At 65.9% G+C, this 56,140-nt stretch carries 47 protein-coding genes, 1 pseudogene and 1 riboswitch; of the genes and pseudogenes, 27 read left to right on the top strand and 21 right to left on the bottom strand.

Annotation, left to right across the window (positions count from 1 at the left end; all coding sequences use genetic code 11):
* The first annotated feature begins 164 nt into the window (after positions 1–164).
* Entirely contained in the window at positions 165–827 is a 663-nt protein-coding gene (locus NFW05_RS17730; protein ID WP_295309990.1) for a LysE family translocator, read from the top strand.
* Between the two features lie 66 nt (positions 828–893).
* On the opposite strand, the gene tkt is transcribed toward NFW05_RS17730, so the two are convergent.
* From tkt to NFW05_RS17715, 3 genes are all read right to left on the bottom strand, one after another.
* A complete protein-coding gene (gene tkt / locus NFW05_RS17725; protein WP_295309988.1) occupies positions 894–2,948 on the bottom strand; it encodes a transketolase in 2,055 nt (684 codons plus the stop codon).
* Positions 2,949–3,010: 62 nt separating this feature from the next.
* Positions 3,011–3,886, bottom strand: a complete 876-nt coding sequence (locus NFW05_RS17720; RefSeq protein WP_295309986.1) for a phosphoribulokinase — start codon at positions 3,884–3,886, stop codon at positions 3,011–3,013.
* Between the two features lie 45 nt (positions 3,887–3,931).
* Positions 3,932–5,014, bottom strand: a complete 1,083-nt coding sequence (locus NFW05_RS17715; protein ID WP_295309984.1) for a class 1 fructose-bisphosphatase — start codon at positions 5,012–5,014, stop codon at positions 3,932–3,934.
* A gap of 112 nt (positions 5,015–5,126) precedes the next feature.
* Here NFW05_RS17715 and NFW05_RS17710 point away from each other — a divergent pair, with 112 nt between their 5' ends.
* A complete protein-coding gene (locus tag NFW05_RS17710; protein ID WP_295309982.1) occupies positions 5,127–6,038 on the top strand; it encodes a LysR substrate-binding domain-containing protein in 912 nt (303 codons plus the stop codon).
* Positions 6,039–6,241: 203 nt separating this feature from the next.
* Here NFW05_RS17710 and NFW05_RS17705 read toward each other — a convergent pair whose 3' ends face one another.
* The 3 genes from NFW05_RS17705 to NFW05_RS17695 form a co-directional block, all read right to left on the bottom strand.
* The gene (locus tag NFW05_RS17705; protein ID WP_295309980.1) at positions 6,242–7,666 is read right to left on the bottom strand and encodes a sensor histidine kinase; all 1,425 of its coding nucleotides are present in this window, start codon (positions 7,664–7,666) and stop codon (positions 6,242–6,244) included.
* A gap of 37 nt (positions 7,667–7,703) precedes the next feature.
* Positions 7,704–8,384, bottom strand: coding sequence for a response regulator transcription factor (locus tag NFW05_RS17700; protein ID WP_295309978.1), 681 nt, complete (start codon positions 8,382–8,384; stop codon positions 7,704–7,706).
* Positions 8,385–8,757: 373 nt separating this feature from the next.
* Positions 8,758–9,936 (bottom strand): M20 aminoacylase family protein, encoded by a 1,179-nt coding sequence (locus NFW05_RS17695; protein WP_295309977.1) that lies wholly within the window; start codon positions 9,934–9,936, stop codon positions 8,758–8,760.
* A gap of 72 nt (positions 9,937–10,008) precedes the next feature.
* Here NFW05_RS17695 and rapZ point away from each other — a divergent pair, with 72 nt between their 5' ends.
* The 9 genes from rapZ to NFW05_RS17650 all read left to right on the top strand — a co-directional run bounded on the left by rapZ (position 10,009) and on the right by NFW05_RS17650 (position 16,990).
* Positions 10,009–10,902: an RNase adapter RapZ gene (rapZ, locus tag NFW05_RS17690; RefSeq protein ID WP_295309975.1), complete on the top strand. Its 894-nt coding sequence runs from the start codon at positions 10,009–10,011 to the stop codon at positions 10,900–10,902.
* The gene (locus tag NFW05_RS17685; RefSeq protein ID WP_295309995.1) at positions 10,902–11,276 is read left to right on the top strand and encodes a NusG domain II-containing protein; all 375 of its coding nucleotides are present in this window, start codon (positions 10,902–10,904) and stop codon (positions 11,274–11,276) included. The genes rapZ and NFW05_RS17685 overlap by 1 nt, the downstream gene beginning before the upstream one ends.
* Positions 11,277–11,314: 38 nt before the next feature.
* Positions 11,315–11,387: riboswitch (S-adenosyl-L-homocysteine riboswitch) on the top strand.
* Positions 11,388–11,493: 106 nt separating this feature from the next.
* On the top strand, positions 11,494–12,906 hold the full coding sequence (gene ahcY / locus NFW05_RS17680) for an adenosylhomocysteinase (protein WP_295309973.1): 1,413 nt from the start codon (positions 11,494–11,496) through the stop codon (positions 12,904–12,906).
* Between the two features lie 24 nt (positions 12,907–12,930).
* Positions 12,931–13,284, top strand: a complete 354-nt coding sequence (locus NFW05_RS17675; protein ID WP_295309971.1) for a phage holin family protein — start codon at positions 12,931–12,933, stop codon at positions 13,282–13,284.
* A gap of 9 nt (positions 13,285–13,293) precedes the next feature.
* Entirely contained in the window at positions 13,294–14,199 is a 906-nt protein-coding gene (gene metF / locus NFW05_RS17670; protein WP_295309969.1) for a methylenetetrahydrofolate reductase [NAD(P)H], read from the top strand.
* A 9-nt stretch (positions 14,200–14,208) separates the two neighbouring features.
* Entirely contained in the window at positions 14,209–14,487 is a 279-nt protein-coding gene (locus NFW05_RS17665; RefSeq protein WP_295309967.1) for a DnaJ domain-containing protein, read from the top strand.
* Positions 14,484–15,020, top strand: a complete 537-nt coding sequence (locus NFW05_RS17660; RefSeq protein WP_295309965.1) for a hypothetical protein — start codon at positions 14,484–14,486, stop codon at positions 15,018–15,020. The genes NFW05_RS17665 and NFW05_RS17660 overlap by 4 nt, the downstream gene beginning before the upstream one ends.
* Complete coding sequence (locus tag NFW05_RS17655; RefSeq protein ID WP_295309963.1) at positions 15,017–15,742, top strand: hypothetical protein; 726 nt, start codon at positions 15,017–15,019, stop codon at positions 15,740–15,742. Before NFW05_RS17660 ends, NFW05_RS17655 begins: the two co-directional genes overlap by 4 nt.
* Positions 15,743–15,790: 48 nt before the next feature.
* Positions 15,791–16,990 (top strand): hypothetical protein, encoded by a 1,200-nt coding sequence (locus tag NFW05_RS17650; RefSeq protein WP_295309961.1) that lies wholly within the window; start codon positions 15,791–15,793, stop codon positions 16,988–16,990.
* Between the two features lie 44 nt (positions 16,991–17,034).
* Here the strand turns inward: NFW05_RS17650 and NFW05_RS17645 are convergent, their stop codons facing one another.
* The 5 genes from NFW05_RS17645 to NFW05_RS17625 all read right to left on the bottom strand — a co-directional run bounded on the left by NFW05_RS17645 (position 17,035) and on the right by NFW05_RS17625 (position 22,818).
* Positions 17,035–18,282 carry a DUF1615 domain-containing protein gene (locus tag NFW05_RS17645; protein WP_295309959.1) on the bottom strand — a complete coding sequence of 416 codons (1,248 nt, stop codon included), beginning with the start codon at positions 18,280–18,282 and terminating at the stop codon, positions 17,035–17,037.
* Positions 18,275–20,065 carry a gamma-glutamyltransferase family protein gene (locus tag NFW05_RS17640; protein WP_295309958.1) on the bottom strand — a complete coding sequence of 597 codons (1,791 nt, stop codon included), beginning with the start codon at positions 20,063–20,065 and terminating at the stop codon, positions 18,275–18,277. Before NFW05_RS17640 ends, NFW05_RS17645 begins: the two co-directional genes overlap by 8 nt.
* Positions 20,066–20,239: 174 nt before the next feature.
* Positions 20,240–21,319: a hypothetical protein gene (locus NFW05_RS17635; RefSeq protein WP_295309956.1), complete on the bottom strand. Its 1,080-nt coding sequence runs from the start codon at positions 21,317–21,319 to the stop codon at positions 20,240–20,242.
* 285 nt (positions 21,320–21,604) lie between these two features.
* Positions 21,605–22,162, bottom strand: coding sequence for a cache domain-containing protein (locus tag NFW05_RS17630; protein ID WP_295309954.1), 558 nt, complete (start codon positions 22,160–22,162; stop codon positions 21,605–21,607).
* Between the two features lie 92 nt (positions 22,163–22,254).
* On the bottom strand, positions 22,255–22,818 hold the full coding sequence (locus tag NFW05_RS17625) for an acetate uptake transporter (RefSeq protein ID WP_295309953.1): 564 nt from the start codon (positions 22,816–22,818) through the stop codon (positions 22,255–22,257).
* Positions 22,819–23,098: 280 nt separating this feature from the next.
* Here NFW05_RS17625 and NFW05_RS17620 point away from each other — a divergent pair, with 280 nt between their 5' ends.
* Positions 23,099–24,664 (top strand): gamma-glutamyltransferase, encoded by a 1,566-nt coding sequence (locus NFW05_RS17620; RefSeq protein WP_295309951.1) that lies wholly within the window; start codon positions 23,099–23,101, stop codon positions 24,662–24,664.
* 162 nt (positions 24,665–24,826) lie between these two features.
* Here the strand turns inward: NFW05_RS17620 and NFW05_RS17615 are convergent, their stop codons facing one another.
* The 4 genes from NFW05_RS17615 to NFW05_RS17600 are packed head-to-tail and all read right to left on the bottom strand — an operon-like array spanning position 24,827 to position 28,620.
* A complete protein-coding gene (locus tag NFW05_RS17615; RefSeq protein WP_295309950.1) occupies positions 24,827–25,897 on the bottom strand; it encodes a spermidine/putrescine ABC transporter substrate-binding protein in 1,071 nt (356 codons plus the stop codon).
* Complete coding sequence (locus tag NFW05_RS17610) at positions 25,894–26,688, bottom strand: ABC transporter permease (protein ID WP_295309948.1); 795 nt, start codon at positions 26,686–26,688, stop codon at positions 25,894–25,896. Before NFW05_RS17610 ends, NFW05_RS17615 begins: the two co-directional genes overlap by 4 nt.
* On the bottom strand, positions 26,688–27,506 hold the full coding sequence (locus tag NFW05_RS17605) for an ABC transporter permease (RefSeq protein ID WP_295309993.1): 819 nt from the start codon (positions 27,504–27,506) through the stop codon (positions 26,688–26,690). Before NFW05_RS17605 ends, NFW05_RS17610 begins: the two co-directional genes overlap by 1 nt.
* Before the next feature lie 28 nt (positions 27,507–27,534).
* Positions 27,535–28,620: an ABC transporter ATP-binding protein gene (locus NFW05_RS17600; RefSeq protein ID WP_295309946.1), complete on the bottom strand. Its 1,086-nt coding sequence runs from the start codon at positions 28,618–28,620 to the stop codon at positions 27,535–27,537.
* Between the two features lie 212 nt (positions 28,621–28,832).
* On the opposite strand from NFW05_RS17600, the gene NFW05_RS17595 reads away from it, so the two are divergent.
* The gene (locus NFW05_RS17595; protein WP_295309944.1) at positions 28,833–29,819 is read left to right on the top strand and encodes a zinc-dependent alcohol dehydrogenase family protein; all 987 of its coding nucleotides are present in this window, start codon (positions 28,833–28,835) and stop codon (positions 29,817–29,819) included.
* A gap of 129 nt (positions 29,820–29,948) precedes the next feature.
* Here the strand turns inward: NFW05_RS17595 and NFW05_RS17590 are convergent, their stop codons facing one another.
* Together NFW05_RS17590 and NFW05_RS17585 are read right to left on the bottom strand one after the other, a co-directional pair.
* Positions 29,949–31,529: a DUF1302 family protein gene (locus NFW05_RS17590; RefSeq protein ID WP_295309943.1), complete on the bottom strand. Its 1,581-nt coding sequence runs from the start codon at positions 31,527–31,529 to the stop codon at positions 29,949–29,951.
* Entirely contained in the window at positions 31,513–32,322 is an 810-nt protein-coding gene (locus NFW05_RS17585; RefSeq protein ID WP_295309942.1) for an ABC transporter ATP-binding protein, read from the bottom strand. The genes NFW05_RS17590 and NFW05_RS17585 overlap by 17 nt, the downstream gene beginning before the upstream one ends.
* Positions 32,323–32,376: 54 nt before the next feature.
* Here NFW05_RS17585 and NFW05_RS17580 point away from each other — a divergent pair, with 54 nt between their 5' ends.
* The 7 genes from NFW05_RS17580 (at position 32,377) to NFW05_RS17550 (ending at position 41,727) form a co-directional block, all read left to right on the top strand.
* On the top strand, positions 32,377–33,174 hold the full coding sequence (locus NFW05_RS17580; RefSeq protein ID WP_295309940.1) for an outer membrane lipoprotein-sorting protein: 798 nt from the start codon (positions 32,377–32,379) through the stop codon (positions 33,172–33,174).
* Positions 33,175–33,328: 154 nt separating this feature from the next.
* The gene (locus NFW05_RS17575; protein WP_295309939.1) at positions 33,329–34,135 is read left to right on the top strand and encodes a PEP-CTERM/exosortase system-associated acyltransferase; all 807 of its coding nucleotides are present in this window, start codon (positions 33,329–33,331) and stop codon (positions 34,133–34,135) included.
* 60 nt (positions 34,136–34,195) lie between these two features.
* Positions 34,196–36,367, top strand: coding sequence for an HDOD domain-containing protein (locus tag NFW05_RS17570; RefSeq protein ID WP_295309937.1), 2,172 nt, complete (start codon positions 34,196–34,198; stop codon positions 36,365–36,367).
* A gap of 37 nt (positions 36,368–36,404) precedes the next feature.
* Complete coding sequence (locus tag NFW05_RS17565; RefSeq protein ID WP_295309935.1) at positions 36,405–38,606, top strand: EAL domain-containing protein; 2,202 nt, start codon at positions 36,405–36,407, stop codon at positions 38,604–38,606.
* 562 nt (positions 38,607–39,168) lie between these two features.
* Positions 39,169–39,696: a hypothetical protein gene (locus NFW05_RS17560; RefSeq protein WP_295309933.1), complete on the top strand. Its 528-nt coding sequence runs from the start codon at positions 39,169–39,171 to the stop codon at positions 39,694–39,696.
* A gap of 169 nt (positions 39,697–39,865) precedes the next feature.
* Complete coding sequence (locus NFW05_RS17555) at positions 39,866–40,972, top strand: SEC-C metal-binding domain-containing protein (RefSeq protein ID WP_295309932.1); 1,107 nt, start codon at positions 39,866–39,868, stop codon at positions 40,970–40,972.
* A gap of 95 nt (positions 40,973–41,067) precedes the next feature.
* Positions 41,068–41,727, top strand: a complete 660-nt coding sequence (locus tag NFW05_RS17550) for an NF038122 family metalloprotease (RefSeq protein WP_295309930.1) — start codon at positions 41,068–41,070, stop codon at positions 41,725–41,727.
* On the opposite strand, the gene recJ is transcribed toward NFW05_RS17550, so the two are convergent.
* A complete protein-coding gene (gene recJ / locus NFW05_RS17545) occupies positions 41,651–43,381 on the bottom strand; it encodes a single-stranded-DNA-specific exonuclease RecJ (RefSeq protein WP_295309928.1) in 1,731 nt (576 codons plus the stop codon). The genes NFW05_RS17550 and recJ overlap by 77 nt on opposite strands.
* Positions 43,378–44,433, bottom strand: coding sequence for a hypothetical protein (locus NFW05_RS17540; protein WP_295309927.1), 1,056 nt, complete (start codon positions 44,431–44,433; stop codon positions 43,378–43,380). Before NFW05_RS17540 ends, recJ begins: the two co-directional genes overlap by 4 nt.
* A gap of 80 nt (positions 44,434–44,513) precedes the next feature.
* Here NFW05_RS17540 and NFW05_RS17535 point away from each other — a divergent pair, with 80 nt between their 5' ends.
* The 5 genes from NFW05_RS17535 (at position 44,514) to NFW05_RS17515 (ending at position 51,005) form a co-directional block, all read left to right on the top strand.
* Positions 44,514–45,761 carry a lipoprotein-releasing ABC transporter permease subunit gene (locus NFW05_RS17535; RefSeq protein WP_295309925.1) on the top strand — a complete coding sequence of 416 codons (1,248 nt, stop codon included), beginning with the start codon at positions 44,514–44,516 and terminating at the stop codon, positions 45,759–45,761.
* Entirely contained in the window at positions 45,754–46,440 is a 687-nt protein-coding gene (gene lolD / locus NFW05_RS17530) for a lipoprotein-releasing ABC transporter ATP-binding protein LolD (RefSeq protein ID WP_295309923.1), read from the top strand. The genes NFW05_RS17535 and lolD overlap by 8 nt, the downstream gene beginning before the upstream one ends.
* Positions 46,441–46,522: 82 nt before the next feature.
* Complete coding sequence (locus NFW05_RS17525; protein ID WP_295309921.1) at positions 46,523–47,203, top strand: nitrate- and nitrite sensing domain-containing protein; 681 nt, start codon at positions 46,523–46,525, stop codon at positions 47,201–47,203.
* Positions 47,196–48,539, top strand: a complete 1,344-nt coding sequence (locus NFW05_RS17520) for a methyl-accepting chemotaxis protein (protein ID WP_295309919.1) — start codon at positions 47,196–47,198, stop codon at positions 48,537–48,539. Before NFW05_RS17525 ends, NFW05_RS17520 begins: the two co-directional genes overlap by 8 nt.
* Positions 48,540–48,668: 129 nt before the next feature.
* Positions 48,669–51,005 (top strand): DNA internalization-related competence protein ComEC/Rec2, encoded by a 2,337-nt coding sequence (locus NFW05_RS17515; protein WP_295309918.1) that lies wholly within the window; start codon positions 48,669–48,671, stop codon positions 51,003–51,005.
* A 156-nt stretch (positions 51,006–51,161) separates the two neighbouring features.
* Here NFW05_RS17515 and NFW05_RS17510 read toward each other — a convergent pair whose 3' ends face one another.
* On the bottom strand, positions 51,162–52,616 hold the full coding sequence (locus NFW05_RS17510; protein WP_295309916.1) for a patatin-like phospholipase family protein: 1,455 nt from the start codon (positions 52,614–52,616) through the stop codon (positions 51,162–51,164).
* Between the two features lie 144 nt (positions 52,617–52,760).
* Between NFW05_RS17510 and NFW05_RS17505 the strand changes: the two are divergent.
* Together NFW05_RS17505 and NFW05_RS17500 are read left to right on the top strand one after the other, a co-directional pair.
* Positions 52,761–52,930 (top strand): annotated as a pseudogene (locus NFW05_RS17505) (alkylhydroperoxidase); the annotation flags it as partial.
* 227 nt (positions 52,931–53,157) lie between these two features.
* Positions 53,158–53,865 (top strand): hypothetical protein, encoded by a 708-nt coding sequence (locus NFW05_RS17500; RefSeq protein WP_295309914.1) that lies wholly within the window; start codon positions 53,158–53,160, stop codon positions 53,863–53,865.
* 117 nt (positions 53,866–53,982) lie between these two features.
* Here NFW05_RS17500 and NFW05_RS17495 read toward each other — a convergent pair whose 3' ends face one another.
* The gene (locus NFW05_RS17495) at positions 53,983–55,698 is read right to left on the bottom strand and encodes a SulP family inorganic anion transporter (RefSeq protein ID WP_295309991.1); all 1,716 of its coding nucleotides are present in this window, start codon (positions 55,696–55,698) and stop codon (positions 53,983–53,985) included.
* Positions 55,699–56,140 lie beyond the last annotated feature (442 nt).

The following is a 56,140-nucleotide window of genomic DNA, read 5'->3' as shown; positions in this document are numbered from 1 at the left end:
GCGTAAACGATTATCTTCGAGGGTCTACGACAATGGCATTCATGCGATCGCCCTGGCAGCTCGGCCGGCGGACCAAGTTGAGCTAGACTGGACACCTCACGGCGCCCCGCAGACGATCGCGCGATCGACCCGGTCGAAGGCGAGGCTTTCACGTCCTCCCGGCAATGTCGCACACCTTCTTCGCCGCCAGCCTCCTTCTCGCCGCAACCCCCGGCCCAGGGCTCCTCTACATCCTGGCCCGGACGATCGCGCAAGGGCGCAGCGCCGGCCTGTGCTCGGTTGCCGGAGTCGCTCTCGGCAACCTGAGCAGTGCGATCGCCACCTCGGCCGGACTCGCCGCCGTTCTTTCGGCCTGGCCGCCGGCCTTTGCGACGCTGCGCTACGGCGGAGCGCTCTATCTCGCTGGCCTGGCGATCAGCACCTTGCGCAACCGCGGCTCTTCGCCGACGCACATACCCCTGCCGGCCGGTCCGTCGACGATCGTTCGGGACGGCTGGGTGGTCGCCGCCCTCAATCCGAAGACTGCGCTGTTCTTCACGGCGTTCCTCCCGCAATTCGTCGATCCGGAGGCATCCCCACTGCTCCAGGGCGCTCTCCTCGGCCTGCTCTTCGTCCTGATCGCCCTGATCACCGACTGCCTCTACGTGCTGGCAGCGAGCCCGGTATGGCGAGCATTGGCGAGCAACCCGGGCATCCAGCGCCGTGCGCGCCACCTCGGTGCCGGCGTGCTGATCGGCCTCGCCCTCCTGGCCACCGTGGCCGATGGGCCCGCCGAGGCCCCGGCGCCGCGAATCCCGTCGGGAGCGCCGGTCCGCGTCCCGGGCTGAGCTGATCCGCAGTCGCCGGCAACGGCCGCGCTGAAGACTGTTCCTGACGGAGACCGGGCCGGGCGGTCAGCTTCGCTTTGCAGCCTGCCGATCGGTCGGCGCCTCGGTGTCGCCACGCAGCAGTGCCCACACGCGGCTGACGATCTCTGCGGCGGTCAGTCCGAAATGCTCGTAGAGTTCGCCGGCCGGGGCCGACTCGCCGAAGCGGTCGATACCGACGACTGCACCGCTGGAACCGACGTACTTCCACCAGAGATCCGGGTGACCGGCTTCGATGGCCAGCACGGGCACACCGGCAGGCAGGACCTGCTGACGATAGTCTGGCGATTGCTGATCGAAGCGCCTCGAGCAGGGCATGGACACGACACGGGCAGGGATTCCTTCCTGGCCGAGCGCCGCCTGCGCCTCGAGCGCGAGGCTGAGCTCCGATCCGGTTCCCAGCAGCACGATTCGCGGCGATCCGTCTTCAGGCTCACGCAGAATGTAGGCACCGCGTCTGATGCTGGCGATCTGCGCGGAGTCGCGCTGCACAGCCGGCAGGTTCTGCCGCGAAAGAAGAAAACACGAGGGACCGTCGCGGCGCTCGAGCGCCGCGACCCAGGCAACCGCCGTTTCCAGGGCGTCGGCCGGGCGCCAGACGTCGAGTCCCGGAATCAGCCGCAAGGACGCCGCCTGCTCGATCGGCTGATGCGTCGGACCGTCTTCGCCGAGGCCGATCGAATCATGGGTCAGGACCATCAGCTGCCGCTGCTTCATCAGCGCCGCGAGGCGGATCGCGTTGCGGGCATAGTCGGAGAAGACGAGAAAGGTCGCGGTATAAGGGATGAAGCCCCCGTGCAGGGCGATGCCGTTGGCGATCGCGATCATCGCGAACTCGCGCACGCCATAGTTGACATAGTTGCCCCCGGCCTCACGGTTCGCCGGACGCGTCCCGCTCCAGTTGGTCAGGTTCGATCCAGTCAGGTCGGCCGAACCGCCGAGCAGCTCGGGCAGACAAGGGGCGAGCGCTTCGATCGTGTTCTGCGAGGCCTTGCGCGTGGCCACCGGAGCGTTCTCGCCGGCCAGCCGGTCGAGTAGTTGCACGACTCGCTCCGGCCAGTCAACGGGCAACTCGCCGCGCATCCGCCGCTCGAACTCGGCGGCCAGTTCGGGGTGAGCCGCGCGATACGCCGCGAAAGCCGCCTCCCAGGCGTACTCGGCGGCTTCGCCGCGAGGTCGGGCGTCCCAGCCGGTGCGCACGTCCGCCGGAACCTCGAACGGCGGATACGGCCATTCCAGCTGCCGCCGCGTATTGACGATCTCGGCCGAGCCGAGCGGTGCACCGTGCACGTCGTGGGTCCCCCCCTTGTTCGGTGAGCCGAAGCCGATCATCGTCTTGCAGCAGATCAGCGTCGGCCGGCCCGTCGACGTCCTGGCGATCCTGATCGCCGCTTCGATCGAGTCCACGTCGTGGCCGTCGCAGTGCGGGATGACCCGCCAGCCGTAGGCTTCGAAGCGCTTCGGTGTATCGTCGGCGAACCACGGCTGGACGTGGCCGTCGATCGAGACGTCGTTGTCGTCGTAGAAGACGATCAGCTTCGAGAGTGACAGTCGCCCGGCAAGCGAACAGGCTTCGTGCGAGATGCCTTCCATCAGGCAACCGTCGCCGACGAAGGCGTAAGTGTAGTGGTCGACGATCCGGTGGTCCCGACGATTGAAGGTCTCGGCGAGAAGGCGTTCGGCCAGCGCCATGCCGACTGCGTTGGCCAGGCCCTGCCCGAGCGGGCCGGTCGTCGTCTCCACTCCCGGCGTCACGCCGTGTTCGGGATGCCCCGGAGTCTTCGAGTGCAACTGGCGAAAACGCCTGATCTCGCCGATCGGCAGGTCATAGCCAGTCAGATGGAGAAGCGCGTAGAGCAGCATCGACCCGTGGCCGTTCGACAGGACGAAGCGGTCCCGGTCTACCCACTGCGGATTGCCCGGGTTGTGCTTCAGATGGCGACGCCAGAGCACTTCGGCGATGTCGGCCATGCCCATCGGCATTCCCGGATGGCCGGAGTTCGCCGCCTCCACGGCGTCGATGGACAGGAAGCGCAGCGCGTTGGCACAGCGTCGGCGGAACTTGCGTGATTCGGTGGGCACGAATGGCTCCTTGAGTCAGGGTATGGAGGCGGGCGCGCGAAGAGGCGGGCCTCGCTGCACAATCAGCGCGAACGGCGTTTCCGGTCGACGAGTTGCAGGATCATCGGCGTGAAGATGATCTGCATGGCCAGGCCCATCTTTCCTCCGGGGCAGACGACGATGTTCGGTCTCGACATGAACGAGTCGTGGAGCATGCTCAGCAGGTATGGAAAGTCGATACCCTTGGGATCCGCGAAACGGATCACGACCATGCTCTCGTCGGCCGTGGGAATGTCCCGGGCGATGAATGGGTTCGAGGTGTCGACGGTCGGCACGCGCTGAAAGTTGACATGCGTCCGGGAGAACTGGGGGCAGATGTAGTTGATGTAGTCGGGCATGCGGCGGAGGATCGTGTCGACGACGGCCTCGGTCGAGTAGCCACGCTGCGCCTTGTCGCGCTGCAATTTCTGGATCCATTCGAGATTGATGATCGGCACGACGCCGATGCACAGATCGACATGGCGACCGACGTCGACCACCTCGGTCCGCACGGCACCGTGCAACCCTTCGTAGAAGAGCAGATCGGTACTTGCCGGCAGGTCTTCCCAGCCGGTGAACGTTCCCGGCGGCGAACCGTAGAGTTCCGCCTCGGCCTCGTCGTGGACGTAATGCCGACACTTGCCTCTGCCCGTCTCGCCGTATTCGCGGAAAAGGCCCTCCAGTTCGACGAGCAGATTGGCCTCCGGCCCGAAATGGCTGAAGTGATGGTCCCCCGCGAGGCTCCTCTGGGCCATCTGTTCGCGCATCTGCTGCCGATCGTAGCGGTGGAAGCTGTCGCCCTCGATGATCGCCGCGTTGAGGCCCTCGCGTCGGAAGATGTGTTGAAAGGCTCTGGTCACCGAGGTCGTACCGGCGCCCGAGGAACCGGTGATGGCGATGACCGGGTTCTTGACTGACATGCTCTGTCTCCGTGGCGGGAAGGGAAGTGGGCGGCAGGTGATTGTTCAGTAGTCCCTGAACAGTGTGCGCGTCGCGAAAAGTGGCGACCTGAAGGGCTGATCCTCGCCGGTCTCGTGCTCGCGATGGTAGCGTTCGATCCGTTCGACCTCGTCTCGCGAGCCGAGGATCACCGGCACGCGCTGATGCAGGCTGGTCGGCTGGACATCGAGAATCCTTTCCCGGCCGGTTGATGCCAGGCCGCCCGCCTGGGCGACGATCATCGCCATCGGGCTCGCTTCATACAGCAGACGCAGACGCCCCGGCCTGCTGATGTCCTTGGTATCGCGCGGATACATGAACACGCCGCCGCGCATCAGTATGCGGTGCACCTCGGCAACCAGAGAAGCCACCCAGCGCATGTTGAAGTCCTTCTCCCTGACTCCGGTCTGCCCAGCCAGACACTCGCTGACGTAGCGCTGGATCGGCTTTTCCCAGAAGCGTTCGTTCGAGGCGTTGATCGCGAACTCGCGCGTCTCCGGCGAGATGGTCAGATTGGGATGAGTCAGCACGAACTCGCCGATGTCGCGCTTGAGCGTGAAGCCGTGCGTGCCGTTGCCGACGGTCAGGACGAGCATCGTCGACGGACCGTAAAGCGCATAACCGGCGGCAACCTGCCGGCTGCCCGGCTGCAGGAAGTCGGCGGCCGTCGGCTGCTCAACGACAGCGCTCTCGGGGCAGCGGAGTACGGAAAAGATGCTGCCGACCGAGAGGTTGACGTCGATGTTCGACGAACCGTCGAGCGGGTCGAAGACGAGCAGATACCGGCCGCGCGGATATTCGGGCGGAATCCGGTAGATGTCGTCCAGTTCCTCGGAGGCCATCGCCGCGAGGTGCCCGCCCCAATCGCAGTGATTGATGAACGCCTCGTTGGCCAGCACGTCGAGCCTCTTCTGCGCCTCACCCTGGACGTTCTCGCTGCCGGCGTCACCGAGGACGCCAGCCAGGGCCCCCCGGGAGACACCCTGGGCAATGGCCTTGCACGAGCGCACGACGTCGCTCATCAGCATGCAGAACTCGCCTCCGAGAGCCGGGTTGCGGCGCTGCTCCTCGATCAGGAACTTGTTGACGTTCGTACGTCCGCTTAACATGGCGATACTCCACACACTGTGATGGTCGGTTAGGGATGGCCTGGATTCTAGCGAGCTGATGCAAAAACTCCAGTTAATGCTATTGTTTGTTTAGTTAACCTTTCGCTAATGTATGAGAAACGCGACGATCCGGCAGCTGCAGATCTTCTCGGTTGCCGCCAACCATCTCTCGTTCGCGCGCGCAGCGGAGAGGCTCCACCTGACCCATGCGGCGATCTCGCTGCAGATCAAGCAACTCGAGGAGGTCTGCGGAACCCGGCTCTTCGAGCGCATCGGCAAACGTGTATTCCTCACCGAGGCCGGAGAAATCCTCCTCGACCACACCCGCCAGATCCTGCAGTCGCTGAAGGAGGCCGACGAGGCGCTGCTGGCTCTGAAAGGCCTGAAGGGAGGGAGAATCGCCATCGCCGTGGCGAGCACGGCCGAGTACTTCGCCCCGGGGCTGCTCGCCGCGTTCCGCGAGACCCACTCCGAGGTGCGAATCCGCCTACTCATCGACAACCGCGACACGGTCATCCGCCTCCTCGCTGGCAACGAGGTCGATCTGGCGATCATGGGCCGGCCGCCTGCAGAGCTCGATGCCATCGCCGTCGCTTTCGCACCGCATCCGCTGGTGATCGTCGCCAGCACAGGGCACCCGTTGAGCAGCCTTGCCCGCGTGAGTGTCGAAGACCTGGCGAACGAGACGCTGATCGTTCGTGAAATGGGGTCGGGAACCCGCTCGGCGATGGAGGAATTCTTTCACGAGCACTCGATCAAGCCGCGAATCGGCATGGAAATGGGCAGCAACGAAGCGATCAAGCAGGCGGTCATCGCCGGGCTGGGGATCAGCTTCATCTCCCAGCACACCCTCGGGCTTGAACTGAGCGCCGGTAGGCTGAGCATCCTGAAAGTCGAGGGCACACCGGTAATCCGGCGCTGGCACATCGTCCGCCACCGGAACAAGCACCTCAGTCCGGTACTGGCCGCGTTCTGGAGCTTTGTCGTCGAGTCCGCTCCGGCCTACCTCAGTAGGCTCGTCTGAGAGGTTGTGAAGAAATCGTCTCGAGCAGGCCGATAGGCCAGGCGCCAGGAAGGGGGAGGGTTCCTTCCTTTCCCTCCTCGAGCGAACGACGAGACATATCAGATGGATGGGCGAGAAGTGAGCGAGCGCGCAACAGCGCAGACTGGCTTCGCAGCAGATTCATTCACAGCCTCTGAGCCAAGGCTGCTGTACTTTCGCCCAGGTCAGGCAAAGCCCGTCTGTACGGGTTCGCGGATCTGCGGGCGGACAGGCTCGACGCGATGGGCGGGAAACACCACCCGGGCAACGCAACCCGATTGCCGGCCGCCGTCGCCGCTGCGCGCGCAGGGCCGCAGGCTTGCCGCCGCCTTATGGACCTCGGCGATCTCGCGAACGATCGCCAGACCCAGCCCACTACCCTCGGCATCACTTCCATCGACGCGATAGAAACGCTCGAAGACCTTCTGCGACTCGTCCTCCGAAATTCCCGGGCCGTTGTCCTCGATCTCGAGCAACGCGAAGTCCCCCTGGGCGATGGCCCGTGCGGTGACCCGCCCGCCGGCCGGCGTGTAGCGCAGCGCGTTGTCGAGCAGGTTGCTGATCATCTCGCGAAGCAGGAAGGCATTGCCGCGGATGCACACGCCGCCTGCCTCCTCGTAGCCGAGATCGATCGACTTTTCGAGCGCACGGGAGAACCAGCCCTCGACCACTTCCCGCAGGATTTGATCGAGATCGACGGGAACGAGGGCCTGCTGGGCGCGCCCGCTGGCCTCGGCACGAGCCAGTGCGAGCAGCTGGTCGACGAGGTGAGAGGCACGGTCGACACCGCTGAGGATCTGCCTCAGTGCATGCCGAAGCTCGACTGGATCGGTTTCACGCATGGCCAGCTGCGCCTGTGTCTTCAGGCCGGTCAGCGGGGTACGCATCTGGTGCGCGGCGTCGGCGATGAACCGCCTTTGCGCGGCGACACTGTGCTGCAGACGCTCGAGCATCGAGTTGAAGGCTTCGGTCAGCGGCTGCAACTCTTCCGGAACACGGCGCAGGGCGATCGGCGACAGATCTTCAGCAGGCCGCGCCTCGATTCGTTCGCGAAGCCGGGTCAACGGCCGCAAGCCCTGCGACAGGCCGAGCCAGACGAGGACGACGGCCAGCGGGATGATCACGAACTGCGGCAGGATCACGCTGGCGATGATCCTGTTGGCCAACTGGGAACGCTTCTCGGTCGTCTCGCCCACCTCGATCAGTGCGCCCGTACCGCCCGGGTCACCTTCCGGGTACAGGTACGTGTAGGCAACCCGCAGCGCCTGGCCGCGATAATCGTCGTCGCGAAACAGCACGTCTCCGGGATCCCCCTTGGGCAGCGAGCGCAACGCCACGGGCACGGGAAGCTCCTCGTCGCCGGCGAGCAAGCGGCCATCGTCGGCCAGCAGGTGGAAATAAACGCTGTCGGTCTCGTCCGAACGCAGGAAGGCCTGGGCCATCCGTGACATCGGCAGCTCCGGCCGGCCGTCGCTGAAGCGGATCTGGCGCGCAATGGCCAGCGCCCGCTCGCGCAGCGACTGATCGTAGGGGAAGCTGGCCACGCTGCTGGCGAAGTAGTGGGTCAGCGCGATGCTGATCGGCCAGACGAAGAGAAGCGGTGCCAGCATCCAGTCGAGAATCTCGCCGAACAGCGATCGGCGAGTCTCAGGACTTTCTTTCTTCCGCAGGTTTATCAAGATAGTAGCCGAGCCCGCGGACGGTGATGATATTGACCCCGGTCGATTCGAGCTTCTTGCGCAGGCGGTGGATGTAGACTTCGATCGCGTTGTGGCTGACTTCCTCACCCCAGCCGCAGAGGTGGTCGACGAGCTGGTCCTTGCTGACCAGCCTCCTCGCCCTGAGCAGCAGGATTTCCAGCAAGCCAAGCTCGCGTGCCGACAGTTCGAGCATCTCGCCGTTGACCAGCGCACAGCGATCGGTCTGGTCGAAAGTCAGCGCCCCGCATTCGATCATTCGCGAGGTGCCTGAAGAGCGACGGCTGAGCGCCCTGACTCGCGCTTCGAGTTCGGCGAGTTCGAAGGGCTTGGCCATGTAGTCGTCGGCGCCGAGGTCGAGGCCCTTGACGCGATCTTCGAGCCCGTCGAGGGCAGTGAGGATGAGCACCGGCGTCGCCGCCTTTCGGGCCCGCAGGCGGCGGAGGACATCGAGACCCGACAGGCGCGGGAGACCCAGATCGAGGATCAGCAGGTCGTAGGCGTTGGTCATCAATGCCGTATCGGCATCGACGCCGTTGTACGCGCAGTCGATGGCGTAGCCTCCCTGGCGCAGTGACCGGCACAGACCGTCGGCGATGATCCGGTCGTCTTCAGCAAGCAGAATGCGCATGACTGGTGATCCGTGGCCCGGCGCACGACAGATCCCGCGGCGTAAGTTGTCTGTAAGTCCCCTCTCTTAAGCTGCGCACGCTGTTCTCCTTTTTATGGTCTTCGGAGTTCAGGCTCAGGCCGGAACTCGGGGAGCGCCTGAAAATACTGCACCGGGCGCTCCCCGCCATTTTTTTGCGGTCGCCGCCCCGGCCGAACGCAACCGGCCGTCCACCTGGCGAGTGTAGCAAAAAAAGGGCCTGGCCAACGCGTACGGCGCGATTCCTCGACCGACTCCGCGAACCTGTCGGCTCGACGAGAGGAGGCCGGAGGCCGGCGCCCGTGACGTCGGCCAGCCGGTTCATCGGGCTCGCCGCCCCCGGCACGCTAGCCGCTCATTGCTGTGGCGGAGCGGCCGGCAGCACCTCCTCAACCAGGTTGACCCAGTAGCTCACGCCGAGTGGCAGGACTTCGTCGTTGAAGTCGTAGTGCGGGTTGTGCAGTGTGCAGCCACCGGTGCCGGGACCATTGCCCAGCCAGACATAACAGCCGGGTTTCTCGCGAAGCATGTAGGCAAAGTCTTCGGCGCCCATCGACGGCAGTTCATCGCCGCGAACCCGCTCGGCGCCGAGCAGCCGTTTAGCGACGCGGCGGCAGATTTCGCTCTCGGCAGTACTGTTGACCGTCGGGGGATAATGGTGATCGAAGCGAACCGCTATCTGGGCACCAAATGAGCTGGCGATGCCGGTGCAGAGCCTCTCGACGGCCCGCTCGACGAGGTCCTGGGTGGCCGCGGTGAAACTGCGGATCGTCCCGCGCAGGACGGCATCGTCAGGAACGATGTTCCACGCCTGACCACCGTGAATCTGGGTCACGCTGAGCACCGCGGCCTCGCAGGGATGCAGATTGCGCGCAACCACGGTCTGCAACGCGAGAACGAGCTGGCTGGCGACGACGAGCGTATCGACGCCCTGATGGGGCATGGCGGCGTGACACCCGTGACCGCGGATGGCGATCTCGAAGCTGCAGGTGCCGGCCATCACCGGGCCGGGCATCACGACCATCTCGCCGACCGCCAGACCGGGCCAGTTGTGCAGGCCGAAAATCGCGTCCATCCGGAAGCGCTCGAAGAGACCGTCCGCGATCATCACCGCGGCGCCGCCTTCGGACTCCTCGGCTGGCTGAAAGATGAAGTAAACGGTGCCATCGAAGGCGACGTCGTGCTGCGCGAGATAGCGTGCGGCTCCGAGGAGCATTGCGGTATGCCCGTCGTGCCCGCAGGCGTGCATCCGGCCCTCGATCTTCGAACGGTGCGGACAGTCGTTCTTCTCGTCGAGCGGGAGCGCGTCCATGTCTGCGCGGAGCCCGACAGCACGCGATCCGGTACCCCGGCGCAGGACGCCGACGACTCCGGTTCGGGCCAGCCCCCGATGCACCTCAAGACCACAGGCGCTCAGTTCGCGCACCACGACTTCCGAGGTCCTCTGCTCACCGAAAGCGAGTTCGGGATGCGCGTGCAGATCACGTCTGATGGCCGTCAGATCGGACAGAAAGGGTATTTCGAGGATGTTCATGAGCCTTGCTCCGAAAGCTGGTCGCGTGCAATTATGCCGCACAGAATCTTCCACTGATCCCGGGCATCGATTATGCTTGACGCCATGCATCTGGTGCTCATCAGCGGCCTGTCCGGCTCCGGCAAATCCATCGCCCTCAAGGTGCTCGAGGATGCCGACTACTATTGTGTGGACAACCTGCCTTCGCAGTTGTTGCAGCCTCTGGTCGGGCAGCTCGATCTCCAGGGATACGACAAGGTCGGCGTGGTCATCGACATCCGTGGCGGTGACAGTGTCGCGATGCTGCCGCTGCAGCTGGATGCGCTGCGCACCAACGATCTGCGCCTGCAGTTCCTGTTTCTCGACGCGCAGGACGCGACGCTGATCAAGCGCTACTCGGAGACGAGACGCCGACACCCGCTGGCCAGCGACCGCCTGACGCTGACCGAGGCGATTGCCGAAGAACGGCGGCGCCTGGGTGAGCTGGTCCACCTCGGACACCATATCGACACCAGCGGGATCAAGCCGAACGTCCTGCGCGAGTGGGTTCGCCAGTTCGTCAGGCTCGATCAGAATCCGGATCCCTGTCAGGGCCTGACGCTGCTCTTCGAGTCGTTCGGGTTCAAGAACGGGCTCCCTCTCGACGCCGATCTGGTCTTCGACGTGCGCTGTCTGCCAAACCCCCATTACGATCCCGGCCTGCGCCCGATGACCGGCTGCGATCAGCCGGTGGTCGAATTCCTCGAGGCCGAGAGCGAGGTGCTGCGCATGCGCGCCGACATCTGCGCCTTCGTTCGCGCCTGGCTGCCCGCTTACGTCCAGGACAGCCGCAGCTATCTGACCGTGGCCATCGGTTGTACGGGCGGGCAGCATCGTTCGGTGTATTTCGCCGAATGGCTCGCGCGGCAGTTTCACGACTGTGCCCGAGTGCTGATTCGCCATCGCGACATGCGAGCGGATCCGGCCTTGTCCGGCAGCGCGGCGTGATTGGCTGGCTGGATCTGTTCCGGCCCGGTGACTGGCTCGTCGCCGGCCTGGTGCTGACTGGATGTCTTCTCTCGTTCCCGCTCGCCTGGCAGGCCGGAGTCGCCGAAAAGGCCGTCGTCAGACGCGGCGGCGAGGTGTACGCCGAGCTCGACCTGTCGAGAAACAGGACGATCGAGGTCCCCGGACCACTGGGCGTCACCTCGGTCGTCGTCGATCGGCGGCGGGTCCGCGTGGCTGCCGACCCCGGCCCGCGCCAGTATTGCGTGCGCCAGGGATGGCTCGCACGCCCTGGAGAGATGACCATCTGCGCCCCGAATCAGGTCAGCATCGAGGTACGCGGGTACCGCTCGGCCTACGATTCGCTGGCCTACTGACCGCTGGCCAGTCCGCTGGCCAGCCGTTATAATCGAGTTGATCTGAGGAGCGCTGCAGGGCTGTCTGCCGACAGTCTCAGGCTCGGATTTCACCAACGGCGCTCATCCAACCAACCCCGTGCCGGGCATGGGAAGCTGGGTGGGCGCATGCGCCAGTCGTCAGCCAAGCGCACGCTACGGCGTTCCATTCCGGGCACCTCGCTGAAGGAGCCTTGCTGTGTCGGACACCAATACCCCTACTCACGACTTCGTCATTGCAGACATCGGCCTTGCTGGCTGGGGCCGCAGGGAAATCCGCATCGCCGAAACCGAAATGCCCGGCCTGATGGCCATCCGCGATGAGTTCGCCACGAGCCGGCCGTTGCAGGGCGCGCGCATCAGCGGCTCGCTGCACATGACCATCCAGACCGCGGTGCTGATCGAGACGCTCAGGGCGCTCGGCGCCGACGTGCGCTGGGCGTCGTGCAACATCTTCTCGACGCAGGACCACGCCGCAGCGGCCATCGCTGCCGACGGCGTCCCGGTGTTTGCGGTCAAGGGCGAGTCACTCGCAGAGTACTGGGATTACACGCACCGCATTTTCGACTGGCCGGACGGCGGGTACAGCAACATGATCCTCGACGACGGCGGCGACGCGACGCTGCTGCTCCACCTCGGCGCCAGAGCCGAAACCGATCGATCGGCGCTCGCCAGTCCATCCTCCGACGAGGAACGCATCCTCTTCGACACGATCGGGAGCAGGCTGGCCAGTGACCCGCACTGGTACTCGGTCCGCCTGGCGGCCGTCAGGGGCGTCACCGAGGAAACGACGACTGGCGTTCACCGCCTCTACCAGATGCACGCCAGGGGAGAACTCAAGTTCCCGGCGATCAACGTCAACGACTCGGTGACCAAGTCGAAGTTCGACAACCTCTACGGCTGTCGCGAGTCGCTGGTCGATGGCATCAAACGCGCGACCGACGTGATGATTGCCGGCAAGATCGCGGTGATCGCCGGCTACGGCGACGTCGGAAAGGGCTCGGCGCAGGCGATGCGCGCGCTGTCCGCGCAGGTCTGGGTCACCGAGATCGATCCGATCTGCGCCCTTCAGGCGGCGATGGAAGGCTATCGGGTGGTGACCATGGACTACGCTGCCGACAAGGCGGACATCTTCGTCACGGCGACCGGCAATTACCATGTGATCACCCACCAGCACATGCTGCGCATGAAGGATCAGGCGATCATCTGCAACATCGGCCACTTCGACAACGAGATCGACGTCGCTTCGATCGAAGGCTATCGCTGGGAAGAGATCAAGCCCCAGGTCGATCACGTGATCTTTCCCGACGGCAAGCGGCTGATCCTGCTGGCCAAGGGCCGCCTGGTCAATCTCGGCTGCGCGACGGGGCATCCTTCGTACGTGATGAGTTCGTCGTTCGCCAACCAGACGATGGCCCAGATCGAGCTGTTCACCCGCAACGCCGATTATCCGGTCGGCGTGTACACCCTGCCCAAGCACCTCGACGAGAAGGTGGCCAGGCTGCAGCTCAAGAGGCTCAATGCCCAGCTCTCCGAACTCACCGACCAGCAGGCAGCGTATATCGGCGTATCCAAGGAGGGTCCGTACAAATCGGACCACTACCGTTACTGAGAGTTGCCGGGACGCGCAGCGGCGATGCGACTGATCCTTCTCTGGGTGCTCAATGCACTGGCGCTGATGGGCGTCGCCTATCTGATGCCGTGGATCGAGATCGCGTCGTTCGGGTCGGCGCTGCTCGCGGCAGTCGTCCTCGGGCTGGTCAATGCCCTGCTCCGGCCAATCCTGATCGTCCTGACGCTACCCGTCACGCTGCTCACTCTCGGACTGTTCGTTCTTGTCGTCAATGGCCTGATGTTCTGGCTGGCGGGCTCGCTACTTGAAGGCTTCGTCGTCAGCGGATTCTGGCCAGGCTTGTTTGGCGCGATCCTGTACAGCGTTTTCTCGTCGATCTTCGCCGCGCTCCTGCCCTTCGGCAGGAGCCGGCAATGAGTTTCGCCCATGTCCCAGCCAGCCGACACGTTCAGCCTCGAGCTGTTTCCCCCCCAGACGCCCGAAGGCGCAGAGAAGCTTCGTGAAGCGCGGGCGCGCCTGGCCCTGCTCGGGCCGGACTTCTTTTCGGTGACTTTTGGTGCAGGTGGCTCGACGCGCGACCGGACGCTCGACACCGTGCTCGAAATCCAGAGCGAGGGGCACGTCGCCGCACCGCACCTGTCGTGCATCGGCTCGACGCGCGAGAGCATCCGCAAGATCCTCGATCAGTATCGCGCACACGGCATCCACCGGATCGTAGCCTTGCGCGGCGACCTGCCTTCGGGGATGGCCAGACCGGGAACCTTCCGCTACGCCAACGAGCTCGTCGAGTTCATTCGCGCGGAAACCGGCGCCTGGTTCCACATCGAGGTCGCCGCGTACCCCGAGTATCACCCGCAGGCGAAGAGCCCGCTCGACGACCTGCTGGCTCTCAAGCGCAAACTCGATGCCGGCGCCAATTCGGCGATCACGCAGTACTTCTACAACTTCGACGCTTACGACCATTTCGTCGGCGAGTGCCAGGCGATGGGCATCCGCGTACCGATCGTTCCGGGAATCATGCCGATCTCGAGCTTCAGCAGCCTGGCCCGTTTTTCCGACAACTGCGGCGCCGAGATTCCGCGCTGGATTCGCAAGCGACTCGAAAGCTATGGTGACGACAGTACGTCGATCCGCGCCTTCGGGCTCGACGTGGTGACGGCGCTCTGCGAAAAGTTGCTGGCCAGCGGGGCGCCAGGCCTGCACTTCTACACCCTCAACCAGGTGGCGCTGATCAGCACGTTGTGGCTACGGCTCGGCTTGCACCAGAGGGCCGCCGGGACTACGGCCGTCCACGGCGACGGGGCGACGGGCGATGGCTCCCGACCGGCATGACGGAGTGGCATGAAGGACTACTACGCCGTGCTGGGTCTGGCCAGCGATGCCTCTGCCGAAGCGATCCGCGCGGCTTACCGGCGGAAGGCGCTGCGCCTGCATCCTGATCGCAATGCGGCGCCCGAGGCAACCGAACAGTTCCGCGACGTCCAGGAAGCTTACGAGGCGCTGTCCGACGCGGGACGCCGCCACACCTACGACGAGAACCGGCGGCGCAACCTGCTCGACAAGCCTCTCGAGACGGCACGCGAAATCTGGAAACACTACATCGAAGGGATCGTGCAGTGAGGTTATCCCCCTTTTTCGAAGACCTCAAGGCGGCATACGACGCCGAACTCGAGGACCTGACGACCGATTCAGCCGGACACGACGTCCTTCGTGCGCGCCTGCAGATCAAACGGCGGCAGCTTGCCGAGATCCTGCCGATGATCGAGTACAGCCCCGAAATGGTCGCCGTCGTCTTTCACGGTGGCCTGCGCTTCGCACGGCCCGAAGTGATCGGCGGGCTCGCCGGGCTCGAACCGGAAGCCCTGCCGTCGTGGTCCGAACTGCGCGGGTCGGTAGAGCTCGAGCCATGGGCCGAAGAGCTCGCGCGAATCGTCCTCGATGATCCGGGTGGCGATCGTTTCCTGGTCGTCACCGCCTGTCTCGAGTACCTTCAGTCGGCCGTGGAAGGGCAAGCGGGCGCACCGCGCGACGTGGATGAGGTTCCTCAGGATGACCGGGACGATGCCGGCCAGGACCTCGAGGAAGCCGGGGCCGACTGGCTTGCCGAACAGGGCTTCGATCGCCGGAGCGGATTCCCGGAGGACAGGCAATGAGTCATCCAGTGCTCGTCAAGGCCGAAAGGCTGATCCGTGCGGGCGACATCGTCGGTGCCGAAGCCGCGCTGGCCTCGCTCGTGGACAGCGAGGGTGACCGGGCACTGGTCGCCGCTCTCGACGACTTCCCGGCCAAGGACCTGCTCGCCGTTCTGCGCGATTTCGACGCCTCGCGGGAATCCGTGGTCAGCCTGCTGGTCACCCCCGAGCAATTCGCCGATGCCCTGCTTCTCGAAAGGCGCTACGGCGACGAGACTCATCAGCACCTGCACGGGATGATCAACTCGGTCGTCTTTCGCCCTGACGGCGATCCAGGCGAGTTCCTCGCTGCGATCGGCGAACGTGACGGCGGCTGTGAGGTACTCGCCGATTACCTCTCGGAACGAGCCGAGAGCGTCGAGCATTTCTTCCGCACCGGCACCTTCGACTTCTTTGGCGAGCCTGACCGTTCGGCTGGCGAACTGAGCGACGAGGAGCGACTCGACGCCCTCTCGGACCCGGAGATCAACCGTCCGTTTCTCGACCACACCGAAGTCAACGATCATGACTGGATGGAACTCGCCTGGACGCTGCGCTACGAACATCCCGAGATCTTCCGAGACGTCCTGCTGATCCTTCGGGCGAGAGAGCGGGAGGAACAGCGCCGCCACGCAGCGAGCGAGTTGCTGCAGGCGCCCGGCCGGGTCCGGCCGCCCGAACCCGAAGAGGAGTCCGCGCTCTAGATCAGGCGCAAATCGGTCGAACGAGCCAGCGCCAGGGAAAGCGCCAACATGCCTCCGAGCAGCCGTCAGGTCGCCGTATTCGATGACCGGCCGTTCTTCGCGAAGGCGCTGGCCCACGGAGTGCGCGCCGGCATTCTCGACCGGGAGAGGCTACAGCGGATTCTCGACGACGGACCGAAGGGCATCGTGCAGATCGCCGAGTACTTCGGAACCCAGTACCTGCGGCCGAACATCGAGCAGGCGCTGGTGCGGATGGTCAATCTGGTCAGCCTGCATCTCGAGGAAACGAGCGGCGGCGACCTCGACGCCGCTGCGCGGTCGCTGCGCGAGAACACGTTCCTCTCGCACTCGCGCGGCGGCTCGGAAATGCTCAAGCGGCTCTGGGCGATGCCCGAAGACAGCTCGATCGGAATCGACGGCCGGCAGTCGCAGAAGGAGTTCCTCGCCCTCTGGTCCTTGCGCAGCCTCGCCGAGTACCGACGGATGCTCGAGCATCGCCAGGTACAGCAGGCCGTCGTCAGCACCGCGCTCGAACTCGCCGGGCGCCTCGGGCTCAAACGTAGCGAGATTTCGACCGTCGCCTCGGAGTCGCTCATCCGCAGCGCGGTGCTCGTCTATCTGAGCGGCTCGAAGCCGCCGGCCATCCCGACCCGTGCCGGTCTGGCGGCGATCGTCGCGGGATTGCGCGGGAAGGGCGTTCCGGGCGCCGGACGGAGGCAGCTCGACGAAGTCATGAAAACTCTTCCGCCCGCCTGCGCCACAATCGCCAAGAACAATCTCAGGAAGGTCGAAGCCGAGGACATCCCGAAGATACTCGACGGTTCACGCCCATTGAACGAGGTCATCCAGCGGATCGAACCGTTCTACTTCCTGCGCGAGTTCGACATCGACGATGCCAGCGTCGCCGACGCGACTCTGTCGAACAACTGGAAGAAGCTGACCGGAGGCAAGACCGACGACCATTCGCTACTGACCGTGTTCGTCTGCCTCGCCGCCGGCGTTCCGGCCCGATCTTCGCTGAGCCGGTCGGCCGCGCGCACACTGGTCCGCAAGGCGCGAGCCGAAGGCCTGGCGAGCCCCCTGGTGACGGCGTTCATCCGCGACAGCGCACCGCATGAAATGCAGGACGACCTCGAAGCGCTGTGGAATGAGTTCTTTCCTGAAATCGAAGCGACGCTGCTCGACGACGAGGACACGAGCCTCAACGAGGCGCTCGACTTTCTCAGGGAAAACTGCATCGTCGTCTAGTTTCCGTACGGCCACTCCTCGACGGCGGCCCCGGCGAGCAGCGCTCAGCCTTCCTGCCGACTTCTCGCGAGACATGACCGGTAACGGCCATCGACGCGCCGGGCGAACCATTCGGTGGTCAGCCGACGAGAAATCTTCGGACTACTCAGAGCGATCTGCGGCAGCGTTTCCCGAGGCCGGCGCCCGCCGCTCGCTGCATCGGCAAGCGCGTACAGCCTCAGGTAGAGTGGTGTCTTCTCGAAAGCCGCCGACTTCTCGAGGCGCAGATCGCGCCCGATCTCCCCGGGGGCCATCTGCAGCCGGCCTTGCAGCGCGATCACTGCACGCTGGCTGTCGCTGACCTCGGACAGTGCAACCCCCTCGCGATAACGCAGCAGGTCACCGTCGAGCGCGAGCTGTCGTCCGCTCAGACGGACGACGGCGTCCTGAAACGCGGCGTTACGGCTGCTGTAGCGGCCGGCGTTGAAATCGGCGAAGCGGTAGATCATCTCGCCATAGTTCACCGGGTAATCGAGCAGCGAAGCGACCCCGAAGTAGACCCCGCCGCGGCGCGTGAATAGCTCGGCGCGAACGCCCCCCGAGCGCGGATACGGATAGGGCTTCCGGCGAACCTGCTCTTCGGCAAACTCGATACCGACCTGCATCGGACCACCGGTGCGCACCGGGTTGTAGCCGGCGAAGAGCGTCCTCCCTCCGGGAAGCTCGGCGATCATCTCTTCATAGAGCAGGCTCATCTGTTTCTCGGTGCGCAGCGCGTCGACTCGCTCGCGGTAGCTTCGCCCGTCCGGTGAAGACCTGCCGAGCGCGAGGTCGAGGACGAGCTTGGGTATCCCGTACCGCTCGCGCCGCCGGTCGATCTCCTGCCAGGCGATCCGCGCCAACCCCGGTACCGGCGGATCGGCGACGAAGCTCGATTCCTGCTCGATCACCGCGATGACCGCACAGAGCCTCTCGGCGTCCGGCGGGATCTGCAGCGCCCCGAAAGCGGTCAGGATGTCCACCGCCCAGCCGTCGCGCTCGTCGACGCCGCGCGGCAAGAGGCGATCCAGCAGCGCACGGGCATCGTCCGCGCGGCGAGTGACGGGTGGCACCGTAACGCCTTGCGCGCTGACCGCCGGCGCCCTCGCCGTCTGATCAACGGACCGCGCAGAGGCGCTCGTCCCGGGCGTCGTCCCCTCAGGCGACCTCCGGTCGTCGACGCGGATCGTCGAACAGCCGATCACCGCCGCACAGAGCAACAGCTGCGCGGGCACGGCGAACAGCCAGCGAACCGGCATCGCCGGCTCACTCACCGACGACGCGTCCCTCACGCCGGGGATCGGCACCGCCGGCAAGCCCCGCCGGCACGCGCCCGATCGCCTGAATGCCGCTGGTCAGAGCGGTTTCCCTGACCTCGTGAGCGCGCGCCCGAAGTGCCTCGACGAACGCCGCCGGGAAGCGCCCCTCTTCGAGGATCGTCGGGCCGTTCAACGAACCGAAATTCGGCAGGTCGATCGCCTGTTGCGGCGACAGCCCCCAGTTGAGCGTCGCGTAGAGCAGCTTGGCGGTGTAGTGGATGATCATCGCCCCGCCCGGCGATCCCCCGCTGAGCACGAATTCGCCCGAATCGTCGTCGAAAACGAGCGTCGGACTCATCGACGAACGCGGCCGCTTGCCCGGCTCGACGCGGTTGGCCACCGGAGAGCCACTCGCGTCCGCCGGCATGAACGAGAAGTCGCTGAGCTCGTTGTTCAGCAGGAAGCCCCGGACCATCTGCCGGGAGCCGAAAGCATCCTCGATCGTCGTGGTCATCGCCAGCGCGTGGCCGCGACCATCGACGATGCTCAGGTGCGAGGTGCCGTACTCGACCTGGAAGGCCATCGGCGAATGACTCCGCGCCGCATTCACCGGCGAACCGGGCGTGGCGACCCTCATGCTCTGCGCACCGATCAGCCTTGCCCGACTGGCCAGATAGTCCGCCTGCAGCAGCGAATGCCAGTTGCCGCCAGGCGCGGCGACGAAAGCGGGATCGGCGACGTACTGCGCCCGGTCGGCGAAAGCCAGCCGTGAAGCCTCGGTATACGCGTGCATCCATGACGGATCGTCGAAGGCCAGCGTGGCGGCGCCCGTGTCCAGGATGATGCCGAGGATCTGAGCGATCGCGATCGCCCCCGAGCTCGGCGGCGGGAAGCCACACAGGCGATAGCGGCGCGGTACGGGGGCCCCCTGCGACGCGTAGCGGACGCACAGCGGCTCGCGGCGTATCGCCCGATAACCGGCCATGTCGCCGAGGCTCAGCAGGCCGGGGTTGGTCGCGTGTCCGCTGACCTTGTCGACGATCGCCCGGGCGACCTCGCCCTGATGAAGAGCTGCCGACCCCTGTTCGGCAATCCGGCGCAGGACGTCGGCGAGTTCCGGGTTGCGCAGCAGGCTGCCGGCCGCCCTGGGCTGCCCGGCAGCGTCGTAGAAGTACGCCGCCGCCTGCGGATCCTTCTTCAGGTGCTGGTCGGCGGCGACCAGCGCATGCAGGCGGTCGCTGACCGGGAACCCCTGCTCGGCCAGGCGGATCGCCGGCGCGAACAGGCTCTTCCAGGGCAGGCGGCCGTACTCGGCGTGCGCCATCTCGAGCATCCGGACCGTGCCCGGAACGCCGACCGCCCGGCCGCCGACGATCGCTTCGTGAAACGGCATCGCCTGGCCGTCGGCAGCGACGAACAGCGTTTCCTGGACCGCTGCCGGTGCCGTCTCGCGCCCATCGAAGGCCACCGTGTCGCGCCCGTCGTGGTAGAGCAGGAAGGCTCCCCCACCGATGCCGCTCGACTGCGGCTCGACGAGCGTCAGCACCATCTGGACCGCGACAGCCGCGTCGATCGCACTGCCTCCGGCAGCGAGCATCTCGAGCCCTGCCTCACTGGCCAGTGGGTGCGCCGTCGCCACTGCAAACTTCTGCCCCTGCCAGCCCGCCTGGCTGGTCGAGACGCTGCCTTGCTCGGGTTGACGGAGGCTTTCGGCGAGGACTGCAGAGTACGGCCGTGGCCCGCTGGCGCACCCGCCAACGAGGACGACGACGCTCAGCAGAAAAGCGGCACGCTGCATGACCTCACCCGAATATTCGCTCCAACGCCGGAACGACGAAGTCACACGCCTCCTGGCCTGCCGGCGATTGTACACGACCACGAATTCATGCAGATGTCGATTGGCAGAAACCGGCCTGCGCCAAGGAGCCAATCCGACAGCTCCGATGCAGCCCGCTTGAGCACCGGCAATCGGTCAGCAGGTCGAAAAACCGGTTTGACCGCCAACGAAAGACCCGTATACGCCATAGGCAGGTACGGACAGCCGATGGACACGAAGACCTCGGTCGTGCCGTCGCTGCGCTGCCGGTTTCCGGCGACGCACCGGCAACGAACCATGCGCTTGGCTTGAGCTACCCGCCCGGTCGGCAAAGGTGCGCACGAGTTCAAGTTGCGCGGGCAGGCAGCGTGTCTTCAGGTCGTAGTGCCCGACCACGTGTTCCCGCGCGGCCTGACGCAGCTGGCTGAACTCGGTGCGCCGTTCGAGCGCAGTGGCGACGGTCAGGGCTAGCTGATGCGCATCGAAGAAATCGACGAGCAGCCCCGTCCTGCCATGCTCGATGACTTCCTCGACCGGGGCGGTTCGCGACCCGCCGATCGCGACCTGGGCTCTTGGCCGCAACGCGAGCAGTTCAGGAAGCGCCCTCATGAGGATATGGTAGCCACGATAGGGCTCCAGCTGACGGGCGACGAAGGTAATCACTTCGTCGCTCGGAGTCAGCTTCAGGCCCGCGGTCTTCAGACTGACGACCGCCGCCGGGTCGGGCTTGAGCAGCGCGCTGTCGATGCCATCGTGGATCACGACGATGCGCTCCTGCAGCACTTCGGGATGCCGACTGCGCTGGAATGCCGTTGGCGAGAGTCCTCGGTCGGCAGCCAGCAAGGCGTGCAGCAAATGGGGGTTCTTGAGGCGCAGCCGCTCGCGAGCTTCGAGGCTCGGGGTGGTGAACTCTCCATCGAAAAAAGCGTCTCCGTCGTCCCCCTGATAGGAGTACTCGGCATAGACGATCAGCGGCACTTCGGGGAAGACGTCCTTGACGAAGTACGCTTCACGCCAGCCCGAATGGGCAACAATCAGGTCCGGAACGAAGCCCTGTTCGCGAAGCCGGGCCAGGCAGTCGGCGACCGAATGACCGCGCGCGACCTTGGCCTGCGCCTCCCGAACTTCACTCCGAGCCGCCCGGAGACTCTCCTCGTCCCTGAGCACCGGTCGATGGCGGATGACCCGGACGCCGGGTGTTGCCAGAGCCGGCTGATTGACGGCAAGTCCGATCACCTCGTGTCCGCGAGCGGCCAGTGCCGGAGCGAGGTGCCGGAACTGGCCGGGAAAATTCTGGTGGCTGAAAACGACCCCTTTATCCCCGATACGGAGCGATCTTCGGAAGGACCGCCTTATCGACGGCTCATTCCAGGAGGCAGCGTCGCTGGACGAAAGACTCCGACGATCGCCGCCCAGTCCCGAGCAGTACTCAGGCCGGTTCCGAAGAGCACGCCGGACGGGAAACGATCAAGCGATCGCACGGGGTTCCGGCGGCTCGTTGCCTCGACGAGCCGGACGGGTCTACAGCGCCGGGTACTTCGCCGGATCGGAAGCTTTCTCGGTGACCTTTTCGAGTTCCTCGAGAGTCAGCTTGTCGTCGTAGATTCCGGCACTGACCTGGATCCCGGTGGCAAACGAGACGTCGGCGGCGAGCGCGTACGACAGTTTTCTGGAGAGCTGACCGGCCCCCGGCTTCGGCCACATGTACTCGACCCAGCCGCCGCGCGGCTGGGCACCGGCCTTGCAGAGTTCCCTGAAGATGTACTTCCCGTTGTTGTCGGTGATCTGCATGATCGGTCTACCGACCAGATCGGGCCGCATCGGGTGGGCGATCATCCGGTCCTTCCGGCAGTCATAGACGAAGACGTAACTGTCCTTCCAGACCCAGCGGCCGTCCTTGTTGTTGAAGTCGGCGAAGCCCGAATTGCCTTTCTCGTGCAGGTACCTCGCAGCCGAGCGGACCTTGGTTATGGTCTCCTCGGCAGTGGCCGCGTCGCCTCCTGCCGCGGCATTCGCGCCCAACACCGCGCAGCCGATCAGACTCGCGCTCAAAACCCCGATTGCCTTTGCTGTTCTCATGACATTGATCTCCCCGTAAAGGTCCTTGCTGATCGTATCCTGCGCCGGGCCTCGGCCAGTCCGCGCTGCTCCCGGCCCGTGGCGCGATGCGCCTAGCTGATCCACGGCTTGCCGACCGGCAGCACGTCCCGGCCAAAGACGTCGGCGTAGATGATGTGGGCCATGATGTACCAGGCCATCGCCGCGGTGACCATCAGTTCGTAGCCCGCGACGACGGTCAGGTCAGGGTAGCCGAAATGAGCGAGATCGAGCAGGATGAAGCCGATCAAGAGCAGCGTGAAGGTTAGGGCCAGAGCGCCGTGGACGCGCAATGAACCGATCCACAGGATCACCGTGAACACCGTCCAGGCGACCAGGAACCAACCCACGTCGGTCTTGCTCGAAGTGTATAGATTGTAGTGGTTGCCGATCAGCAGCAACGCCAGAGCGATCCAGAAACAGCCATAGGCAGTGAACGCACAGTAACCGAAGTTGTTCCCGGTCTTCATCTCCTGCAGACCGGCGATCATTTGCGCCAGTCCGCCGAAGATCAGACCCAGCCAGACGACAGGGCCAAGGCCCATCCATCCGACGTTGTGGAACTGCAACACCATCGTGGTCAGACCGAAACCTGCCAGTCCTACCACAGCCGGATTCCCCAGCTTTTGTTCAGCCATGCCTAGCTCCCATAATTGAGTGAAGTCGCTGCCACGCGTGACGACACCACGAGGACGAACGTGACTGGCGGAAGCGCCACCCGCGTTCGACTGCTTCCCGCCGTCTGCCGGCAGGGCGCAAATCATACGCAGGTCTCAGGTCGTCGGCAACCAGGAAGCGATTCGGCAAGCCTGCAGCTCGAGGCAATCTGGTCTCGCGCCTGGTCCCTGTGGAGGGCGCCTGCCGCCGCCGACAGCCGGGAAGCTTTGCCGCTGCCCGGCCATCGCGTATGCTTGTCTGATGAGCATTCGCGGAGTCATCGCCGCGTCGGAACCGCATACCGCCGTGACCGGCGCGCGCCTGCTGCGTCGTGGTGGTAATGCCGTCGATGCGCTCGTTGCGGCCAAACTGACCGCGACGGTCACCGAGTGGCCGCTGACCTCTCTGGGTGGCGGCGGAGCGTGCATCTGGGGCGACGCGATCAGCGGCTACGCGCTGCTCGACTTCTTCGCCACCGCGCCCGGGATCGGCCTCGACGAGCCACCGGCTCTCGATTTCGCTCCGGTCACCGTCGATTTCGGACAGACGACGCAGATCTTCCATGTCGGGAAAGCAGCGGCAGCCGTTCCCGGCGAGCTCGTCGGGCTGCTCGAGCTGCATCGCCGTGCTGGCCGCCTGCCGCTCCGCGAAGTCGTCGCCCCAGCCGCGGCCTGGGCGCGCGAAGGTTTCACGGTCAGTCCGCAGATTGCGATGATCGCCGGGCTCGTCGCCCCGATTGCCAGCCGGTCAGCGCCGGTCGCGAGTCTGTTCTTTCCCGATGGAAGGCTTCCGAAAGCCGGCGACCGCCTGGCCAACCCGGAACTCGCCGGTTTTCTGGACGGTCTCGGTGGAAGCGGTTCCGATCGCCAGATCGCGCGCTACTGGACTTCGCTCGTCGAGCACTTCGGCCCGCGAGACGGCGGGCTGATCACCGCCGCCGACGTCGCGGCGTACGCCCCGGTCATTCGCCAGCCCCTGCGCATCCCTTTCGGCGAGTTCGCGGTCCTGACCAACCCTCCCCCGTCGGCCGGAGGCGGTTTGATCGGTACCGGACTGCGTGCTGCCGAGCAGTTGCAGATCGGCGACGAGCAATTTCTTTCTGCGGAACATCTGCTGGCCGTTGCCGGCGTACTGGCAAGGGTCTCGGGCATCCGCGAGGCCGGATACGACGCACGACTGCACGCGGACCCGGATTCGATCCGCGAACTCGTCGGCGGCAGCGGGCTTCCCGGCTGGACTCGAAGCCTCGGTGGCGCAAGCGGCGAGAATGCCCTCGGGGCGACGACGCACATCTCGGTCATCGACGCCAGAGGCATGGCGGCCGCAATCACCAGCAGCAACGGCGAAGGCTGCGGCCACGCGCTGCCTGGGCTTGGCATCCATGTGAACAACTTCCTCGGCGAGGACGACATCAACCCGGCGGGCTTTCATCGGCTGGCGCCGGGGACATGGATGAGCACGATGATGTCCCCGACGATCGTACTCACCGGCGATCAGCCCTTTCTGGCCTTGGGCAGCGGCGGCTCGAACCGGATTCGCAGCGCAATCCTCCAGGCTCTGGTCAATCTGCTGCTCTATCGGAGGCCGCTCGACGAAGCAGTCAATGCTGCGCGCCTGCACGTCGAAGGCAAGCGGTTGTGGTTCGAAAGGACCGGGCTTGGCGCAGGAGCGACCGACGCGCTATGTCGGTCGTGGCCCGACGCAACCGTTTTCGACACACCAAGCATGTTCTTCGGTGGCGTCAACTGCGTAGCGAACATCGACGGACGCCTGCAAGGCGCCGGCGACCGTCGGCGAGGCGGCGTGGTCGTCGTTGCCGAGACCTGACAAGCGGCAACCGCCCGGCCCGGATTTCGCTGCTCCGGGGGCCGACTCTGGCGCGTTGCGAGGATGCCGCGGAGCGGGGTGTCCGGCGCGCGAACGGATCGGCCGATCGCCGACCTTGGGCGGCCGCTGCGTACGCGAACCGATAGCGAAACCCGGAGCGGTTCAGCGGACCTTGATCTCGGTCCACATTCGCGAGAGCAGCCGCCGCGTCTGCGGATCGAAGTCGCGGAGCATCTCGAGTCGCCGGCTCTCCGCCTCGCTCGGGAAGATCCCCGGGTTGGCGGCAATCTCGGGGCGGATGTACGGCGTCGCGGCCGCGTTCGGGTTGCCGGCTCCGATCAGGTTGGAAACGTCGCCTGCGTTGCGTCCGTCGAGCATGAAGTTGATGAACTGGTGCGCGAGGTCCGGCCGACCACCAGAGCGGTGCAGCACGAAGCTGTCGACCGCGAGCACGGCGCCCTCCTTCGGCGTACGGAAGTCGATCACGAACGGCCGCTTCGCGTCGCGCGCGTCCAGCTGTGCGCGGTACATGTCGCTCGAGTAGCCGTGGGCGACCCAGATGTTGCCGATCGCCAGATCCTTGATGTACGTGCTGTTCGAGAACGTCGCCCAGTAAGGCTTGGCCCTGAGGATCAGGCGCTTCGCCTGATCCCAGCGCGCCGGGTCCGTCTCCTGCACGGAGTAGCCGAGGTACTTCATCGCCGCGGCCATCAGCTCGCGCTGGCTGTTGAGAACGGTCACCTTGCCCTTCAGCTTCTCGAGGTGACGCGGCTCGAAGATCAGCGCCCAGGTGTCGGTCGGCAGCCCGAGTTCGGCAAGACGCGTCGCGTTGTAGCCGAGCAGCGTCACCGACGTCGCATAGGGCACCGAATAACGCATCCCCGGGTCGTACCACGGATCTCGAAACTCCGCCCGGACATTCCCGAGGTTCGGCAAGCGTGCCTTGTCGAGCGGACGCAAGGCGTTCCTGCGCAGCAGCGTCTCGACCGCGTTCCCCGTCGGAACAAGCAGGTCGTAGCCTACCGCCCCAGCCTCGAGTTTGGCGAGCATCTCCTCGTTGTCGGAATAGAAGTCCTGGTTCAGGCGGCACCGGCACTCTGCCTCGAAACGGTGGACGGTTTCGTCCGAAAGGTAGGTATTCCAGATGTACAGGTAGAGGACGTCCTCGGCTACGGCTGGGAGGACGACCGCGGCGAGCAGCACGGCGAGCAGGGCGAGGCGAACGCCGCTCACATCCTCAGCCTCAGCGCCGCCGGGGCCAGGCGCGAAGCCACGGTGATCAGCGTCAGTGTCAGCGCCATGAGCAGCGTCGACACGGCATTGACCTCCGGGCTGACGGCGACCTTGATCATCGAATAGATCTGCAGCGGCAGTGTCGTGACCCCGACGCCGGCGACGAAGAAGGTGATCACGAAATCGTCGATCGACAGCGCGAAGCTCATCAGGAAACCGGCGACGACGCTCGGCGCGATCAATGGCAGCGTCACATGCCTGAACGTCTGCCAGGCGCTCGCCCCGAGATCGCGAGCCGCCTCGAAGAGACTCTCGTCCATCGCCGCCAGACTCGTGCGGACGACGATGGCGACGAAGCCGATCGAGAAGGTGACGTGCGCGATCAGGATCGAGAGCAGGCCCAGCGTCAGGTCGAGCACCTGCCGGAAGAAAAGGAGCAGAGAAACGCCGAGCAGGATCTCGGGCATCGCCACCGGCGCGAACACGAGGACCGGCAGGCCGCGCAGGAGGCCCGACCGGCAGCGCTGCATGGCCAGCCCGGCCATCGTGCCGAGAAGCGTCGCGCCGGTCGCCGAGACGAGCGCGATGAACAGTGAATTCGCCGCCGCGCCGAGCAACGCCCGATCCTCGAAGAGCATGACGTACCAGCGCGTCGTGAAGCCGACCCACTCGGCGTTGAGCAGCGAGTCGTTGAACGAGAGGATCACCACGATGGCCAGCGGCAGGTAGAGGAAGGCGTAAACCCCGACCGCCGCCACCCATAGCCAACCCGGCCGCCTTCGCCCGACCATCAGGAAATACTCTCGCGCGGCCGTCCGGCCCAGGCGGCGATGCCGACGAGGAGCAACACGGCAACGGTCAGCAACACTGACAGCGTCGAACCCAGCGGCCAGTCGCGGTTGTCGAGGAACTGCTCCTTGATGAGATTCCCGATCAGGATGTCGCGCGTGCCGCCGAGCAGTTCGGGAACCGCGAACATGCCGAGCACGGGAATGAACACCAACGCCGATCCGGCGCGGATCCCCGGCATCGAGAGCGGCAGGGTGATGCGCACGAACCGCGTCCAGACGCCCGCACCGAGATCCTGAGCGGCTTCGAGCAACGCGGGATCGTGCTTTTCGAGGTTGATGCACAGCGGCAGGATCATGAACGGAAGATGCACGTAGACGAGCCCGACGATTACCGCGACCGGACTGTACAGCAGATCCATCGGGCCGAGGACGATGATCCAGGCGTAGGTGCGGATCAGAAAGTTGCTCGCGAACGGCAGGACGACGAGCAGGATCAGCAGCTCACGGCGACGCCGCGGACTCTGCGCGATTGCCAGAGCGAGCGGGTAGCCGAGAACGAGGCAGAGCACCGTCGTCAGCGCCGCGACGACGAACGAGCGCAGGAAGATCTCGGCGTAAATCCAGTCGCTGAAGAAGAAGCCGTAGGCGTCGAGGGTCAGTGCCCAGCGCCCTTCCTGACGGACCGGCGCCAGCCCGCCGAAATCGCCGGGCGCCAGGAACGAGGCAGCGAACAGCAGCAGCACCGGACCGGCGAAGAAAACGAGCAGGAATGCCGTCGGGGGCAGTGCGACGAGCCACTGGCCAGGTCTCGGCGCCATCCCGGCCGGACGGCGGTTCGCCTGGTCGTCAGTCACGCAGGAAGACTCCGGAGTCGCGCGCCCAGCCGATGATCACTGGAGCGTCGCGCTCGAGAAAACGGTTCACGCCCGGGTCACGATTGGCGAGCAGTGCCTCGATCACCACGCCTCCGGCGATGGCGATCCGATAGACGGTCACGTCGCCGAGATAGAGGCAATCGCGTACCGAGCCCCGAGCACGGTTTTCCGTCATCGGGTCTCCACCGTCGGCGATGATCCGCACCTGCTCCGGGCGCAGCGCCAGGGTCCCCCGGTCGCCGGTGCACAATCCCGGCTGCGGAGTGCTGATGATCTCGCCAAGCCCGCCGGCGAACAGGCGCAACGCCGCTGGTGTCGCCTCGCGAACTTCGACCGGCAGCAGGTTGATCGTGCCGATGAAGCCGGCGACAAAGCGATTCGCCGGCCGCGCGTAGATCTCCTCCGGCGACCCGACCTGTTCGACGTGTCCGCAGTTCATCACCGCCAGCCGATGTGAGAGCGCCAGCGCTTCATGCTGCGAGTGCGTCACGAAAACGAAGCTGATCCCGACCGCTCTCTGCAACGCGATCAGTTCGCCGGTGATCTGCTCACGAAGTTTGGCGTCGAGTGCGGCGAGCGGCTCGTCGAGCAGCAGCAGGCGCGGCTTGCCGATCAGCGCCCGGGCCAGCGCCACGCGTTGCTTCTGTCCGCCCGAGAGTTGCGCGGGCAAGTGCTGCGCGCGATCGTCGAGGTGAACGAGCTCGAGCGCCTCGCGCACGCGGCCGTCGATGTCCCGTGCCGGAGTTCCGGCCATCTGCAGCGGAAAGGCAACATTCTCGGCGACGCTCATGTGCGGAAACAGCGCGTAGCTCTGAAAGACGGTGTGCACCGGCCTCCTTTCGGGCGGAATTCCGGCCAGTGGGCGGCCGTCGAGCAGCAGATCGCCCTCGTCAGGTTCCTCGAAGCCGGCGATCATGCGCAGCAGCGTCGTCTTGCCGCATCCGGACGGACCGACCAGGGTGAAGAATTCGCCTGCGTCGACCGAAAGCGACACCCGGTCGACGGCCGCCAGACGACCGAAGCGACGAGTGACATTGCGAATCTCGAGCAGCGACATGGCCCGACTAGTCTAGCTCAGTTGGCGCCGCTCCGCGTACCGTCGTCGCGAAGCCCGCTGCAGGCATGCCGTCGAGCCCTGTGGCTTTGCATCGCCCGACCGGCTTCGCCTAGAATGAAGCTGCGCCTGACCCGCGAGCCAGACAACCCGACCTCCTGCGCAGGATGATCGGCGGAGGCGCCCCGCGAAACAGACGATTGCCGGAGACGTCCATGAGGGCCATGCTGCTTCAGGCTCAGGGTGAGCCGCTGCGCCTCGCCGAAGTGCCTCGACCGATTCCCGACCCACAGCAGATCGTGCTCGAGGTGCGCGCCTGCGGCGTCTGCCGTACCGATCTGCACGTGCTCGACGGAGACCTTGAGAATCCGCGGCTGCCGCTGATTCTTGGCCACGAGATCGTCGGAATCGTCCTCGACAAGGGTTCGGCCGTCGAGCGCTTCTCCGTCGGGCAGCGCATAGGTGTCCCCTGGCTCGGTCGCACCTGCGGCCATTGCCGGTACTGTACGGGAGGCTCCGAGAATCTCTGCGATGCGGCGGAGTTCACCGGTTACACGCTCGATGGCGGCTACGCCGAATTCGCGCTCGCCGATCAGCGTTACTGCTTTGCGTTGCCTGAGGCATATACCGACGCCGAGGCCGCGCCACTGCTCTGCGCCGGGCTGATCGGCTACCGCTCGCTGATCGCCGCGGGAAACGCCCGACGTCTGGGGATCTACGGCTTCGGCGCCGCTGCTCACATCATCGCTCAGGTCGCCCGCTGGCAGGGGCGCGACGTCTTCGCCTTCACCAAGCCGGGCGACCTCGAGGGCCAGGACTTTGCCCGCCAGATCGGCGCCAACTGGGCTGGCGGCGCGAACGAAACCCCGCCGCAGGACATGGACGCGGCGATCCTTTTCGCCCCGGTCGGACAGCTCGTCCCGCAGGCATTGCGCCACACGGTCAAGGGGGGAACCGTCGTCTGCGCCGGGATCCACATGAGCGACATCCCGACCTTCCCTTATGCGATTCTCTGGGGCGAGCGCAGCGTGCGCTCGATCGCCAACCTCACCCGGCGCGACGGGGAGGAGTTCTTTGCTGTCGCCCCGCAGGCCGGCGTACGCACCGAAGTCAGCTGCTTCCCTCTCGAAGCGGCCAACGAGGCCCTCGATCAACTGCGCGCGGGCCGCGTCCGCGGCGCCGCTGTCCTGGTCAACCGCTGAGCAGATCCGCTTCGGCAACGATCGACCTGCCGCTTCGCCGGTCGGTGACCCGGCACGAGCCGCATGGAGCGTGCCGAACGTGGGATCGATGATCTCCCGCGAGGTCGGCGATCGACCGCCGTGGCAGGATCAGAAGTTGTACTGGAGTTCGGTGTACACCCGGTCCTTGGCGTCGTAGCGACCGAAATAGCCCAGTGGCTGCCCCTCGAAGATGTCGACGCCGAACGCGAAGCCCCAGTTCTTCTCGAAATTCCAGCTCACTCTCGGCCTGAGCATCCAGTCGGTCCGGTTCAGACTGGCAATCCACAGCGCCTGTACTTCGACCTTGTCACCGATCTTCTGATTGACCAGGAGACTGAAACCGTACTCGTTGGCCGACGGAATGATGTACGGATCGCGGTCGAAAATGTGATTCTGGAAGACCTGCGTGTTGATCCGCGTATCCGCCGTCGGGTTGAAGTCGAGTCCGACGACCCAGGTGAAGGCGTTCTGCGCCACGACCCCGTCGCTGTCAGTCGGGTTGGTCACCTCGTAGCGCCGACCGCGCGTGTAGACGGCCTCACCCTTGAGGACGACCGAGCCGAAATCCTTGGCCACGGTGCTGCCGAACTGATTGATGCGATCGTGCCGTGCCTGGTAGATGATCGTCGGCTGCGGAGCGACAATGATCTCCCGGTAGAAACTCGGAGCGACGCTCATGCTGCTGTAAGCGAAACCGGCGACGTCCCAGCCATCACGGAGGACCGAGAGGCGCAGGCCGTAATTCGTGTTCGACAGAGTGCGCGCCGGGAACTTCTCCGAGAGAATGACCGCGTTCACGCCGGGTGGCGGCGGCGGGGTATAGGCATAGAACTCCGACCCAGGCTTGCCGATGTTGTCATAGCTGGCGACCGGAATCCAGACCAGTTCGGCATGAACGTCATCCTTGAAATACTCGGCCCTCGCGGCCCATTGCGGGATGCGCAGGATTTCGAACCTCGGAAGGATGAACTGGCGCATGTCCTTCGCTGAAACCACGTCGCCAAAGAGCAATCCGACCATTTCCCCCCAGACGATCTGCTGCCGGCCAAGGCGGAAATCCCAGTCACCCGCGCCGATGTCGAGGTAGTTCTCGCGCAGCAGCACGTTGAAACGCTGATCGTCAGCGACGGCCTGCGGGTAGAAGTTGGTGAACGTGTAGGTTGCATCGTAATCGACACGCGCGCCGAGTTTCCAGCGGACGTTCGGAGCGAGTTCCCCCTGAGCAGCGAGGTCGACGCGGTTCATCATCTCGGACCAGTGGCGCGGCTCTGGCCAAGTGTAGGCCATCACGTTCTGGAAGAAGCCTCTGACTCCGGCGAAGCGGGCAGCCGACGAACCGGCAGTCGCCACACTCGCCGCCGTCTCGTCGCCATCACCGAACAGTGCGTCGCGGCTCGCCGGAACGCGCACCTCCGGCTGCCCCGGTTCCTCTTCCGCCGCCGGCGACTCGCGACCTCCGGAATCACCCGCGTCGGGCAATTCCTCGTCGTCGCCGAACAGCGCGTCGCGGCTCCCCGGCAGGCTGCGACCCGACTGCGCCGCAAGCAACAGGCCCGGAATCGCCGGTGAAGCGCTCGCGACCGGAACGAGCCAAGCGGCCGGATCGGCATCATGGGCCAGAGCGCCATCGGTCGCAGCGACCAGGAGCATCGCGCCGCCGAGAATCGGAAGGCTATGGCTGAGCGACATCGACGTCTCCCGCGGGCGCCGCCGGCACGGTGGCCGACGCGGTGCCCGCCTCGTCCCCGCCGTCTTCGGTCGGCAAACGATGGCGAGCAAACGACCACCGGGTGTGCGAGCGCACGCCGAGAAGGACGATCTCGCCATCCTCGACACGGACGAGCCGGTCGGCCTTGGCAAGCACCCGCTTGTCGTGGGTCGAAAAAATGAAGGTCGTCTTGAATTTCCGGTTGATCCGCTTCATCAGCAGGAGGATCTCCTCGCCGGTCTGGTGGTCGAGGTTGGCCGTCGGCTCGTCGGCCAAGACGATCGATGGCTTGATCGCCAGCGCACGGGCGATCGCCACGCGCTGGCGCTGACCGCCGCTGAGCTGGTTCGGGCGGTGCCGAGCGAAGCGCGACAGACCGACGATGTCCAGGAAATAGGCTACACGTTTGCGGCGCTCGTCGGCCGAAACGTCGCGACGGTGCAACAGCGGATACTCGACGTTCTCGGCGGCCGAGAGAACTGGCAAGAGGTTGAACGTCTGGAAAATGAAGCCGATCGTCCGGCTGCGCAGATCGGCGAGCTGGTCGGGCGTGCGACCACTGACATCCTCGTCGTTGATGAAAATCCTGCCGCGGGTCGGCGTGTCGATGCAGCCGATCAGGTTGAGCAGCGTCGTCTTGCCGCTGCCCGAAGGGCCGGCGATGGCCAGAAATACGCCCGGGTCGAACGACAGCGTGATGTCCTTGAGGGCTTGGACTTTCTGCTCGCCGAGCAGATAATCCTTCGAGACGTTTTCGATGCGAACGACCTTCATGCGACGGCGCGACCGGCCAACCGCGCAAACGGTCAGCACTCTGGAGTGAAAACTATGGAAATCATGACTATCCGTCATCATGCTGTCAACAGCGTGCGAAACCTGCTGCTGGCGACGCTGTTCGCGCTGCCCTCGGCGCTGCACGCCGCCGAGGCTCCTGTGCAGACCGCAGACGACGAGGGCGAAGCCAGGCAGATCGTCGAAAAGGCCGATCTCGTCCGCTTCCCGGCCGAGGGCTTTCAGGTCGACGTGACGATTACCACGACCGGAAGCGGGCAAACCGCCGAAGTGCGCAAGTATCGCGTCCTGTCGAAAGGCAACGCGAACAGCGTCGTGATGATCACCGAACCGGCCTCCGAACGCGGGCAGATCCTGCTGATGAAGAATCGCGACCTGTGGATTTTCATGCCCGACGTGTCACAGCCGATCAGGCTGTCGCTGTCGCAACGCCTGACCGGGCAGGTCGCCAACGGCGACCTCGCGCGAGCCAATTTTTCGGGCGACTACAACGCGCGGCTACTGCGCAGCGAACGGATCGGCGGCGAGGACTATCACGTGCTCGAACTGACCGGCATCGACCGCGGTGTCACTTACCAGCGCGTGATCTACTGGGTGCGCGAGAAGGACTTCTGGCCATACCGGGCCGAGTTCTACTCGCTATCCAATCGCCTGCTCAAGACCTGCCGCTATGAGAACTTCAGGACCGTCGAGGGGCGCAAGCGGCCGACCCGCCTGGTCATGGAGGACGCCCTGCGCGGTGGCGAGCAGTCGGTGCTCGAGTATTCGGGAATGAACCTTCGTGATCTGCCGGACAAGATCTTCACCAAGGACTATCTGAAGAAGCTCGACTAGCTGCGCTGTGCACGAGCACGCCGGAGTACGCGGGGTCGGGCACCGGGCGAACGGCAAAAGCAAGCGCCCTTCGTAGTACCATGCTTGCCTTCGCGTGACGCTCAGCGGAGCTTCTCATCCCGGCTCGAGGTCTTTTCCGCGGCAGGAGGCAGTCATGTTTCTTTCCAATCTGACGGAACTGACGATGAGCCATGGCTACCGGAAGTTCTTCCGGGTCGTGCCTGCGCTCACCGACGGGTTGCGCGCCGAGAACTACCGGATTCGCCACGAAGTCTATTGCCGGGAACTCGGTTACGAGCCGCTCCGGCCTGACGGGCTGGAGAGCGACGAGTTCGACACGCGCTCGGTCCATTGCCTCGTCCAGTCGGTGTCGACCGGCGCCTATGTCGGCTGCGCACGCCTCGTGCTCGACGATCCTGCGCTGGCTGGTACTCGGCTACCCTTCGAAATCACCTGCAGCGGCGCTCTCGACCGGTCGATGCTCGATCCGGTGACCGTTGATCGCCAGCGGATCGCCGAAATCTCTCGGCTGGCGGTGATCGGCAGCTACCGGCGTCGCCGCGGCGAACAGGACAAGCCGATCTCGCTCTCCGAGGAGGATTTCGGCACCGAGAGCCGGCCGCGTCAGCCCTACCTCGCTCTGGCGGTGTACCTCGGTCTGATCGCACTCGCCCGCCAGTACGGGATCGACACGCTCTTCGTGCTGACCGAGCCACGCCTGGCGGTGAACCTTGCCCGACTCGGCGTGCGCATCGAGCGGGTCGGCGCCGGGGTGGACCATCGGGGCCTGCGTTTCCCCTCGATGATGTCGGTCGACGAGATCATCGGCGGAATGAACTTCCTGCTTCGCGCCCTCTTCGAGGTCATCGCCAGCGAAGTCCGCACGGGAATCGAGGCGGCCGGCGAGCAGGCGATTCGCGCGAGTCACGCCCCCGGCGTTCTGATCGCCAGAAGCCGATGAGCCGCACCTTCTTACCGACCGCCGTCGACAGCGCCCGGCGCAGTCGCAGCAGTGGTGACGATGTATAGGCTGCCGGAACCGATTCGTCAGGCGATCGAGGCGGGGCGTGCCCCGTCGCCACCGCAGGTCCTCCTGCGCCTGCTCCAGATGGTCGACGACGACTGCACGACGATCGCCGAGCTCGCGCGACTCGTCGAACAGGATCCCGGTCTGTGCACCCGCGTCCTGACCGCTGCCAACTCCCCGGCCATCCGGCGCGGCGGCCAGTTGCGGAGCATCGAAAGCTGCCTCGTCGCGCTGGGCACCCGGCTGGTCCGTTCGATCGCCACCTGTCTGTCGGTGCAGAGCCTGTTCGACGAGCGCTCGGCGAACCGCGTCGTCGATCTCGCGGGTTTCTGGACCCATTCACTGCTTGCCGCAGAGCTGTCGCGCAGCTTGGCCGCGGCGACCGGCTACGCCAGACCCGATGAAGCCTATCTCGCCGGGCTGCTCCACGACGTTGGCGAGCTGATCCTGCTGTCGGCAATCGGCGAGCCGTACCTGCAGATGCTCGCCATGGCGGGCGACGAGAAGGCGCTCGCCGAACTGGAGAGCGGCCGCTTCGGTGCCCACCACGGCGAGATCGGGACCTGGCTTGCCGACCAGTGGCATCTCGACTCGTCGTTCGCCTACGGGATCCTCTTTCATCACCTGCCCGGAGAGCAAATCATCACCGCGGGACAACTCGCCCAGGTCGTGTGGATCGCTCACGAGTTGGCCTGCGCCGATACCGTCCCCGAGGAGCTGATCGAGATCGCCGGCGAGATCTTCGGCAATCCGCTGAGCCAGCGTCTCGGCGCCATTCGTGACCAGGCTGCACAGCGCATGTGCGTCATTGCCGACGCCATCGGCATGACTCCGGATGAGCGTCCGGACGGCGGCAGCGCGGCCGGACTGCCCCGCGTACTCGCCAGGGTTGATCGACCCGTGCCCGAAGCCGGCGTCCGGCTGGCCACGATCATCGGCGACAAGGCGCTGCTGCAACCGCTGCAGGAAAATCTATTCGCCATCGACAGCGACACCGAACTGCTTCTCGCGTTGCGCGAGTCGGCGCGCATCCTCTTCGAGCTCAACCACGTCGCCTTCCTGCGCCTCGAACCGGGCGACGGCCGTCTGACGGGAAAGGGTATTCCAGGTCAGCCGCCACTTTTCGGTCAGCTCAGCCTCGTACCGGAGGTGCAGCGAAGCGTCGCCGTCGCAGCAATCGTCAGCGATCGGGTCTGCTCGTCATTCGAAGACGCGTCGGCGAATTCGCTGCTCGACGTGCAGTTCGCGCGGGCGCTGAACAGCAGCGGTCTGTTGTGCATTCCGATGAGCGGACGTTCGCGAACCACCGGCGTGATCGTCGCCGGACTCAGTGCGGGCCAGCACGCGCGACTCCATCGGCGCTGGCCATGCCTGGCCAACTTCGGGCGGATTGCCGGGATCAGCCTCGAGAGCTGGCAGGAAGCTCGATCGGTCGGAGCGCAAGCCGAGGAGAGCGCCTCCGCCCGTTTCACGCGCCGCTCCCGCCGCATCGCCCACGAAGCCGGCAATCCGCTGACGATCATCAAGGGTTACCTGAAGATACTCGACGGCAAACTGCCGCCGGAAACCGGTGCTCGTCAGGAACTGGCCATCCTCTCCGAGGAAATAGAGCGCGTCGCGAGCATCCTGCGGCGCCTCAGCGAACTGCCCGATCTTTCTGCCGACGCACACGCCGTAGACATCTGCGAACTGGTTCGCGAACTGCTTCTCCTCTACCGAGCGGCGCTTTTCGACGGACGCGGAATCGCGCTCGAGACGGTCATGCCCGCTGAGGCGATCCGCATCAACTGCGATCGCGACAGCCTGAAGCAGATTCTCGTCAACCTCTGGAAGAACGCGTCGGAAGCCCTCTCTTCGGGCCACCGCCTTCGCCTGACGATTACCGACGACATTCTGCACCAGGGACAACGCTTCGCCGAACTCAGACTCGAGGACAATGGCCCGGGAATGAGCGAGGAGACGATCAGCGCGCTGCACCGCCCGGGAAGCGCGCGAATCGGTGGCCCGCGCGGGATGGGACTGTCGATCGTCGGTTCGCTCGCCCAGCGGCTTGGCGTCCCGGTCAGTTGCCGGAGCAAGCCGGGCGTCGGAACGATGATGAGTTTCCTGCTACCGACCGCCACCTTCGCCGAAACACGGGACAGCACTGAAATCGCGCCACGCTGAGTGCCAGCCCGTCGATCGATCATTGCCTGGACACACGATGATAGCGCTAACCGATGTCGATTTTTCGCCACAGCTTCCGGACCTCCAGCAGGCGACGAACAGCATACTGATCGTCGACGACGAGGAGCGGATCCGCGCCGCTTACCGGCAGTTGCTGGCCGGCGATGGGCGGGTCATCGACGAATGCGGCACCGCCGGCGAAGCCATCCGTCGCCTCGATCGCCGCGACGTCGACGTCCTCGTCCTCGATCTCAACCTGCCGGACCGCAACGGCCTCGAAGTCATGGAATGGATGGTCCACACGCACATCCCGACTGCCGTCGTCGTCTTCAGCGGCGACGAATCGATCGACTCGGCGATCCGCGCGCTGCGTCACGGAGCCTTCGAGTTCATCCGCAAGCACGGCGACCCCCAGGAGCTGATCGACACGGTCGACCGCGCGCTGCACAGGCGCAGAATCGAGCGCGAGCACGCGCTGATGGGCGTCCGGCTCGAACACTCGGAGCGCCTCCACCGCTTCCTCGTCGAAAACTCGCCGGACATCATCTACACGCTCGACAGGAACGGGTGCTTCATCTTCGTGAACGGTCGTGTCGAGCCGTTGCTCGGCTACACGCGCGACGAGCTGATCGGCCAGCACTACACGGTGATCGTGCATCCCGACGACCTCGAGCACGCGCGCTACGCGTTCAACGAGCGGCGGATCGGCGACCGGGCGAGCACCAACGTCGAGATCAGGCTGCAGAGCAGGACCCAGGGTGTCCGCCATTTCGAGAACCGGACGATCGTCACGATTCTCAGCGCGCAGGGGATTTACGCTACCCAGGAAGGACCGGCCGGCCTGCACTTCATGGGCACATCGGGTGTCGCCAGGGACATCACCGACCGCAAGAAAGCCGAGGAGACGATCGCCTTCCAGGCTTTCCACGACCTGCTGACTGGTCTGCCAAACCGGATCCTGTTCAAGGATCGTCTCGGCCTCGCGCTGACGCAGGCACGCCGCAAAGGGAAGCGGGTGGGCGTGATGTTCATCGACATCGACCGCTTCAAGCTGGTCAACGACACCTACGGTCACCAGGAGGGGGACGAGCTGCTCAAGTCCTTCGCCCAGCGGGCCCGCGGCTGCCTGCGCTCGGGCGACACGCTGGCCCGGCAGGGCGGCGACGAGTTTACGGTGATGCTGCCCGACCTCGGCAGTGGAGAGGACGCTGCGGTGATCGCCCGGAAGATGCTCGGCGAACTCCAGCGACCATTCAGGATCGCCGGCCTCGACTTCTTCACCACCGCGAGCATCGGGATCGCGCTCTACCCCGACAACGGCGACACGCCTGAAGCCCTGTTGCGCAACGCGGACATCGCCATGTACCAGATCAAGGGCCGAGGCAAGAACGGCTACCTTCAGTACTCCCCGGAAATGCACGGCGGGCACTGCATGCGCCTGACGCTCGAAAACGAGCTGCGCCAGGCGCTCGGAGATGGCGAGCAGTTCGAGCTGCATTATCAGCCGCAGATCCGCGTCAGCGACCAGCGGACGATCGGCGTCGAAGCGCTGATCCGCTGGCGCCATCCGGAGCATGGCCTGATGGCTCCCGACGCGTTCATCCTGCTCGCCGAGGAAGCCGGACTGATCTGCGAGATCAGCGACTGGGTCTTCAGGCGCGCTCTGGCCCAGCTGGCTTCGTGGCGGGCCAGGGGATTCACCGGGCTGCGCCTGGCGATCAACCTTTCGCCGAGGGATTTCGACCGCGGCGATCTGCCCGGGCGACTGCTTCGCCAGCTCCACGAACGGGCGATCCCGGCCGAGGCCGTGGAGCTCGAAATCACCGAGAATGTACTGCTCAAGGACGCCGAAAGGAACATCGACCTGGTCAAGCAGCTGCGCAACCACGGACTCGGCGTCTCGATCGACGACTTCGGAACGCGTTACTCGTCGCTCAATTACCTGCGACGCCTGCCGGTCAATGCAATCAAGGTCGACCAGTCGTTCGTTCGCGACCTCAACCCGCAGAACCGCAGCTCGGCCTCGATCATCCAGGCGATCACCGGGATCGCCCGCAGTTTCGGGCTGCGCGTCGTCGCCGAAGGCGTGGAGTCCGACACGCAGCGACAGGCACTCGGCGACCTTGGCTGCGACGAGATGCAGGGCTTCCTGTTCTGCCGGCCGCAGGCCGCGGACGGGCTCGAAGCGTTCCTGCGCTCCGGCGCCTTCCCCGCACCCCGCGCGGCCAGGCAACGCTGAACCTGGAGGAAGCGAATTGAAAGAGGCCTGTATCGAGCGTGTAGGCGAGTTCCTCGACGACCCGATCATCGCTGACTGAGCGCTCCCCTACACCGAGGATCGGCCGGATCTCTCGGGGGAGAAGACCCGACTGGCCGACCTCTGGTTCAACGATTCGACGATCGCCCGCTGGTTCGAAGTGGATCAGGCGCCCATCCTCAACAAGCTCTTCGGCTGCCTTCCCAAGGAGCGCTTCGCCGCTTGCACGCCGGCGATCGCCGAACGCTGGAGTCGATCGCCGGAATCCGGCGCCGTGGTCAGCGCGCCGCTTCTCGCAGCGATCGCGCCTGAACTCGCCGGTCAGACCTTCGCCGCCTTCCTCGAAACGTCCGCACCCCTTCGACTGGCAGGATCGCGGCGATCCTCGAAAACCTCGAAAGACTCCCGCGCGAAACGGCACACCAGCCGTTCGGGCAGATCCTGCCGCTGGTCACCGGCGCCAACACGACGGGCGCGTATCTCCTCGGCATACCGGCCTTCAGGGCCGGCGTCGCCATCGAACGAGCGCCAGGTCCTGCCGGCCTTGTTCGATCGGCTGTTCGGTGGCAGCGACGCCAGCGTCGAGAGCGGACTGCAAGCGGTGAGCAGTTGCCTCTTCGGCCACGCAGCCTTCGTCGATCTATTCCTCGCTCACCGCGAGGGCCACGAGTCCCCGGGCTTCGCTGAACTGGCATCGCTCTTCGAGAGGCACGCGCCGCTCCGCGAAATGGACGAAGTCCTGCACGGCGAAAACCCGCTGGCGCCCGCAATGCAGCTGCTCAGCCGTTGCCACGCACGCAGACGGGAAGCGTCGCTGGCCTGGACGATCATCGAGCAGGGCCTCACCGGCCGCGACAAGCGGCGGCCCGAGTGTCTGGCGGCATTCGCGCTGGCGGCGATCGCCTGCGCTTTCCAGCTCCAGGAACTCGACACGAGTTCCCTCCCGCTCGACGACGTCCTCGCTCTGCTCGCGCTCGACGTCTCGACGAACCCGTGCAGTCCCGGGCTCACCGACCGCCTGCGCAGCTTTCCCCGCGACCAGGCGCAGCGCGATCGCCCGGAGACTCGCTGAAACCAAGGGCCACCACGGCGCGACGCACATCGTCGAAGCCATCGCCGAACTCGGCTAGGGGGAGCCAACCCCGAGTCTCGTCGACTGTCTGTGCTCGGACATCGATGCCCATCTCAGTGAGGCGGCGACGCGGGCGCTGATCTCGATCGGCCCACCGGCTTGCGCCGCAGTGCTCGCACAGTGGGACGCGCTCGACGCTTCACGGCGCATCGATGGCGCTGCGGTCCTCGCCACCACCGGAGGCCCTGCGGTCGCAGAATTCGCGCTCGCCCGGGCCGACGAACTGCTGCGCGACGACCTCGAACGCTGGTGCAGTCTGGCGCTGGCCGAGCCCGACCCGCGCCTGCTCGAACGCCTGCGACCGGAAATGCGGCGCCGTCAGCCGCTGCTCGACGAGACCTTCTACTGCCTGTGCCTAGTGCTCTCCGTCGAGCCGACCGAGCTCGAGGAAGTGCGCAGCCGGGTCATCAAGGAGCGCCAGCGGAGGATCGCCCGGACGGAATTGCTCGCCAGCGACACGCCGTTGCGCAATCCCGAACGCCTCTACCTCCCGTTGCGTTGTCGTCCGTGCGCGGCAGTGAACCGCTACGACGTCCGGGCAGTGACGGTGGGGGGCCTGACCACCGACGACATGCTGATCGCCGACGAACCGAGCTGCCCGTCGTGCGGGAAAAGTGGAAATCTGGACTTCGAGCCGCAGGCGAGGATGACCGTCGCCGCGCAGATGCTTGCCCAGCGAGCTAGCGGAGACTGGCAGAGAGCGGGAACGGCGCAGGTGATCATCGCCGAGCGCGTACGCCAGCCGGACGGAAAGGTGCAGACGATCCCGCCGTACTACGCCAGCCTGGAGCAGAAGGTCGCCCGGAATATCCAAGACTGGCGATCGTGGTTACGCCTCGGCAAGCTCCAGTACCACATCTACCGGCCGGCTGCGGCGCTGACCAGCCTGCGCAAAGCCTACGCGATCAACCCCCTATGCCTCGAGGTGGTGGTTGGCTTCGCCCAGGAATTGAGCGAAGCGGGACACCAGACCGAAGCGTTCGACGTCCTCGACGGACCACAGGCGCACAGCCGGCGCTGGCACACGCTTTCCGGAAACATGGCCGAGGCACGTGGCGAATTCATCGGCCTGCCCGACTCACTGAGCAGACAGCTGGGCGTGGCACAGGCTTCGAGCCAGACGGCAGCGGCCCATGCCGACCTGACCAAGGTCGGACGAAACGACTTGTGCCCCTGCGGCAGCGGCAGGAAATTCAAGAAGTGCTGCATGTCCTGAGAGCCGGCCAGCAGGCGCGAGGCCGACCGGTGGCTGCAGGAAGCAGCCGGTGGGCAGGCGTGGCTGGCTGGCGACCTTCTGTTGAAGAATTGACGATGCCCGTACGCATCCTGTCGGTGGTCGCCGCGGCCTTGCTGCAACTCGCCGCCGGAGTCGCGCACGGTGGACTGGTCTTCAACTTCACCTCGACCGGTGACCCACGGGCCGATGCGGCCTTCGCCATGGCCAACGCGCGCGACAAGTATTTCTCGATCGATGGCGGCATCACCCGTATCGCCCGCTTCGCCACCGGCGTCCATTCGGGCGATGGCCGTCAGGCCAGCCACTGGAAGGACGACTTCGGCATCGGAATCATGGACCCGACCGAATCCCCGGGCGAATCGCTGGTGATCAGCCCGACGGACATTCGGGCACTCGACGTGATCGGCTGGGACCTGGCTGGCCTGTCGGTCAGCGAACCCGACGCCCTGAGCCTGTTCCTGATCGTCGTCCTCGCCGCGCGAATGGTCGGCCGCCGGCGTCGCCCGTCTGCAAAAGTCAGCGTCCGAGGCAGAACATGTAAAGGAAGTCGACAGTGCGGAGCGCACGCCGCGGGATCAACGGCAGCCGCACGGCGGACGGAGCGTCAGCTGCTCGGCGGCAGAGCGCCAACCCTGGCCGAACTGGCGGGGGCAGCGATCAGTTCGCCCGGGGTGCCGCCCGCTCGAGGTGCTCGATCATCAGTTGCGGCGTCTGCACACCGTTGTAGTCATTGACGGCCAGCCGATAGGCCGCGCGGATGACTCCGCCGGGGGACTCGGCGAAGTTGAAGTGCAGCGCCTCGATCGTCTGCATGCCTTTGCGCAGGCGAAGCTTCAGATGTCGGTCGCGGAGAACGCGCTGGCTTTCGACCGCGAATTCATCCTCGAAGAGAGGCGCCGGAAAACCCTGACCCCAGACTTCGCCTTCGAGAAGCCGCGCCGTCGCGATCGAGAAATGGGCGGCCTCGAGACCGCCATCGGTTTCGATCGTCCGCGTGCGGTCGGCGGACGAGAGCAACTCGCCGGCGATCGCCGCGAATAGCTCGCGAAAGACCGGGAAGTCGCTCTCCCTGATCGTCACTCCGGCGGCCATCGCGTGACCACCGAAGCGCAGCAGCAGACCCGGCGCCCGGCGCGCCAGCAGATCGAGCGCGTCGCGCAGGTGGAAGCCGGCGATCGATCGCCCCGAACCCTTGATCTGCCCGTCGTCGCCGCGCGCGAAGGCGAACACGGGGCGGTGGAGTTTCTCCTTGAGCCGGGCAGCGACGATGCCGATCACGCCCTGATGCCAGTCGGCGTCGAACAGCGACCAACCGCCCGGGTCTTCGCCGTCGCCACCCGCAAGCAGTCCGGCGAGCTGCTGCAAGGCCTGCTCCTGCATCCCCGACTCGATCTCGCGTCGCTCGCGGTTGAGCGCGTCGAGCTGACGCGCGATGTTCAGCGCGCGGGCTTCGTCGTCGGTGATCAGGCACTCGATGCCCAGCGACATGTCGGACAGACGGCCAGCCGCGTTGAGCCGCGGACCGACGATGAATCCGAGGTCGGCACTCGAGGCGCGCGCCGGGTCGCGCCCGGCAGCGTGGAACAGCGCGCGGACACCGGGGCTCGCTCCGTTACCCCGGCGGATTCTCTGCAATCCCTGGCTGACCAGGACACGGTTGTTCTGGTCGAGGCGGACGACGTCGGCGACCGTACCGAGAGCGACGAGGTCGAGCAGCGCAGCCAGCCGCGGCTCGTCGCGCCCGCTGCCCGCAGAAAACCAGCCGCGTGCGCGCAGCTCGGCGCGCAGCGCGAGCATTACGTAGAAGATCACCCCGACGCCGGCGAGGCACTTGCTCGGAAAGGTGCACTCGGGCAGGTTCGGGTTGACGATGCAGTCGGCGAGCGGCAGCTCGCTGCCGGCCAGATGATGATCAGTGATCAGCGTCGCGATGTTCAGCTGCCGTGCGCGCAGCACGCCCTCGTGACTGCTGATGCCGTTGTCGACGGTGACGATCAGCCGCGGCTTGCGGACGGCGGCCAGTTCGACGATGTCCGGCGACAGGCCGTAGCCACTGGTGAACCGGTTCGGGACGAGGTAGTCGACATCGGCGCCGAACGCGCGCAAGGCGCGGATGGCCACCGCGCACGCCGTCGCTCCATCGCAATCGTAATCGGCAACGACGAGGATCCGCTCGCCTCGCGCGATCACGTCGGCCAGCAACACGGCGGCTTCGCCAGCGCGCGTCAGGCTCTCCGGCGAAACCAGCGCGCCGAACTGATGATCGAGTTCGCGGCGTGCGACGATGCCGCGTCCGGCATAGATGCGCGCGAGCAGCGAAGGCAGGCCCTGCTGCTCGAGCTGCCACTGGACCCGTGGTGAGACGCTCCGCTGCTGCAGACGGGTCATCGTTCGCCCCGGCCAAGCGACTCGGCCAGCGCGGCGACCGATCGCGCCCGGCACCAGAGCTTCCACTGGTCGAAGTAGCGGCTCTCCCAGGCCAGCGCCGCGTAGGCCGTCGACGACTCGAGACGCAGGCAGCGGATGCGTCGCTGCGTCAGCGCCGCGCGCAGCGGCGCAAACCAGCGGCGTTCGAGGTCGGCGAGACTGTCCCGCCAGGCCGCCCCGTCCTCGTACTGCACCGCTCGCTGCAGATCGTCGAGAACGACGAGCGGATGCTCACGATCGCTCGCCCCGACGAGCAGTTCCTCGGCGGTCTCGGGCGGTCGGCGAGTCGGTCGCCCCGATGCCCGAGCCAAACCGCGGGTCAGCGGATCGCGGCAACAGACCGTCGAGAAAGGCCCGACCGTCGCCGCCGGCAGCACGCCGGCGCCCCAGAACCACAGGCTGTTGATCGTCGACTGCCCCGCGGCTTCGCGCGCTTCGTTGGCCGGATGCCGGTGGAGGATCATCTGCGCCTCGACGAGCAGTTGCCGAAGCCAGCGCGCCTCGGGCGTCTCGGGCAGCTGCCGGGTGACGCGGCGGCCGGCGGCAGCGGACAGCGGCAGGACGTCGAAATGACCGAGATCGACCTGATCGTCGAGTTCCAGATACCAGCGCTCGGGGGTTACCGCATGGAAACGGCCGACATTCGCGAAATGCCTGTTCAGATCGCCGACGATCGCCTCGGCTTCCGCCCGCTCGATCGCCAGCCTGCTTCCCTCGGCGAGGATCAGCCGCTCCTGGTGAAGACGCAGATGCACCGGATCGGCGCAAACCCAGCAAGCCCGCGCCTCGGGCGGGCCGTGTTCCTCGCCGAGGGCGCGAAAAGCGGCGTAGGCCGCACTCCCGGCGATGCCGAAGAGGTCGGTTAGCGTTGCCTCGAAGGACTGCGGCGGACGCTGCGTCAACCGGCTGCGGGCGAGCAGCGCGGTCAGCCCCGGGCAGGAGAGATCGTCGAGTGTCGCCCGATCGTCGGGTTCGGGCCAGATCAGTTCGGGAACAACCAGGGTGAGCGGCATCGGAAGAGTGTAGCATAGCGCCTTTGCCGCTCCGTCCTGCGCCCGGGCGCCGCGCTACCCGGGAGAGGTTTCCGCCGCTGATGGCCCTACCCTACGAGTTGCTGATCGGCCTGCGCTACACGCGCGCCAAGAAGCACAATCATTTCATTTCGTTCATCTCGCTGATCTCGATGCTCGGCATCGCCCTCGGCGTCGCCGCGCTGATCGTCGTTCTGTCGGTGATGAACGGCTTCCAGACCGAACTCCGGGCGCGGATTCTCGCCGTCGTTTCGCACATCCAGATCACCGGTGCCGGCGGCGAGATGACCGGCTGGGAAAGGGTCGCCGCGATCGCGATGGGCCAGCCGGGAGTGATCGCCGCCGCGCCCTTCGTCCAGGCGCAGGGCATGCTCGCCAACGGCGAAACGGTTCGCGGCGCGCTGATCCGTGGCGTCCTCCCGGATCAGGAGGACAAGGTCGCCGATTTCCGGCCGCACATGAAGAATGGCCGACTCGATGCCCTGCTGCCGGACAGCTTCGCCATCGTCCTCGGCTCCGAACTGGCCCGCGCACTGGGCGTATCGACCGGTGATCCGGTCACGCTGATCGCTCCGCAGGGAGTCGTCACCCCCGCCGGCGTCGTCCCGCGCCTGAAGACTTTCCGCGTCGCCGGTGTCTTCGAGGTGGGCATGTACGAATACGACAGCGGCCTCGCGCTGATCCACCTCGCCGATGCGCAACGGCTCTACCGCCTGGACGATCGCGTCTCGGGAGTGCGCCTGAAGCTCGACGACCTGTTCACCGCACCGCGTGTCGCGCGGCTGCTCGCTTCGAGGCTCGAGGTCAACGCCTTCATCAGCGACTGGACGAGGAGTCACGCCAACTTCTTTCGCGCCGTGCAGATCGAGAAGAACATGATGTTCATCATCCTCTCGTTGATCGTCGCGGTGGCCGCGTTCAACATCGTCTCGACGCTGGTCATGGCAGTCACCGACAAGCAGTCGGACATCGCCATCCTGCGCACGCTCGGCGCCAGCCCGGCGAGCATCATGACCGTGTTCATCGTCCAGGGAGCGCTGATCGGGGTCATCGGACTCGCTCTTGGCGTCGCCGGCGGCGTGGCGCTGGCGCTGAACGTCGACGTCGTCGTGCCGTTCATCGAGCGCCTGCTCGGCACGCAGTTCCTGGCCAAGGAGGTCTATTACATCTCCAGCCTGCCGTCCGAGCTGCAATGGCGGGACGTGACGACGATCACCGGCGTCGCCCTCGTGCTGGCGCTGGTCGCGACGCTCTACCCGAGCTGGCGGGCGGCCCGCGTCAACCCGGCGGAGGCCTTGCGCTATGAGTGAGCCGGTCCTCGCCTGCCAGGATCTGCGCAAGACCTTCCGGCAGGGCGACAGCGAAGTTCCGGTCCTGCTCGGCGTCGACCTCGAAGTCGGCGTCGGCGAGCGCATCGCCATCGTCGGCTCTTCCGGTTCGGGCAAGAGCACGCTGCTGCACCTGCTCGGCGGGCTCGACGAGGCGAGTGGCGGACGCGTGCAGTTGCTCGGACAGGACCTGGCGACGATCGACGACCGAGAGCGTGGCCAACTGCGCAACCGGCATCTGGGCTTCGTCTATCAGTTCCACCACCTGCTCGCCGAATTCACCGCGCTCGAGAACGTGGCGATGCCGCTGTTCATCCGGCGGATGAACAGGGCCGAAGCCGTAGAGTGCGCGTCGACGATCCTCGCCGAGGTCGGCCTTGGGCACCGGCTGCAGCATCGGCCGGGAGAACTCTCCGGTGGCGAGCGGCAGCGGGCGGCGATCGCCCGCGCGCTGGTCACCGGACCCGCCTGCGTGCTCGCCGACGAACCAACCGGCAACCTCGACCGGCAGACCGCCGCCGCCGTCTTCGACCTGATGCTCGAACTCAACCGAACGCGGCGGACGAGTCTGGTTTTCGTGACCCACGATCCGGACCTCGCCGGCCGTGCGGAAAGGCTGCTGACCCTGCGCGACGGGCGCCTTCATGCCCAGCGCGACTGACACCCGAGGGCGACGGGCATGCTCAAGTCGCCGACCAGCCAGCCGATAAGGGCACTGCCGAACCCACCGGAGGACTCCGCACATGAAAGCCGTGTTTACGCCGGCGATCACCCTGCTCAATCGCGTTACCTACCCGAGGAAGTTCGCGATCATGGGCGTCCTGGCGCTGGTGGCCATCGCCATCCTGCTGCTGAGTCTCTACCAGAGCCTGCATCGGGTGATCGACAGCTCGCAGCGCGAGCTGTCCGGAGTCGAGGCGATCAAGCCGATCGCCCGTCTCGTCCAGAACCTGCAGATCCATCGCGGCCTCTCGTCGGGCGTGCTCAGCGGCAACGAAGAGATGAAGGGACAGCGCGCAGCCCGCGAGCACCAGGTGAGCGAATCGTTCGCCGTAGTCGAGTCGCTGCTCGGCGAGGGACTGCAGGAATCGACAAACTGGAAGAGGGCCAGGGAGAGCTGGGCGTCGATCCAGAAGGACGGACTCGACCTGATCGCCCGCGAGAACTTCCGCGCCCACACGCAGCTGATCGATGACCTGCTCGCCCTCCAGGGCGAGGTCGCCGACGCCTACGCGCTGACCAACGACCCCGACATCGACACCACCTACCTGATCGACACGGCGGTCGACAAGTCGCCGACGGCGATCGAGCGCATGGGCCAGCTGCGCGCCCTCGGCACCGGCGTGCTGAACCGCAAGCAGCCGCTCGTGCTCGATCAGCAGGTCGAGTTCACCGTCCTTCTCGCCGAACGTCGCAGTGGATAGTCTGCGGCGCAATCTCGAGCGGACATCGCACCACAACCCCGATCTGCGCACTCGGCTCGAAGCGTCGATCGGTGACATGGGCTCGGCGACCGCAAGGATGACCGCGCTGGTCAACCAGGACATCCTTTCGGGAACCTACGCGACGCCGCCGGGCGAGTACTTCGCGCTGACCACCGCGTCGCTCGAGAAAGGGTACCAGGAAATGTTCGAGACGCTCTTCCCGACGCTCGGACAGCTCCTCCAGCAGCGGATCGACAACGCGACGCGCAAGCTCGTGCTGAGCTTTGCGCTTTCCGCGGGAATCCTCCTGCTCTATGCCTACGTATCGGTCGGGCTCTACTACGCGACCATCGGCAGCATCAATCGCCTCGCCGAAAACACGCGGACCATTGCCACCGGCGATCTCAACGTGCATGTCGATCTTGGCACGCGTGACGAACTGAAACTCGTCGGCGACGGCCTCAACGAGATGGTCCTCGCTTTCCGCGGGCTGATCGAGAACGTCCATCGGGGAGCACGCGAGGTCCTCGAAGCGACCAGGGCGCTCGCCGGATCGGCGGCGAACATCCGCAGCGGCAGCGAGCGGCAGAGCGACTCGGCAGCGACCATGGCCACGGCGATCGACGAGATGCGCACGGCCGTCGAGCGCCTGTCGGGCAGCGCGCAGGACGCCAACCAGATCGCGATCCGTGCCGGCACCCTGTCGACCGACGGTGGCCGGGTCGTCGGCGACGTCGTCGGCGAGATCGAGCGCATCGCCGACGTCGTCAACGGCTCGGCGAGGATCATCGCCGACCTCGGCGCGCGCTCGGACAAGATCTCGGCGATCGTCAACGTGATCAAGGACATTGCCGACCAGACCGGCCTGCTGGCGCTCAATGCGGCCATCGAGGCAGCGCGCGCCGGCGAGTCGGGAAGAGGCTTCGCCGTCGTCGCCGATGAAGTACGCAAGCTGGCCGAGCGGACCACGCGCTCGACGAGGGAGATCGCCGCGATGATCGATGCGATTCAGGACGGGACGCGTGAAGCGGTGGCGAGCATGACCCTCGGCGTCAGCCGCGTGGCCGACGGGGTCGCGCTGGCCACCCAGGCCGGACGGGCGATCGGCGAGATCGGCGGCAACGCAGCCCAGGTCGTCGACCGGGTCGCCCAGATCACCGCTGCGCTGCACGCGCACAGCGTGGCCAGCGCCGAAATCGCGCGCAACGTCGAGACCGTCGCCCGGATGGCCGAAGACAACCGCGGGGCGGTCGCCGAGAATGCCGCGACGGCCGCGCAGCTGCAGCACCTTTCCGAGAGCCTCGAGGCCGAAGTCCGCCGCTTTCGGCTCCGCTGAGGGCTTGACAGGAAGCGCCCTGCCCGTTACTTCACGGGTCGACGGCCTCCGGGCACAGAACGGCACCTCCGGGCGACAAATCGTCGCTTTGTCGCGCCGGGCGACGCGGATCGGGAAGGGTAAGTCAGCTTGCGCAGTCGGATCATCGCTTTTTCCCTCGGCATCGGTGCGCTGCAGATGCAGCCGGCGCTACCCGACTGGCCGCCGCTTGTCGTCCTGCTCGCCGCTGCCGGTCTGCTCTGGCTGGTGCGGCAGCGACCGACTGCCGGACGCGTGCAGTCGGTCGGCTGTCTGGCGCTGTCGCTGGCCGGCTGCGCGCTGCTCGGTTTTGCCTGGGCGGTGCTGCGCGCGGAACAGCGCCTCGACGATCGACTCGAAGCCGCCTGGGAGAGTCGCGACGTGCAGATCGTCGGCGTCGTTGCGGCGCTGCCGCACGTCTTCGAGCGCGGCGAGCGCTTCGAATTCACCGTCGAACGCGTCGACACGCCGGGCGCCCGACTCCCGCGGCGGATCATGCTCTCCTGGTACCGGGGATCGCTCGACGACGAGTGGCGCGACGGACTCAAGATCCGCCCGGCCGAGCGCTGGCGATTCACCGTCCGCCTCAAGCGCCCGCACGGCAACGCCAACCCTTATGGATTCGACTACGAAGCCTGGCTGTTCGAACGCGGATTGCGAGCGACCGGCTACGTCCGGCCACAGGCGATCGCCGAACGCCTCGACGACCTGGTTCCGGCGCCGGCCTATCTGATCGAGCGCCTGCGCGACCACTTCCGTCAGTCGTTCTACGAGGTGCTTGGCGACTCGCCCTACACCGGGATTCTCGTCGCGCTCGCCGTCGGCGACCAGCAGTCGATCCCCGGCGACCAGTGGCGGCTCTTCCGGCAAACCGGCGTCACCCACCTGATGAGCATCTCCGGGCTGCACGTGACCATGGTCGCCGCGCTCTTCGCCAGCCTGGCCGGGTGGATCTGGCGGCGCAGCGAACGGGCGATGCTCTACCTTCCCGCACCGAAAGCCGCAGTCGCGGCCGGCTGGCTGGCGGCCCTCGCCTACTCGTTGCTCGCCGGCTTTGCCGTACCGACGCAGCGTACGCTGTACATGCTCAGCGTCGTCGCACTCGCCCTTTGGTCCGGCCGCAACTTCGGCGTCAGCCGCAGCCTGCTGCTCGCGCTGCTGCTGGTCCTGCTGATCGATCCCTGGGCGGTGCTCTCGCCAGGCTTCTGGCTTTCGTTTACCGCCGTCGGCGTCCTCTTCTTCGTCGGTACGCCGCAGATCGGTGCCGCACGCGGCTGGCGAGCGATGCTGGCCAGTTGGGGCTCGACACAGTGGGCCGTAACGATCGGCACGCTACCGCTGCTGCTGCTGCTCTTCCAGCAGTTTTCGCTGGTCTCGCCACTGGCCAATGCCGTGGCCATTCCGCTGGTCAGCCTGCTCGTCGCGCCGATCGCGCTGATCTTCGTGGCCATCCCCTGGCCGCCGCTGCTGCATCTCGATCACTGGCTGGTCAGCGGGCTGATGGCCTTCCTTGAATGGCTCGCCGTCTGGCCGATCTGGGAACAGCCGGCACCGCCAGATCTGGCCACCTTGCTGGCCGTCGTCGGGGTGATCTGGCTGCTGCTGCCGCGCGGTTTCCCGGCCCGCTGGCTCGGCCTTTGCATGCTGCTCCCGGCCCTGTCCTGGCCCGCGGCCCGCCCGGCGCCGGACGAGGCCTGGGTCGATGTCCTCGACGTTGGGCAGGGCCTCGCGGTCGTCGTGCGCACCGCGCGACACACGCTGCTCTACGACACCGGCCCGCTGTACAGCGCCGAGTCGGACGCCGGACAGCGGATCATCGTTCCCTACCTGCGCGCACACGGCGTCAGGGCGATCGACACCCTGCTCGTCACGCATCGCGACAAGGACCACTCGGGCGGGACGATGGCCATCGAGGAAACCCTGCCCGTCGCGCGCAGGCTATCCTCGGTTCCCGAGCTGCAGCCCGAGCGCTGCTTCGCCGGGCAGGAGTGGCTGTGGGATGGCGTCCACTTCGCCGTTCTCCATCCGGCTGCCGGCGATTACGAGCGCGACGCCGCCAAGACCAACAACATGAGTTGCGTGCTGCGCATCGCCATCGCCGCCGGCAGCATCCTGTTGACCTCCGACATCGAGGCACGGGACGAGCAGGCCCTGCTCGCCCGGGCGCGACCGCAGCTGAAGAGCGACGTGCTGCTCGTGCCGCATCACGGCAGCGGAACCTCATCGACCCCCGACTTCGTCGCCGCCGTCAGTGCCCGCGAGGCGGTCATCCCGGTCGGTTACCTCAACCGCTTCCAGCATCCGCGAGCCGACGTCGTCGAACGCTACGCCACCAGCCGCGTCTGGCGGACCGATCGCGACGGCGCGGTGCGCATCAGACTGGGCGCCGAAGGACCGGCGCTGTCGTCCCACCGCAGCGAGTATCGGCGATATTGGCACGGCCAGTGAGCCAAGCGATGCCGCGCCAGGCGCCGCTCGGCAAAGGCAGCGAAGGGCGTGCCGCGGGCCGGAGGCAAAACTCAAGACCTGACCCTGACCCCCGGCGCGTTCGTACTCCTCGGCGCTGCGGCGGGACCGCCGACGGCTCGCCCGCGAGCGGCCGTCCTACTTCGATCTCACCTCTGCTGCCGTCGGCGGGCGCTGCGGCTCCGCGACGATTCTCGCGCCGATGTCGCGCAGCAACCGCTGGAATTCCGCCGAGTCCATGATGATCTGTCCGGCCGCCGCGCGCAGGCGATCGACGGCTTCGGCGGGCAGCACGAATGAAGTCGGCTGTTCGTTGAGATAGGCGAATTCCTCCTTGTCCCTCAGCGCCGAAAACGACACGTCGATGGCATAGATCTCGGCGTCCGGAACGCGCAGTGCCGCGGCCACTGCCGGATCCTTGTTGGTGGCCATGGCCGCCGAATTGCCGATCAGGCGAAAGGTCTGCCAGCGCGCCGCCATGTCCCGTAGCAGTTCGACTGCTTCATACGAATAGCGGTCGATCGGCACTCCCGCCGATTTCAGCAGGATGCTGAGGGTCCCCGGCGGGCTCTCGGATTCGTCCCAGTCGGTCGGCGGCGAGGAAAGCGAGTTGACGATGAAGACGATCACCCGGCGCACACCATCGAGCGGCGTTGGTAGACCCACCTCGTGCAGGGCCTGCGAGATCTCGAGCGCATCGAGCGCTGCGCGCATGCCAACGTTGTCCGAGACACCGCCGTCGACGAGATGCAGGTAGGGTCGACGGACACTGTCGCCGAAGGCCTGCAGGTCGCGCAGCGAACGGATCGCCCGCGCCGCCGGTCGCGGCGGATCGGCAGTGTCGAGGAACACTTTCATCCACTCGGGCAACTGCGTATGGCAGGTGCCGCCGTAGTTGTTGATCGTCACCGGCGAGAGCACCACCGGCACCGCGGAAGACGCGGCGGCGGCCCGCGACAAGCGGACTGCATTGAGGTCCGAGCAGATGACATCAAAGGTGTTCTGCTGGAAGACGAAACGGGCACCGCTCGAAATATCGGTCGCTGACGCCAGGATCAACGGCCCAGCACCACGATCCAGATCGCCGAAGGTGGCACCGTTGAAGAGGATCTCGTCGTACAGTTCGGCTGCCAGTTCGGAACGACCCCAGCCCAGCGACCAGAGGTTGCCCCAGTTTCTCGGACTGAAGGTACGGGCGATGATCTCGCCCTGCACGTCGCGCTTCAGAAAACGTTGTTCGTACTCGGCAAACAACCGGTCGCCGTAGAGGCCGTAGGCGAGCGCAGTGAAGCTGCCACCCGAGACGCCGGTGATGACGTCGACGGCATCGAGCAGGCGGACAGTCTGGCCCTGCTGTCCCACCACTTCGGTACGGCGGAGGAACTCGAGGACGCCGTAAGAAAATGCTGCGGCGCGCGTGCCGCCGCCCGAGAAGGCGAGAACGACCAGGTTTTCCTTCTCCTTGGCATGCGCTTGTCGTACCTGGAAACGATAACCCGCTTTCGGGTCGGCCTCGGTGATTGGCGGATTGACCGGGCGGCTGGCGCAACCGCCGAGGAAGAGCAGCAGGAAAAGCACGATCAGGGTTCGCATGGACGGTGGCGTCTTTGGTTTGGCCGGGCGGGTCGTCTAAATTTCTAGTCTACCCCGTTTCGCACCCGTGAAACTGCCATTCTCCGGTGGCAGTCCGCTTTGCCGGCTGCGGGCTTTGTGTGTCATGCCACGATCCGAACCCCGATGACCACGGAGATGGCAATAGACTCGCCGATCAGTCGCTTCCCGCTCCCGCGCTCGAAGACATGCCCGAGGCTGTGCGCAGCCGCAACATCGAGGTGCAGGAGAAGGCCGGGTTCGTCCCCAACGTCTTTCTCGCGCTGGCACACCGCCCCGATGAGTTCCGCGCTTTCTCTGGGGCTTACTCCGTCTGGTGCGCAACGAGGGCCAGCCGGGAAAGGGTGGGGCCAGCAAGCACTCCTCCTCTCCGGAAGGGCATTCCAGCGTCAACCCCGGCGCTTCCAGCAGTGCCTGGCGATGTGATTGCGGCGTGGACAGGTGACCCTGCCATGACGGATTCCTCGATCCGCTTTCTCGGTCGAAGCTCTCGCTGATCCTTAACACCAGATCCGCATGTTGGGTGCTCTTCGGAGAAGAGGCGATCGAGGGCGCGGCCCAGCGTGACCACGCCCAACTCGTCGCGCGGGTGCCGGCGGAGGGCGCGGCGGCGATGGGTCCGGTGGGGAGTGCAGCGGGCGAGCCTGGCCCACCGGCGGACTTTCGGGACGTCGATGTCGACTCGCTGCAAATGACGCAACCTCGGTCGGTCGGTGTGGAGCACGTCGGTCTGCATGCGTTGACCGAGCTGGGCTTGATCGAGACGTTGAAGGACCTGGGAGTCAATGGCGTCCTGCGGGCGACGATCATCGGCAATGTGATTGGGCGAATGGGCCATCCGGGCTCGGAGCTGGCCACCTGGAACTGGCTGCAGCCATGCAGCGCCCTCGGGGAATTGCTGGAGCTGGACTTTCTGTCGAGGTCGCACCGGCGTCTGTACCGCGCATCGGATGTGCTGATGAAGCATCGCGAGGCGATCGAGACACGCTTGTTCAGTCGCGTCCGGACGCTCTTTGACCTGCAGGAGACGGTCACCGATCTGATCAACACCTGCTTCGCAGGCGCCGCCGGCGCGAATCGCCAGGCCAGGCGCGGACGGTCGAAGGAGCCTTCAGCCAGCGCGACGGCCGCTCGCTGCCTGTCCGCAAAGCCACTGTCGCCAAACCCGATCTCATGGCGACCTATCGCGCGCTCCGCATCAGCCCCACACCAGGAGGAACGAAGAAACTGATCACCTGAATCCGAACCGACGCCCCTGTCGTGCCACTCGATGCTTCATTGGCTCTCAAGTGCCTGATTCAGCGATAGGTTCTGTGGGGGGCGCCAAAGATGGGCCAAGCCAACGCTGTCAGGTCGCGGGGGCTGTTTTCCCCGTCCTCCCCTGGAACTCGTCGATGATATCCGCCATGGTGTTCTGGCGACCGAAGTGGCCGATGCTTTTATCGAGTCCTTCGGCGCGCAGGATGTCGCGCACTGCCGCATGTGCCGCCACCAGCCGCAGGCGAATGCCACCCGCCTCAAGCTCCGCGTGCAACGTCGCCAGCATTCTCGCGCCGGCCAGATCCACAGCGGGTGAACTGGACAGATCGCAGACCGCCAGGGTCAGCGATTCCGATGTTGAGCGGATCCTCTGCCAGACCGCCTCACGCACGTGCTCGGCGTTGAAGTAAAACAGGGAGGACTCGACGCGGAACAACAGTGCACCCGGGACGGGCGCGTTGTCCGGGTTGCGCTCGATGTCGGAGTAAAGCCGGCTGCCGGGGATCTGGCCAAGGAAGGCCACATGCGGATGCGCAGCGCGCCGGATGAGCAACAGGAGTGACACCAGGACCGACACGATCACGCCCTTAAGAATGCCAAGCACCAGCACGCCGGCGAAAGCGACCATCGAGACGCCGAATTCGAAACGGCTCACCCACCACAGGTGGCGCAGTTCGCCGATACTGATCAATCCCTTGACGGCAACCAGCACGATCGCCGCGAGAACCACGTTTGGCAGGTTGTGCAGCATCCCGGTCAGATACAGCAGGCAAAGGCCTATCGTCACCGAGGCGAAAACGAGCGCGAGCGGCGTCCTGGCGCCAGCCTTATCGTTCACCGACGACTGCGAAAGGCCTCCGGCCACCGGGTAGGCCTGGAATAGCGCCGCCGCCAGATTTGCGGCGCCCAGACCGAGAAGTTCCTGGCGCGCATCGATCTCGTAGCCGCGCGCCTGCGCCAGCGCGCGGGCGGCGGAAACGCTTTCCACGTAGGCCAGCAACAGGCACGCGAACGCCAGCGGGATCACCCCGTCCACGTCGCGTACCCGCAAGTCCGGTAGTTTGAAATCGGGCAGGCCCTGCGGCAACGCGCCGACTATCCTGAATCCGAGTTCGCCGAGCGGGGTCACCGACATCACGAGAATCGAGATCACCACCACGAAGAGTGCGATTGGGCGTCCGGGCAGGAATTTCTCTCCCAGCAGGAGCACGACCATCGCGGCAAGACCGAAAGCGAGCACCGCAAAGTTGGTATCGGGGAACTGGCCGGCCAGGGTGACGATGGATCCGAAGAAGCCGTGCCCACCACCCTCGACGCCGAACAGCTTGGGCAACTGCGTCATTGCGATCGTCAGTGCTGCACCGGCCTTGAAACCGAGGAGGATGGTTTCGCTGATGAAGTTGACCAGCGAACTCAGGCGAAACAGCCACGCCAGCACGCACATCGCGGCGACGACCAGCGCTGCCAGCGCCGCAATCGACGCCCAGCGTCCCGGATCACCCTGTGCCATGCCAGCGATCGTGACGCCGACCAGCATCGAGATCGCTGAAGTGGGACCGATCGCCAGCTGGCACGACGAGCCGAATAGCGCGTAGAAAAGGCCGCCGACCAGATAGCAGTAGATGCCGCACTGCGGCGGCAGCCCGGCGAGCGAGGCGTAGGCGAGCGACACCGGAATGCCGTAGGCCGCCAGCGTGACGCCGGCGATCGCGTCGTTCGCCAACCACTCCTTCTGATACGAGGCGAGCCACCGTGCCGGCGGAAAAACTGCACGCCAGCCGTCCACCGGGCCTTGGCGCCTCAGCGCGCGGGCGGGTCGAGCGTTTTCCGTATCTGTGGTCGAACCCACGGATTACCTTCCACCTGCACTTCGCCTCGTCCTTCCCAGGCCCCCTTGACCAGCGCCTGCTGGCCGCGATGCTTCTCGTCGCTGTGCGCGACGGCGAACTCGCGGATCGCTTCGTCGACGAGACAGGAACCTCTGGGTAACCGGCTACCAGCGCGGCATCGTGCGAGCGCCCGGCGCCGGGTGCGCGACCCATGACAGGCCGTAGACGGCCGAGCGGTCGACACCGCTCCCCCCGACGATCGCGCTGATCGTGACATGGCTCAGCCATGGAGATTGTAAGGGGCAAGCGTCCGCTGTCAAGCGTGATCGGGTACCCGAAAAATGGACGCCACGAGGCATGGTGTTTCTTGATTAGCCACAATGTTCAGCAAGCTCACGTGGCGAGCCTGCCGGGGTG

Source organism: Accumulibacter sp. (genome assembly GCF_023806625.1).
Classification (GTDB): domain Bacteria; phylum Pseudomonadota; class Gammaproteobacteria; order Burkholderiales; family Rhodocyclaceae; genus Accumulibacter.
This window is presented reverse-complemented; position numbering and strand designations above follow the sequence as displayed.

Coding starts and splice junctions, on each gene's coding strand:
- NFW05_RS17730 (WP_295309990.1), top strand. CDS start 165: ATGTCGCACACCTTCTTCGCCGCCAGCCTCCTTCTCGCCGCAACCCCC.
- NFW05_RS17720 (WP_295309986.1), bottom strand. CDS start 3,886: ATGTCAGTCAAGAACCCGGTCATCGCCATCACCGGTTCCTCGGGCGCC.
- NFW05_RS17715 (WP_295309984.1), bottom strand. CDS start 5,014: ATGTTAAGCGGACGTACGAACGTCAACAAGTTCCTGATCGAGGAGCAG.
- NFW05_RS17710 (WP_295309982.1), top strand. CDS start 5,127: ATGAGAAACGCGACGATCCGGCAGCTGCAGATCTTCTCGGTTGCCGCC.
- NFW05_RS17705 (WP_295309980.1), bottom strand. CDS start 7,666: ATGCTGGCACCGCTTCTCTTCGTCTGGCCGATCAGCATCGCGCTGACC.
- NFW05_RS17700 (WP_295309978.1), bottom strand. CDS start 8,384: ATGCGCATTCTGCTTGCTGAAGACGACCGGATCATCGCCGACGGTCTG.
- NFW05_RS17695 (WP_295309977.1), bottom strand. CDS start 9,936: ATGAACATCCTCGAAATACCCTTTCTGTCCGATCTGACGGCCATCAGA.
- rapZ (WP_295309975.1), top strand. CDS start 10,009: ATGCTTGACGCCATGCATCTGGTGCTCATCAGCGGCCTGTCCGGCTCC.
- NFW05_RS17675 (WP_295309971.1), top strand. CDS start 12,931: ATGCGACTGATCCTTCTCTGGGTGCTCAATGCACTGGCGCTGATGGGC.
- metF (WP_295309969.1), top strand. CDS start 13,294: ATGTCCCAGCCAGCCGACACGTTCAGCCTCGAGCTGTTTCCCCCCCAG.
- NFW05_RS17665 (WP_295309967.1), top strand. CDS start 14,209: ATGAAGGACTACTACGCCGTGCTGGGTCTGGCCAGCGATGCCTCTGCC.
- NFW05_RS17655 (WP_295309963.1), top strand. CDS start 15,017: ATGAGTCATCCAGTGCTCGTCAAGGCCGAAAGGCTGATCCGTGCGGGC.
- NFW05_RS17650 (WP_295309961.1), top strand. CDS start 15,791: ATGCCTCCGAGCAGCCGTCAGGTCGCCGTATTCGATGACCGGCCGTTC.
- NFW05_RS17640 (WP_295309958.1), bottom strand. CDS start 20,065: ATGCAGCGTGCCGCTTTTCTGCTGAGCGTCGTCGTCCTCGTTGGCGGG.
- NFW05_RS17630 (WP_295309954.1), bottom strand. CDS start 22,162: ATGAGAACAGCAAAGGCAATCGGGGTTTTGAGCGCGAGTCTGATCGGC.
- NFW05_RS17625 (WP_295309953.1), bottom strand. CDS start 22,818: ATGGCTGAACAAAAGCTGGGGAATCCGGCTGTGGTAGGACTGGCAGGT.
- NFW05_RS17620 (WP_295309951.1), top strand. CDS start 23,099: ATGAGCATTCGCGGAGTCATCGCCGCGTCGGAACCGCATACCGCCGTG.
- NFW05_RS17610 (WP_295309948.1), bottom strand. CDS start 26,688: ATGGTCGGGCGAAGGCGGCCGGGTTGGCTATGGGTGGCGGCGGTCGGG.
- NFW05_RS17605 (WP_295309993.1), bottom strand. CDS start 27,506: ATGGCGCCGAGACCTGGCCAGTGGCTCGTCGCACTGCCCCCGACGGCA.
- NFW05_RS17600 (WP_295309946.1), bottom strand. CDS start 28,620: ATGTCGCTGCTCGAGATTCGCAATGTCACTCGTCGCTTCGGTCGTCTG.
- NFW05_RS17595 (WP_295309944.1), top strand. CDS start 28,833: ATGAGGGCCATGCTGCTTCAGGCTCAGGGTGAGCCGCTGCGCCTCGCC.
- NFW05_RS17590 (WP_295309943.1), bottom strand. CDS start 31,529: ATGTCGCTCAGCCATAGCCTTCCGATTCTCGGCGGCGCGATGCTCCTG.
- NFW05_RS17585 (WP_295309942.1), bottom strand. CDS start 32,322: ATGAAGGTCGTTCGCATCGAAAACGTCTCGAAGGATTATCTGCTCGGC.
- NFW05_RS17580 (WP_295309940.1), top strand. CDS start 32,377: ATGGAAATCATGACTATCCGTCATCATGCTGTCAACAGCGTGCGAAAC.
- NFW05_RS17575 (WP_295309939.1), top strand. CDS start 33,329: ATGTTTCTTTCCAATCTGACGGAACTGACGATGAGCCATGGCTACCGG.
- NFW05_RS17570 (WP_295309937.1), top strand. CDS start 34,196: ATGTATAGGCTGCCGGAACCGATTCGTCAGGCGATCGAGGCGGGGCGT.
- NFW05_RS17565 (WP_295309935.1), top strand. CDS start 36,405: ATGATAGCGCTAACCGATGTCGATTTTTCGCCACAGCTTCCGGACCTC.
- NFW05_RS17550 (WP_295309930.1), top strand. CDS start 41,068: ATGCCCGTACGCATCCTGTCGGTGGTCGCCGCGGCCTTGCTGCAACTC.
- recJ (WP_295309928.1), bottom strand. CDS start 43,381: ATGACCCGTCTGCAGCAGCGGAGCGTCTCACCACGGGTCCAGTGGCAG.
- NFW05_RS17540 (WP_295309927.1), bottom strand. CDS start 44,433: ATGCCGCTCACCCTGGTTGTTCCCGAACTGATCTGGCCCGAACCCGAC.
- NFW05_RS17535 (WP_295309925.1), top strand. CDS start 44,514: ATGGCCCTACCCTACGAGTTGCTGATCGGCCTGCGCTACACGCGCGCC.
- lolD (WP_295309923.1), top strand. CDS start 45,754: ATGAGTGAGCCGGTCCTCGCCTGCCAGGATCTGCGCAAGACCTTCCGG.
- NFW05_RS17525 (WP_295309921.1), top strand. CDS start 46,523: ATGAAAGCCGTGTTTACGCCGGCGATCACCCTGCTCAATCGCGTTACC.
- NFW05_RS17510 (WP_295309916.1), bottom strand. CDS start 52,616: ATGCGAACCCTGATCGTGCTTTTCCTGCTGCTCTTCCTCGGCGGTTGC.